Source organism: Pseudomonas sp. RC10 (assembly GCF_038397775.1).
In the GTDB taxonomy this organism is placed as follows: Bacteria; Pseudomonadota; Gammaproteobacteria; order Pseudomonadales; family Pseudomonadaceae; genus Aquipseudomonas; species Aquipseudomonas bambusae.
Window position 1 is genome coordinate 4,843,237 of record NZ_CP151650.1, and the last position, 57,144, is coordinate 4,900,380.

Annotated in this window: 52 protein-coding genes (2 of these 52 cut by a window edge); 22 read left to right on the forward strand and 30 right to left on the reverse strand. The window is 61.0% G+C overall.

Annotated features, from left to right (window positions below):
- The 3 genes from AAEO81_RS22065 to AAEO81_RS22075 form a co-directional block, all read right to left on the reverse strand.
- Positions 1–107, reverse strand: the start of a protein-coding gene (locus AAEO81_RS22065; protein ID WP_341959022.1) for a hypothetical protein. It extends 169 nt beyond the left edge of the window; 107 of the gene's 276 nt are visible here — the first part of the coding sequence; the start codon lies at positions 105–107; its stop codon lies off the left edge, out of view.
- 240 nt (positions 108–347) lie between these two features.
- Positions 348–1,718, reverse strand: coding sequence for a gluconate:H+ symporter (locus AAEO81_RS22070; protein ID WP_341959023.1), 1,371 nt, complete (start codon positions 1,716–1,718; stop codon positions 348–350).
- A 251-nt stretch (positions 1,719–1,969) separates the two neighbouring features.
- Positions 1,970–2,863: a LysR family transcriptional regulator gene (locus AAEO81_RS22075; protein WP_341959024.1), complete on the reverse strand. Its 894-nt coding sequence runs from the start codon at positions 2,861–2,863 to the stop codon at positions 1,970–1,972.
- A gap of 130 nt (positions 2,864–2,993) precedes the next feature.
- Between AAEO81_RS22075 and AAEO81_RS22080 the strand changes: the two genes are divergently transcribed.
- The 3 genes from AAEO81_RS22080 (at position 2,994) to AAEO81_RS22090 (ending at position 6,128) form a co-directional block, all read left to right on the forward strand.
- Entirely contained in the window at positions 2,994–3,695 is a 702-nt protein-coding gene (locus AAEO81_RS22080; RefSeq protein ID WP_341959025.1) for a CoA transferase subunit A, read from the forward strand.
- Positions 3,696–3,778: 83 nt separating this feature from the next.
- Positions 3,779–4,435, forward strand: a complete 657-nt coding sequence (locus tag AAEO81_RS22085) for a CoA transferase subunit B (RefSeq protein ID WP_341959026.1) — start codon at positions 3,779–3,781, stop codon at positions 4,433–4,435.
- Between the two features lie 274 nt (positions 4,436–4,709).
- The gene (locus tag AAEO81_RS22090) at positions 4,710–6,128 is read left to right on the forward strand and encodes a TIGR00366 family protein (protein WP_341959027.1); all 1,419 of its coding nucleotides are present in this window, start codon (positions 4,710–4,712) and stop codon (positions 6,126–6,128) included.
- 6 nt (positions 6,129–6,134) lie between these two features.
- Here the strand turns inward: AAEO81_RS22090 and AAEO81_RS22095 are convergent, their stop codons facing one another.
- Positions 6,135–7,031, reverse strand: a complete 897-nt coding sequence (locus AAEO81_RS22095; protein WP_341959028.1) for a LysR substrate-binding domain-containing protein — start codon at positions 7,029–7,031, stop codon at positions 6,135–6,137.
- Between the two features lie 103 nt (positions 7,032–7,134).
- On the opposite strand from AAEO81_RS22095, the gene AAEO81_RS22100 reads away from it, so the two are divergent.
- On the forward strand, positions 7,135–8,043 hold the full coding sequence (locus AAEO81_RS22100) for a DMT family transporter (protein ID WP_341959029.1): 909 nt from the start codon (positions 7,135–7,137) through the stop codon (positions 8,041–8,043).
- Positions 8,044–8,241: 198 nt separating this feature from the next.
- Here AAEO81_RS22100 and AAEO81_RS22105 read toward each other — a convergent pair whose 3' ends face one another.
- The gene (locus AAEO81_RS22105; protein WP_341959030.1) at positions 8,242–9,306 is read right to left on the reverse strand and encodes a LacI family DNA-binding transcriptional regulator; all 1,065 of its coding nucleotides are present in this window, start codon (positions 9,304–9,306) and stop codon (positions 8,242–8,244) included.
- Between the two features lie 184 nt (positions 9,307–9,490).
- Between AAEO81_RS22105 and hisD the strand changes: the two genes are divergently transcribed.
- Together hisD and AAEO81_RS22115 are read left to right on the forward strand one after the other, a co-directional pair.
- The gene (hisD, locus tag AAEO81_RS22110) at positions 9,491–10,798 is read left to right on the forward strand and encodes a histidinol dehydrogenase (protein WP_341959031.1); all 1,308 of its coding nucleotides are present in this window, start codon (positions 9,491–9,493) and stop codon (positions 10,796–10,798) included.
- A 147-nt stretch (positions 10,799–10,945) separates the two neighbouring features.
- Positions 10,946–12,337 carry a GntP family permease gene (locus tag AAEO81_RS22115; protein ID WP_341959032.1) on the forward strand — a complete coding sequence of 464 codons (1,392 nt, stop codon included), beginning with the start codon at positions 10,946–10,948 and terminating at the stop codon, positions 12,335–12,337.
- Positions 12,338–12,499: 162 nt separating this feature from the next.
- Here the strand turns inward: AAEO81_RS22115 and AAEO81_RS22120 are convergent, their stop codons facing one another.
- The 4 genes from AAEO81_RS22120 to AAEO81_RS22135 form a co-directional block, all read right to left on the reverse strand.
- Positions 12,500–13,405 (reverse strand): AraC family transcriptional regulator, encoded by a 906-nt coding sequence (locus AAEO81_RS22120; protein ID WP_341959033.1) that lies wholly within the window; start codon positions 13,403–13,405, stop codon positions 12,500–12,502.
- A 142-nt stretch (positions 13,406–13,547) separates the two neighbouring features.
- Entirely contained in the window at positions 13,548–14,237 is a 690-nt protein-coding gene (locus tag AAEO81_RS22125) for a fumarylacetoacetate hydrolase family protein (RefSeq protein WP_341959034.1), read from the reverse strand.
- A 111-nt stretch (positions 14,238–14,348) separates the two neighbouring features.
- Positions 14,349–15,113, reverse strand: coding sequence for an SDR family oxidoreductase (locus AAEO81_RS22130; protein WP_166597953.1), 765 nt, complete (start codon positions 15,111–15,113; stop codon positions 14,349–14,351).
- Between the two features lie 49 nt (positions 15,114–15,162).
- Entirely contained in the window at positions 15,163–16,095 is a 933-nt protein-coding gene (locus tag AAEO81_RS22135) for a 2-hydroxyacid dehydrogenase (protein ID WP_341959035.1), read from the reverse strand.
- 815 nt (positions 16,096–16,910) lie between these two features.
- On the opposite strand from AAEO81_RS22135, the gene AAEO81_RS22140 reads away from it, so the two are divergent.
- Positions 16,911–17,273 carry a DUF2442 domain-containing protein gene (locus tag AAEO81_RS22140; protein ID WP_341959036.1) on the forward strand — a complete coding sequence of 121 codons (363 nt, stop codon included), beginning with the start codon at positions 16,911–16,913 and terminating at the stop codon, positions 17,271–17,273.
- Here AAEO81_RS22140 and AAEO81_RS22145 read toward each other — a convergent pair.
- Complete coding sequence (locus AAEO81_RS22145; protein ID WP_341959037.1) at positions 17,192–18,631, reverse strand: diguanylate cyclase; 1,440 nt, start codon at positions 18,629–18,631, stop codon at positions 17,192–17,194. The genes AAEO81_RS22140 and AAEO81_RS22145 overlap by 82 nt on opposite strands.
- 292 nt (positions 18,632–18,923) lie before the next feature.
- Here AAEO81_RS22145 and AAEO81_RS22150 point away from each other — a divergent pair, with 292 nt between their 5' ends.
- Entirely contained in the window at positions 18,924–20,066 is a 1,143-nt protein-coding gene (locus AAEO81_RS22150) for a glycerophosphodiester phosphodiesterase (protein WP_341959038.1), read from the forward strand.
- Between the two features lie 440 nt (positions 20,067–20,506).
- Here AAEO81_RS22150 and pyrF read toward each other — a convergent pair whose 3' ends face one another.
- A complete protein-coding gene (gene pyrF, locus AAEO81_RS22155) occupies positions 20,507–21,205 on the reverse strand; it encodes an orotidine-5'-phosphate decarboxylase (protein ID WP_341964596.1) in 699 nt (232 codons plus the stop codon).
- A 223-nt stretch (positions 21,206–21,428) separates the two neighbouring features.
- Between pyrF and AAEO81_RS22160 the strand changes: the two genes are divergently transcribed.
- Positions 21,429–21,596, forward strand: coding sequence for a DUF2897 family protein (locus AAEO81_RS22160; RefSeq protein ID WP_166597948.1), 168 nt, complete (start codon positions 21,429–21,431; stop codon positions 21,594–21,596).
- A 50-nt stretch (positions 21,597–21,646) separates the two neighbouring features.
- Here the strand turns inward: AAEO81_RS22160 and AAEO81_RS22165 are convergent, their stop codons facing one another.
- Both AAEO81_RS22165 and AAEO81_RS22170 read right to left on the reverse strand, forming a co-directional pair.
- Complete coding sequence (locus AAEO81_RS22165) at positions 21,647–22,477, reverse strand: amino acid ABC transporter substrate-binding protein (protein ID WP_341959039.1); 831 nt, start codon at positions 22,475–22,477, stop codon at positions 21,647–21,649.
- Positions 22,478–22,567: 90 nt separating this feature from the next.
- Complete coding sequence (locus AAEO81_RS22170; protein WP_166597990.1) at positions 22,568–23,200, reverse strand: TetR family transcriptional regulator; 633 nt, start codon at positions 23,198–23,200, stop codon at positions 22,568–22,570.
- A gap of 266 nt (positions 23,201–23,466) precedes the next feature.
- Between AAEO81_RS22170 and AAEO81_RS22175 the strand changes: the two genes are divergently transcribed.
- Positions 23,467–24,009, forward strand: coding sequence for an exonuclease domain-containing protein (locus AAEO81_RS22175; RefSeq protein ID WP_341959040.1), 543 nt, complete (start codon positions 23,467–23,469; stop codon positions 24,007–24,009).
- An 89-nt stretch (positions 24,010–24,098) separates the two neighbouring features.
- Complete coding sequence (locus AAEO81_RS22180; protein ID WP_166597945.1) at positions 24,099–24,386, forward strand: pyrimidine/purine nucleoside phosphorylase; 288 nt, start codon at positions 24,099–24,101, stop codon at positions 24,384–24,386.
- A 113-nt stretch (positions 24,387–24,499) separates the two neighbouring features.
- Here AAEO81_RS22180 and AAEO81_RS22185 read toward each other — a convergent pair whose 3' ends face one another.
- Complete coding sequence (locus AAEO81_RS22185) at positions 24,500–26,296, reverse strand: ABC transporter transmembrane domain-containing protein (RefSeq protein WP_341959041.1); 1,797 nt, start codon at positions 26,294–26,296, stop codon at positions 24,500–24,502.
- A 312-nt stretch (positions 26,297–26,608) separates the two neighbouring features.
- Between AAEO81_RS22185 and AAEO81_RS22190 the strand changes: the two genes are divergently transcribed.
- Positions 26,609–26,785, forward strand: a complete 177-nt coding sequence (locus AAEO81_RS22190; RefSeq protein ID WP_166597943.1) for a PA1571 family protein — start codon at positions 26,609–26,611, stop codon at positions 26,783–26,785.
- A 99-nt stretch (positions 26,786–26,884) separates the two neighbouring features.
- Here the strand turns inward: AAEO81_RS22190 and pdxB are convergent, their stop codons facing one another.
- Together pdxB and tusA are read right to left on the reverse strand one after the other, a co-directional pair.
- Positions 26,885–28,033: a 4-phosphoerythronate dehydrogenase PdxB gene (pdxB, locus tag AAEO81_RS22195; RefSeq protein ID WP_341959042.1), complete on the reverse strand. Its 1,149-nt coding sequence runs from the start codon at positions 28,031–28,033 to the stop codon at positions 26,885–26,887.
- A 78-nt stretch (positions 28,034–28,111) separates the two neighbouring features.
- Complete coding sequence (gene tusA / locus AAEO81_RS22200) at positions 28,112–28,366, reverse strand: sulfurtransferase TusA (RefSeq protein ID WP_166597941.1); 255 nt, start codon at positions 28,364–28,366, stop codon at positions 28,112–28,114.
- 469 nt (positions 28,367–28,835) lie between these two features.
- On the opposite strand from tusA, the gene AAEO81_RS22205 reads away from it, so the two are divergent.
- The 8 genes from AAEO81_RS22205 (at position 28,836) to AAEO81_RS22240 (ending at position 37,792) form a co-directional block, all read left to right on the forward strand.
- Positions 28,836–31,784, forward strand: a complete 2,949-nt coding sequence (locus tag AAEO81_RS22205; protein WP_341959043.1) for a monovalent cation/H+ antiporter subunit A — start codon at positions 28,836–28,838, stop codon at positions 31,782–31,784.
- Positions 31,784–32,128 (forward strand): Na+/H+ antiporter subunit C, encoded by a 345-nt coding sequence (locus AAEO81_RS22210; protein ID WP_108237088.1) that lies wholly within the window; start codon positions 31,784–31,786, stop codon positions 32,126–32,128. Before AAEO81_RS22205 ends, AAEO81_RS22210 begins: the two co-directional genes overlap by 1 nt.
- Positions 32,125–33,804 carry a monovalent cation/H+ antiporter subunit D gene (locus AAEO81_RS22215; protein WP_341959044.1) on the forward strand — a complete coding sequence of 560 codons (1,680 nt, stop codon included), beginning with the start codon at positions 32,125–32,127 and terminating at the stop codon, positions 33,802–33,804. The genes AAEO81_RS22210 and AAEO81_RS22215 overlap by 4 nt, the downstream gene beginning before the upstream one ends.
- A complete protein-coding gene (locus AAEO81_RS22220; protein WP_341959045.1) occupies positions 33,801–34,289 on the forward strand; it encodes a Na+/H+ antiporter subunit E in 489 nt (162 codons plus the stop codon). The genes AAEO81_RS22215 and AAEO81_RS22220 overlap by 4 nt, the downstream gene beginning before the upstream one ends.
- On the forward strand, positions 34,286–34,564 hold the full coding sequence (locus AAEO81_RS22225) for a K+/H+ antiporter subunit F (RefSeq protein WP_166597937.1): 279 nt from the start codon (positions 34,286–34,288) through the stop codon (positions 34,562–34,564). The genes AAEO81_RS22220 and AAEO81_RS22225 overlap by 4 nt, the downstream gene beginning before the upstream one ends.
- On the forward strand, positions 34,561–34,917 hold the full coding sequence (locus tag AAEO81_RS22230) for a Na+/H+ antiporter subunit G (protein ID WP_341959046.1): 357 nt from the start codon (positions 34,561–34,563) through the stop codon (positions 34,915–34,917). The genes AAEO81_RS22225 and AAEO81_RS22230 overlap by 4 nt, the downstream gene beginning before the upstream one ends.
- Before the next feature lie 142 nt (positions 34,918–35,059).
- On the forward strand, positions 35,060–35,449 hold the full coding sequence (locus tag AAEO81_RS22235; RefSeq protein WP_341959047.1) for a DUF2946 domain-containing protein: 390 nt from the start codon (positions 35,060–35,062) through the stop codon (positions 35,447–35,449).
- 207 nt (positions 35,450–35,656) lie between these two features.
- Positions 35,657–37,792, forward strand: a complete 2,136-nt coding sequence (locus AAEO81_RS22240) for a TonB-dependent receptor (protein ID WP_341959048.1) — start codon at positions 35,657–35,659, stop codon at positions 37,790–37,792.
- Between the two features lie 26 nt (positions 37,793–37,818).
- Here AAEO81_RS22240 and AAEO81_RS22245 read toward each other — a convergent pair whose 3' ends face one another.
- On the reverse strand, positions 37,819–38,286 hold the full coding sequence (locus AAEO81_RS22245; protein WP_341959049.1) for a hypothetical protein: 468 nt from the start codon (positions 38,284–38,286) through the stop codon (positions 37,819–37,821).
- Positions 38,287–38,624: 338 nt separating this feature from the next.
- Here AAEO81_RS22245 and AAEO81_RS22250 point away from each other — a divergent pair, with 338 nt between their 5' ends.
- Positions 38,625–38,861 carry a DUF2789 domain-containing protein gene (locus AAEO81_RS22250; RefSeq protein WP_166597932.1) on the forward strand — a complete coding sequence of 79 codons (237 nt, stop codon included), beginning with the start codon at positions 38,625–38,627 and terminating at the stop codon, positions 38,859–38,861.
- Between the two features lie 58 nt (positions 38,862–38,919).
- On the opposite strand, the gene AAEO81_RS22255 is transcribed toward AAEO81_RS22250, so the two are convergent.
- The 13 genes from AAEO81_RS22255 to iolC all read right to left on the reverse strand — a co-directional run bounded on the left by AAEO81_RS22255 (position 38,920) and on the right by iolC (position 56,183).
- Entirely contained in the window at positions 38,920–40,386 is a 1,467-nt protein-coding gene (locus AAEO81_RS22255) for a DUF2235 domain-containing protein (protein WP_341959050.1), read from the reverse strand.
- A 323-nt stretch (positions 40,387–40,709) separates the two neighbouring features.
- Complete coding sequence (locus AAEO81_RS22260) at positions 40,710–42,209, reverse strand: methyl-accepting chemotaxis protein (RefSeq protein WP_341964597.1); 1,500 nt, start codon at positions 42,207–42,209, stop codon at positions 40,710–40,712.
- A gap of 329 nt (positions 42,210–42,538) precedes the next feature.
- Positions 42,539–42,943 carry a TraR/DksA C4-type zinc finger protein gene (locus AAEO81_RS22265; RefSeq protein WP_166597929.1) on the reverse strand — a complete coding sequence of 135 codons (405 nt, stop codon included), beginning with the start codon at positions 42,941–42,943 and terminating at the stop codon, positions 42,539–42,541.
- 466 nt (positions 42,944–43,409) lie between these two features.
- Entirely contained in the window at positions 43,410–44,432 is a 1,023-nt protein-coding gene (locus AAEO81_RS22270; protein WP_166597989.1) for an ABC transporter permease, read from the reverse strand.
- Between the two features lie 51 nt (positions 44,433–44,483).
- Positions 44,484–46,052 carry a sugar ABC transporter ATP-binding protein gene (locus tag AAEO81_RS22275; protein ID WP_341959051.1) on the reverse strand — a complete coding sequence of 523 codons (1,569 nt, stop codon included), beginning with the start codon at positions 46,050–46,052 and terminating at the stop codon, positions 44,484–44,486.
- 80 nt (positions 46,053–46,132) lie between these two features.
- Positions 46,133–47,062: a sugar ABC transporter substrate-binding protein gene (locus tag AAEO81_RS22280; protein ID WP_341959052.1), complete on the reverse strand. Its 930-nt coding sequence runs from the start codon at positions 47,060–47,062 to the stop codon at positions 46,133–46,135.
- 57 nt (positions 47,063–47,119) lie between these two features.
- Positions 47,120–47,353, reverse strand: a complete 234-nt coding sequence (locus tag AAEO81_RS22285) for a hypothetical protein (RefSeq protein WP_341959053.1) — start codon at positions 47,351–47,353, stop codon at positions 47,120–47,122.
- A 309-nt stretch (positions 47,354–47,662) separates the two neighbouring features.
- A complete protein-coding gene (locus AAEO81_RS22290; RefSeq protein WP_341959054.1) occupies positions 47,663–48,682 on the reverse strand; it encodes a Gfo/Idh/MocA family oxidoreductase in 1,020 nt (339 codons plus the stop codon).
- Positions 48,683–48,815: 133 nt separating this feature from the next.
- The gene (gene iolD, locus AAEO81_RS22295; protein ID WP_341959056.1) at positions 48,816–50,747 is read right to left on the reverse strand and encodes a 3D-(3,5/4)-trihydroxycyclohexane-1,2-dione acylhydrolase (decyclizing); all 1,932 of its coding nucleotides are present in this window, start codon (positions 50,745–50,747) and stop codon (positions 48,816–48,818) included.
- A gap of 168 nt (positions 50,748–50,915) precedes the next feature.
- On the reverse strand, positions 50,916–52,415 hold the full coding sequence (locus tag AAEO81_RS22300; RefSeq protein WP_341959057.1) for a CoA-acylating methylmalonate-semialdehyde dehydrogenase: 1,500 nt from the start codon (positions 52,413–52,415) through the stop codon (positions 50,916–50,918).
- Between the two features lie 27 nt (positions 52,416–52,442).
- Positions 52,443–53,252: a 5-deoxy-glucuronate isomerase gene (iolB, locus tag AAEO81_RS22305; protein ID WP_341959058.1), complete on the reverse strand. Its 810-nt coding sequence runs from the start codon at positions 53,250–53,252 to the stop codon at positions 52,443–52,445.
- 2 nt (positions 53,253–53,254) lie between these two features.
- Positions 53,255–54,190, reverse strand: a complete 936-nt coding sequence (gene iolE, locus AAEO81_RS22310; RefSeq protein WP_341959059.1) for a myo-inosose-2 dehydratase — start codon at positions 54,188–54,190, stop codon at positions 53,255–53,257.
- Between the two features lie 55 nt (positions 54,191–54,245).
- Positions 54,246–56,183 carry a 5-dehydro-2-deoxygluconokinase gene (gene iolC, locus AAEO81_RS22315; RefSeq protein ID WP_341959060.1) on the reverse strand — a complete coding sequence of 646 codons (1,938 nt, stop codon included), beginning with the start codon at positions 56,181–56,183 and terminating at the stop codon, positions 54,246–54,248.
- A 367-nt stretch (positions 56,184–56,550) separates the two neighbouring features.
- Between iolC and AAEO81_RS22320 the strand changes: the two genes are divergently transcribed.
- Positions 56,551–57,144: the 5' portion of a MurR/RpiR family transcriptional regulator gene (locus AAEO81_RS22320; RefSeq protein ID WP_341959061.1), read on the forward strand. Its footprint extends 330 nt past the window's final position; the window shows 594 of its 924 coding nt (coding positions 1–594); the start codon lies at positions 56,551–56,553; its stop codon lies off the right edge, out of view.

Below are 57,144 nucleotides of genomic sequence, written 5' to 3' on the forward strand. Positions count from 1 at the left end.
TGGGTTTCTTCAGCGGTGTATGGGCGCAATTCGGGATGATTGCCAGCGGCACAGCCAGAAACGACAGCGACTGAAAGCAACAGGGCAAGGGCAAGAAGACGGTTCATGGGAGCCTCCATTCGGCTCGTTTCTGGAATGAAGCCAAGGCTACGCGCCGGGGCATTCCAGCTGAAATCAGTCGTCTTGATAGTCGCTATTGGCGGTTTGAACGGTTGCTGCGCGGAACGTTTGCACCGCCATTGTAGGAGCGCGCTTGCCCGCGATGGGGGCAGGCCAGACGCTGGCGCAGTGCCTGACTGACTGCCATCGCGGGCAAGCGCGCTCCTACAAAAGCTTTCAGCGTCCGGTCACACCAACCAATGCCACAACAGCGATGTGCCGATCAGGCCCACGACCGAGACGATGGTCTGCAACACCGACCACACCCAGATCGTCTGCTTGAGCTGCAAGCCAAAATACTCGCGGACCATCCAGAAACCCGCGTCGTTGACGTGGCAGAAGAACACCGAACCCGCGCCGATCACCAACGCCACCAACGACGCTTCGATCGGCGCCAGGCCCGCCATCATCGGCGCGAGAATACCCGCAGTGGTGGTCGTCGCCACGGTGGCAGAACCCGTGGCCTGTCGCAGTGCCACGGCGATCAGCCAGGCCAGCAGCAGGTACGGCATGTGCGCGCCTTCGGCCACTTTACTGATGGTCTGGCTGACACCCGCATCCAGCAACGTTTGCTTCAAACCACCACCGGCGCCGATGGTCAGCAACAGCACGGCAATCGGCGCAAGGCTTTTGCGCAGCGTGCCGCCGACCTGTTCGCGGGAAATGCCGTTGGCCCAACCGAGGCAAACCGTGGCCGCCAGCACGGCGATCCCCAAGGCCACCAGCGGTTCGCCGAGGAATTTCAGGGTCAGCGCGACGTTGCTTTCCGGCTCCATCGCCACTTTGGCCAGCGTGCTGCCGAGCATCAGAATCACCGGCAACAGGATGATCAGCAGGGAAATACCAAACCCCGGCTGACGGTTCACGTTGGATTTGGCAGAAAACAGCTCGCCCAATTCAGCCGGCGCCTCAATGTGCAGGCGCTTGGACAGCCAGTTGCCGTACAGCGGACCGGTCAGAATCACCGCCGGAATCGCGATACAAATGCCCAGCAACATGGTCAGGCCCAGGTCGGCGTGCAACGCGCTGACCGCAATCAACGGCCCTGGGTGCGGAGGCATGAGTGCGTGCAGTGTGGTCATGCCCGCCAATGCCGGAATCGCGATTTTCAGCAGCGGCAGGTTTGACTGACGCGCCATCACGAAGATGATTGGCACCATCATCACCAACCCCACCTCGAAGAACAGCGGCAGGCCGATGACCATCGCCACCAGCGCCATCACCCATGGCAGCGTCTTGCCCTTGCCCAACCCCAGCAGTGTCGAGGCAATGCGGTCCGCCGCCCCCGATTCCGCCATCAGCGCGCCAAGCATGGCACCGAGCGCAATGATGATCCCCGCTTCCCCGAGAATCCCGCCCGCACCTTTGCTGAACGCTTTTGCAACCGCCTCCGCTGGCAGCCCCGCACCTATCCCTGCGATGAAAGTACCCACCAGAATCGACAGAAACGGCGGGAGTTTGGTGGCGCTGATCAACACGATGATCGTGGCAATGGCGATCAGGCAGCAGATGATCAGGCGGGTGTCATGAAACACCCACGCAGCAGACGACAAGTCCAAGAGTGACCCCTTAATCGTTCGATTCTTATTCAAGGTTTTCTGAAACACTTTGTTTCAGATGGCCAAACGATACCGGATGCGGCACGTCGTCGCAGTGATTTTTTCTCGGAAAGTGGCCGAAAAGCCCTGCCATTCATCCATTCATCTAGATGAATACGGTCTATGACTGTAGGAGTGAGCTTGCTCGCGATAGCGGAGGGTCAGGTCTCGAATCTGGGGCAGGCATATCGCTATCGCGAGCAAGCTCACTCCTACAGTAATGGGGTTTGGGCGCACTCAATCAACACATCCCTTAACGCCTGCGCCGCGGCTGACAGTTTGTGATCGGCGAGGGTCATCAACCCGATCCGCCGTTCGATGCGCGGCCCTTCGAGCGCAATGCAGCGGGCGCCCAACTCCTGCATTTGCTGAATGCACAACGAGGGCACGGCGCTGACCCCCAACCCGTTCGCCACCATGCGGCCGACCGTGGACAGCTGATGGCTTTCAAACGCCACCGAGAGCTTGCCGTGCTGGGTTTGCAGATCCTGCTCAAGCAACAACCGCACGGCGGAGGGCCGTTGCAGGGTGATGAAGTCGTGGCGCAGCAGCTCGTCCCACGTCACCTCCCCTTTCGCCGCCAAGGGCGAATCCATCGGCACCACCGCGACGAAACGGTCGGTGTAGAACGGCGTGAAGGTCAGGTTGTTGGCGGACTCGGGTTCGAAGCCGATGCCCAATTCAACGCGGCGGTGATCCACCATTTCCAACACTTGCTCGTTGATCACGTCGTGCACCGCGACGTTGACCCTGGGGTAGCGCCCGCGAAACACCTTGAGCGCGATCGGCAGCAAATTCCCCGCGAACGACGGCATCGCGGCAATCGACACTTTGCCCATCTGCAAGGTGAAGCGTTGGCGCAGCAGTTCTTCGGCGTTGTCCCAATCCGCCAACAGCTGACGGGCCAAGGGCACAAGCGTTTCCCCTTCCGGGGTCAGGCTGACATTACGCGTGGTGCGGGTCAGCAATTGACCGCCCAAGTCCTCTTCCAATGCCTTGATGGTCAGGCTCAGCGCCGGTTGCGACAGGTGCAGGCGCTCTCCCGCCTGCGCGAAACTCAGGGACTGCGCGACGGCCAGAAATGCTCGGAGCTGTTTCACGTTCATATATTTGAAATACTTATCAATCTATGAAAAAAACAAAATTAACAAATCACTGAGACAGAGAGAAGATGCAAACAACGCTCTCTGGCAGCATGATTGTCAGACACAACTACAAATCAGGCGGGATATCACCATGGCTGGACTCGACAAACGGGTTGCAACTTACGAAGAGGCCCTCGCTGGCCTGACCGACAACATGACGGTACTGGCGGGCGGCTTTGGCCTGTGTGGTATCCCTGAAAACCTCATCGCGCAGATCAAACGCATGGGCGTGAAAGGCCTGACGGTGGTGTCGAACAACTGCGGCGTCGACGGTTTCGGCCTCGGCATCCTGCTGGAAGACCGGCAGATCCGCAAAATGGTCGCGTCCTACGTCGGCGAGAACAAGCTGTTCGAAGAACAGTTGCTCAACGGCGAGCTGGAAGTCGAACTCACTCCCCAAGGCACCCTCGCTGAAAAAATGCGCGCAGGCGGTGCTGGCATCCCCGCTTTCTACACCGCCACCGGTTACGGCACCCCTGTCGCTGAAGGCAAGGAAACCCGCCAGTTCAACGGCCGTAACGTGATTCTTGAAGAATCCATCACCGGCGACTTTGCGATCGTCAAAGGCTGGAAGGCCGACCACTTCGGCAACGTCGTCTATCGTCACACTGCGCAGAATTTCAACCCGATCGCCGCCACCGCCGGGAAAATCACCGTGGTCGAGGTCGAGGAAATCGTCGAGCCGGGCGTGCTGCTGCCGACCGAAATCCACACGCCGGGCATTTATGTAGACCGCGTGATCCTGGGCACCTTCGAGAAACGCATCGAACAGCGCACGATCAGGAAAGCCTGATCTCCCGCTTCGCACCTCGAACGCTTATTCCTTTGGAAACGTCGGCTTTCACACGCCGGACAGAATAAAAGAGACGCACGATCATGGCACTCTCCCGCGAACAAATGGCACAGCGCGTTGCGCGCGAACTGCAAGACGGCTTTTACGTGAACCTGGGCATCGGTATCCCGACCCTGGTCGCCAACTACGTCCCGGACGGCATCGACGTGATGCTGCAATCGGAAAACGGCCTGCTGGGCATGGGCGCGTTCCCGACCGAAGAAACGATCGATGCCGACATGATCAACGCCGGCAAACAGACGGTGACCGCCCGCCTTGGCGCGTCGATTTTCAACTCCGCCGAATCCTTCGCCATGATCCGTGGCGGCCATGTCGACCTGACCGTGCTGGGCGCGTTCGAAGTCGACGTCGACGGCAACATCGCGTCGTGGATGATCCCCGGCAAGCTGGTGAAAGGCATGGGCGGCGCGATGGACCTGGTGGCCGGTGCCGACAACATCATCGTGACCATGACCCACGCGTCCAAGGACGGTGAGTCCAAACTCCTATCCCGTTGCAGCCTGCCGCTGACGGGCGCGGGTTGCATCAAGAAAGTCCTGACCGATCTGGCCTATCTGGAGATCGAAAACGGCGCGTTCATCCTGCGCGAAACCGCCCCGGGCGTGACGGTCGAAGAGATCATCGCCAAGACCGCCGGCAAGCTGATCGTGCCGGATGACGTGAAGGAAATGATGTTCTGATGAGTTCAGGCTTCAGCCCGACTCGTCCCCTGTAGGAGTGAGCTTGCTCGCGATAGATTGTTCAGCCACCCACGCAGTGTCTGATCGGTCCAATCGCGAGCAAGCTCACTCCTACAGGAACGAGTCAGTAGTCGTCATATCGTTATGCCACTCTGCCCCTTCCGCAACGAAGGGGCTTTGCTGTATCTAAAGCTCCATCTTTTTCGTACCACTGCCAACCCTAAAAACAGCTATTTCAATAGCCCTTAATAACAACTCCAAGAGGTATTCCTACGTGGCCGCTGATATTGAAGAAAGCCGCTCCGCCCGATTTGCCCTGCGCTGCGCCAAGTGGGCCGAACGCTGGTTCCCCGACTCCTGGGTGTTCGCCGCCCTTGCCGTAGTCATCGTCACCCTAGCGACGCTGGCCATCGGAGCCAAACCCGCTGACACCGCCAAAGCCTTCGGCGACGGTTTCTGGAGCCTGATCCCCTTCACCATGCAAATGGCCTTCGTGGTCATCGGCGGTTACGTGGTCGCCAGCTCGCCACCGGCGGTGAAGCTGATCGACCGTCTGGCCCGCATCCCGAAAAACGGTCGTTCGGCCGTGGCCTGGGTCGCGCTGATTTCCATGGTCGCGTCCCTGCTGAACTGGGGCCTGTCGCTGGTGTTCGGTGGTCTGCTGGTGCGTGCGCTGGCCCGTCGTACCGACCTGAAAATGGACTACCGCGCCGCCGGTGCCGCCGCGTATCTGGGACTCGGCGCCGTGTGGGCGTTGGGCCTGTCGTCATCCGCCGCGCAATTGCAAGCCAACCCGGCGAGCCTGCCGCCGTCGATTCTGGCGATTACCGGCATGATCCCGTTCACCCAGACCATCTTCCTCTGGCAGTCGGGCGTCATGCTGCTGGCCTTGGTGGTGATCTCGATCATCGTCGCCTACGCCACCGCGCCCGGCCCGAACAGTGCCCGCGAAGCCAAGGATTGCGGTGTCGACCCGGCGTTCAGCATGCCGCCACTGCCACCGCGCACCCGGCCGGGCGAGTGGCTGGAATACAGCCCGCTGCTGATCATTCTGATGGTCGTGCTGGCGTCCGGCTGGTTGTACAACGAATTCAGCACCAAACCCGCGATCACCGCGATTTCCGGCCTGAACACCTATAACTTCCTGTTCATCATGGTCGGTGCCCTGCTGCACTGGCGTCCGCGCAGTTTCCTGGACGCCGTGGCCCGCGCCGTGCCGACCACGACCGGCGTGCTGATTCAGTTCCCGCTGTACGGTTCGATTGCCGCGCTGCTGACCACGGTCAAGGGCGGTGACGCGCAGACCGTCGCGCACCACATCTCGACGTTCTTCACCAGCATCGCCTCCCACGACACGTACGCGCTGCTGATGGGCGTGTACTCGGCCATCCTCGGCTTCTTCATTCCGTCCGGTGGCGGCAAGTGGATCATCGAAGCGCCGTACGTGATGCAAGTCGCCAACGACCTGAAATACCACCTGGGCTGGGCAGTGCAGATCTACAACGCCGCCGAAGCGTTGCCGAACCTCATCAACCCGTTCTACATGCTGCCGCTGCTGGGTGTCCTGGGCCTCAAAGCCCGCGACCTGATCGGCTTCTCGTTCGTGCAATTGCTCGTTCACACGCCGCTGGTGCTGTTCCTGCTGTGGGCGCTGGGCACGACGCTGGCGTACATTCCGCCGTTGATGCCGTAAGACGCTTCACTCGTTCGATGGCTGATTGGCGAGTTCGATCAGCCACGCCTTCAGCGCCTGCACCGTCGGGCGCAGGATCGAATGCTTGGGCTGCACCAGGTAATACCCCTTCGTCAGCGGCAAGCGCTGTGCGAAGGGTTCCACCAACACCCCGCTCGCCACCTCCTCCTGGGTCAGCCATTCGCTGGTGATGACCACCCCCTGATTCCGCCGCGCCGCTTCAATGGCCATCAATGACTGATCGAAATGTATGCCGGGAATGCCCCTGCCCTCCTCGTCGCCGATTCCCGCAAAGCGCTGCAACCAGTCCGACCAATGCGGGTGCAAGGTGTTGTGCAGCAGCGTCGCCCGTCGCAGATCCCCCGGCTTACGCAACCCGACCTGCTCGATGTATGCCGGGCTGCAATACACCCTCGCGTCGTCCTGATGCAGCAGCTCGACGTCCAGCTCCGGCGCATGCCCGTCGAAATGCCGGATCGCCAGATCGACCCGCTCGCTGCTGAAATCGGTGAGGCTGATCGACGAACTCAAGTGCAACGCCACGCCGGGATGGCTTTCAAGAAAACCGGCCATGCGCCGGGCGAACCATTTGGCGGCCAGGCTCGGCGGCATGTTCAGCCAGACGTTGTTGTTGTGGCGATCACGCAAGGCGTGGCTGGCGTCGATGATCTGCGCCAACGCAGGCTGAATGCGCGCCCAGTACGCCTGGCCGTCCGGCGTCGGCTGCACCTGCCGGATCTGTCGGGTGAACAGCGACACGCCCAGCCACTGCTCAAGGTTGCGAATCTGCTGGCCAACCGCGCCGGGTGTCACGCTCAGCTCATCGGCCGCAAGAGAAAAACTGTTCAATCGCATGGCTGCATCGAAACACAGCAACGCTTTCAGAGGTGGAGGAGGCTTCATGGCGTAGATTTTCTATCCCATCCCATAGAGATGATGATTTGTAACGGATCACGCCACCGCGCACAATCGCCACCTCATCGACCAAGTGGCAGACCGACTTCCCATGAAAAACATCGCCTACTTCGCCTTCGCCCTCCTCGGGCTGATCTGGGGCACCAACTTCATGTTCATGAAGTGGGCGTTGGAGTGGATTTCTCCCGCGCAGATCGTGCTGGTCCGCTCATTCTTCGGTTTCCTGCCAATCCTCATTTACGCCTTGGCCACCCGTGCCCTGAGCTGGAGCCACGTGCGCCATCTGCATCACTTTCTGGTGATGGCGCTGCTGGCGACAGCGGTCTACTACTACCTCTACGCGGAAGGCACGACCCTGTTGCTGTCGAGCGTCGCGGGGCTGCTGAGCGGGGTGATTCCGTTGTTCACCTTCGGCTGCGCCTTTCTGTTTCTGCGGGAAGAAAAACTCAACGGGCGCATGACTCTTGGCGTACTGCTGGGGTTCGTCGGCGTGCTATTGATCGCCCGGCCATGGGCCACAGGCGACGCGGCAATCTCGGTGAAAGGCGTGATGTACATGATGCTCGGCTCGTTGAGCATCGGTTGCTCGTTCGTCTACGCCAAACGTTTCCTGACCGGGCTGAACATTTCGGCGGTCGCGCTGTGCACCTATCAGATCGGCCTGGCGCTGCTGATTCTGCTGGCCGTCACCGACCGGACCGGCATGGAACACATCACCGACAGCCCCAAAGCCATGATCGGCGTGTCCCTCGGACTGGGCCTGTCCGGCACCGGCGTGGCGTACATCCTGTATTACTTCATCGTCGAACGGCTGGGCGCGGTGATCGCCGCCTCGGCCACGTATATCCCGCCCGTCATCGCGTTGTTGATCGGCATATTTGTCGCCGGCGAGCCGGTGCACGGGCTGGACGTCGTGGCCATCGCGGCGATTCTGGGCGGGGTGTTCGTGTTGCAGAGCGGCCGTCGACTGGCCGCTCAGCGTGTGCAGTCCGAAGCGTAAACGCTGCCCCCTCAGCTCAACGCGCACGCCCGCACGAAAGCCTTCACCAGCGGCGGCGTTTTGCCTTCCCACCAATGCGATGCGAATGCTGTGCTTCTGTTTCATGCCTGCTCCCTGATATCGAAACGCTTTGCGGTCAGTTTGGCGCTGTTCAGCGAACTGACACGGGCCTTGAAAGCCTGATGCCGCTGAAACGCATCAGGGCTGCCAGATCCGCTCGCCATTGATCTCCACGACGCCGGTTGCGGGAATTCGCGCCGTGTCGCGTACGATCATTCGCCCCGGCAGAATCTCCTGAATCGCCGAGGTGTTCGGATCGGCCAGTTGCGCGCAGATGATGTTCACCGCGCGGCCGATCATTTCGGTCATGGGCTGTTCGAACGTGGTCAGACCGAAGATGGGCCACTGCCCTTGCGGCAAATCGTCGAACCCGACGATGGAGACGTCGCTGCCCGGTTTCACCCCGCGCTCATGGCACACGTTGATAGCGGCCAGCGCCATCAGGTCGTTGGCACAGAAAATCGCATCGGGCGGCGCATCGAGGCTCAGCAACCGGCGGGTCGCGGCCATGGCGCCTTCGAAGGTGTATTCCCCCACTTCACGCAACGGCGGCGGCAGCCCTTGCGACGTCAGGTAGCCGCTGAAACCCGCTTCACGGTCACGGTTGGTCGAAGAGCTTTCCTTGCCCGCGATGAACGCCAATCGCTCATGCCCGGCCGCCACCAGAAACTGCGCGATGGTGCGACTGCCGGTGAGGTTGTCGCTGGTCACGCTGGAGACAGAGGTGCTGCCATTGGTGCGGTTGAACAGCACCACGGGCAGTCCGATGGTGCGGCACTCCTCGGCAAAATGCGACGACAGGCTCGCCGACACCAGCACCAGACCGTCGACCTGATAGCGCAGGATTTCTTCCAGCACCGGGTCGGAATCTTCGTTGTTGGCCATGGAAAACAACAGAATGCGATAGCCCAAGCCTTCGAAGGCCGCTGACAGCGATTCCAGCACTCGCGCATAAAACGGGTTGGCCATGCCCGGAATGGCCACGCCGATCAGGTTGGAGCGTCGGGTGATCAGCGAGCGCGCCACCAGATTGGGGCGATAGCCCAGTAGCGCTGCGGCCTCTTCGACCTTGCGCCGGGTGTCGGGCGACACACTGGCGCCCTTGGTGAACGTGCGCGACACCGCCGACTGGGAAACCCCTGCCTGCCTGGCCACGTCATGGGCCGTCACCGGACGCCGTCCCCGCTCCGTGTTGTCTGACATATCGTTTCGACCGCCGAAAAAAAAATGATGATACCTGCCAATCGCTTATGTCACATCCCGCGCTGAAATTCGCGTCCATTTGGCGTGAGGGGTTTGCAACCTGAAAAATCCTGGATTAAGATCAAGTCATTGCATACGTATGCAAATCTTCATACCCATAAGAACAATCTCCAAGGAGAACACCGTGGCTAAGTGGCTTAAACAAGGCGCCGAAGCAGAAGTCATCAAATCCGCTGCCCGTGAAGTCCGCGATACCGTTGAAAACCTGCTGGCCGACATCGAAGCACGTGGCGACGCCGCCGTGCGTGAATTGGCAATCCGTTTCGACAAGATGGACCGCGAGGACTACCGCCTCACGGACGCTGAAATCCAGGCCTGTCTCGATCAGCTCAGCGACCGTGACCTCAAGGACATCGAATTCGCCCAGACCCAGGTGCGCAACTTCGCCCAGCACCAGCGCAATTCCATGGTCGACGTTGAAGTCGAAACCCTGCCGGGGGTCATCCTCGGCCACAAACACATTCCAGTGAACGCCGCAGGCTGCTACGTGCCCGGGGGCAAATACCCGCTGCTGGCATCGGCGCACATGTCGGTGATCACCGCGAAAGTCGCCGGCGTGCCGCGCATCATCACCTGCGCCCCGCCCTTCCACGGCAAACCGGCGCCTGCCATCGTCGCCGCGCAGCACATGGCCGGTGCCAACGAGATTTACTGCCTGGGCGGTATTCAGGCCATCGGCGCCATGGCGCTGGGCACCAAGTCCATCGCGCAGGTGGACATGCTGGTCGGTCCGGGCAACGCGTTCGTCGCCGAAGCCAAGCGCCAGCTGTTCGGTCGCGTGGGTATCGACCTGTTCGCAGGCCCGACCGAAACCCTGGTGATCGCGGATGAAACCGTCGACGGCGAACTGTGCGCCACCGACTTGCTGGGCCAGGCCGAACACGGTCCTGACTCCCCGGCCATCCTGCTGACCACCTCGGAAAAACTCGCCCGCGAGACCATGGCCGAAGTCGAGCGTCTGCTGAAAATTCTGCCGACCGCCGACATCGCCCGTCGCGCCTGGGAAAGCTTCGGCGAAGTGATCGTCGCCGAGGACGAAGCGGAAATGCTGGCCATCGCTAACGACCTCGCCTTCGAACACGTGCAAGTGATGACCAAGGACCCGGATTATTTCCTCAAGAACATGCGCAACTTCGGCGCACTGTTTCTCGGTCCGCGCACCAACGTGTCGTTCGGCGACAAGGTCATCGGCACCAACCACACCCTGCCCACCAAGAAAGCCGCGCGTTACACCGGCGGCCTGTGGGTCGGCAAGTTCATCAAGACCTGCACCTACCAGAAGGTGCTCACCGACGAAGCGTCGTCGATGGTCGGCGAATACTGCTCGCGCCTGTGTGCGCTGGAAGGCTTCGCCGGTCACGGTGAACAGGCCAACATCCGGGTGCGCCGTTATGGCCACAAGGACGTGCCGTACGCCGGTGCCGCCCAATAAGCGTCACGCTCCAGTTGGCTTTTTGCGAAAAAGGGCGAGCGCACGACCGCTCGCCTGAACAATAAAAACAATCACATCCACTGCGGACCGCACCTCGCCTGACCGGGCCGGGTGGCGGTTCGCTGTGCCGCTTTCAAGGATTGACTCATGAGTGTTGTCATCGCCGTTCTGGCGTTGTGCGTTCTGATGCTGGCCGCGTATCGGGGTTACAGCGTCATCATCTTCGCCCCACTGGCCGCCCTGGGCGCCGTGCTGCTGACCGATCCTACCGCCGTGGCGCCGGTGTTCAGTGACCTGTTCATGGACAAGATGGTCGGCTTTATCAAGCTGTACTTTCCGGTCTTTCTCCTCGGCGCGGTGTTCGGCAAGCTGATCGAACTGTCGGGTTTTTCCCGCGCCATCGTCCAGGCCGTGATCGGGTTGCTGGGGAGCAGCCAGGTGATTCTGGTGATCGTGCTGGTCTGTGCTTTGCTCACCTACGGCGGTGTGTCGCTGTTCGTGGTGGTCTTCGCGGTCTACCCGTTCGCGGCCGAGATGTTTCGTCAGGGCAACATCCCGAAGCGCCTGATGCCCGCGACCATCGCGCTGGGTGCGTTCACCTTCACCATGGACGCCATGCCCGGCACCCCGCAAATCCAGAACATCATTCCGACGACCTTCTTTGGCACCAACTCCTGGGCCGCACCGTGGCTGGGCGTGTTGGGTTCGCTGTTCGTGCTGACCTGCGGCATCGTCTATCTGGAATACCAGCGTCGTAAGGCCGCCCGGGCCGGTGAGGGTTACGGGACCAACCTGCGCAATGAGCCGGAAACCCCGGAGCAGATCAAGCTGCCCCACCCGCTGATCGCCCTGCTGCCGCTGATCCTCGTGGGCGTCATGAACCTGCTGTTTACGAAATGGATTCCGGGCTGGTACGGCGGTTCGTACGGCATTCACCTGCCGGGCCTCAAGGCGCCGATCCAGACCGACGTCGCCAAGCTGACCGCGATCTGGGCGGTGCAGGCGGCGTTGTTGGTGGGCATCATTACCGTGCTGGTGTTCTCGTTCCGCACTGTCGCCAGCAAACTGGCCGATGGCAGCAAGACGGCCGTGGGCGGCGCAATGCTGGCGACGTTGAACACGGCATCGGAATATGGCTTTGGCGCGGTGATCGCGGCGTTGCCGGGGTTTCTGGTGGTGGTCGACGGGCTGAAGGCAATCCCCAACCCGCTGTTGAATCAGGCGATCACCATCAACATTCTGGCGGGGATCACCGGTTCGTCCTCCGGCGGGATGAGCATTGCGCTGGCCGCCATGTCCGACACCTTCATTGCCGCCGCCAATGCCGCGCACATCCCGATGGAAGTGATGCACCGCGTTGCGTCGATGGCCGCCGGGGGCATGGATACCCTGCCGCACAACGGCGCGGTCATTACCCTGCTCGCCGTCACCGGCCTGACCCACCGCGAGGCCTACAAGGACATCTTCGGCATGACCATCTTCAAGGTGCTGGCGGCGTTCTTCGTGATTGGCGTGTATTACGCGACGGGATTGGTGTAACCGCCGTTCGAATGCGCCCGGCGCCAGGGTCGGGCACATGCTTTTGTAGGAGCCGGCTTGCTGGCGAAGGCGGCGTGTCAGTCGAGATGAATGCGCCTGAACGGACGCCTTCGCCAGCAAGCCGGCTCCTACAGGTCATCTGCCACTCATGACCTCGGTGTTTCACACCCCTCGCTGCTCCCGCCGAAACTGCCCTGGCGGCACACCATGGGCCTTGTGAAACCGCCGCGAGAAATACGCCTCATCGGCAAACCCGCAAATCTCGGCAATGTGGCTCAGGGGTTTGTTGCTGTTCATCAAATGCGTACGGGCCAGACGCATGCGCCGCTCCAGCACCAGCTCGGAAAACGTGCTGCCGGTTTCCTTGCGCAGCAGGTGGGTCAGGTAGTTGGGCGAAAGAAACGCCGCTGCCGCCGCGTCGGTCAGGGTCATCGCCGGATCGGCAATGTGATCGCGAATGTAATCCATCACCCGCCCCATCGCGTCACGCCGCCCTCGTCGCTCGGCCTTGTTTGCCGACAGCGCCCGCAACTCGGCCTCGAACAGGTTGCAAACCTCGCCAATCAACTGCAGCAGATAGCCCCGCAACACCGATCCCGAACCCAGTTTCCTCGTCTGATCCGCCTCGCGCATCTGCAAGAGCAACGTCGTCACCTCGGCGAACTGTGCGTCGTCGAGAATGAAATCCAGGTGCTCCTGAAACCGGAACGGCGCCAGTTCGGGGGCTTCGGTCAGCGGCACATCTTCCAGGTCCATCGGGTCGCAGTGCAGACGTTGCAGCAGGAATTCCTGAGAGAAATTGATCAGCACGAAGTTGCCGTCTTCGGGATGCGGAATCACGTGCAGGCGATGGGGCAGGATGAACGCCAGGGTGTTGCGCGGGAACGGCCGGATCGCGCCACCGATGTGCTGCACCGTGTCGCCGCCGAGGTTGATCTGGATCTGGAAGTATTCGTGACGATGGGGCGACGTCAGCGCTGGGCGAGCGGACTTGTCACGAATGTAAAAATCCATGCGGTCGCTGCGCTGTTGCATGCCGTAGGTCTGGATGCGGGGGGTGTTCGCCATCGAAATGAAGCCCGGAAAAAGACTTCAAACTACAAGTTTTGAGCGGCGAGCTGCAAGCTGAAAGCTGCGAACGTGAAGCCAACGCGCACAGGCTTTTCTCTTGCAGCTTGCAGCTTGCAGCTTGCCGCTCGACGCTCGCGGCTTATCCGATGGTGACGGTGAGTTCGGCCAAACCTTCGATGCCTGCGGTGACCACGTCACCCCGTTGCAGCGCGCCGACGCCCGCTGGCGTGCCGGTGTAGATCAAATCGCCCGCTTTGACGCCGACCGATTGCGACAGGTAGGCGATCACGTCTTTGACGGCCCAGATCTGGTCCGCCAGATCGCCGCGCTGGCGAGGTTCGCCGTTCACGTCCAGCCAGATGGAACCGCTGTCTAGATGACCAACCTTGCTCACCGGCAACAGCGCAGTGGCCGGGGCGGACGCGTCGAACGCCTTGGCCCATTCCCACGGACGGCCCATTTTCTTGGCCTGCGCCTGCAAGTCACGGCGAGTCAGGTCCAGGCCGACGCCGTAACCCCAGACGTGGCTCAGGGCGTCTTCAGCGTCGATGTTCACGCCGTCCTTGCCAATCGCGACCACCAATTCGATTTCGTGGTGCAGGTCCTGGGTCAGCGGTGGGTACGGGATCGTGCCTTCGGCGGGCACCACAGCATCGGCAGGCTTGGCGAAGAAGAACGGTGGCTCGCGATCAGGGTCGTGGCCCATTTCACGGGCGTGCTCGGAATAATTCCGACCGACGCAGAACACGCGACGGATCGGGAAACGGGCAGAAGTCCCGGCCACGGCCAGCGACGGCGTGGCGACGGGTGCAATGACGAATTCGTTCATGGTCATGTCCTCGATTGAAAGTTAGCTCGACAGGGACACAGTGTGCGGATTCGGCGGCAGGCCGGGTTGGACAGATCCCCGGAGGTTTTGGACGGAGCAATGCAATCTAATTCACCCACGCCCCACAAACGGCATGCTGTTCGCCATCACCGTCATGTTCAGCACGTTCGCCGACAGCGGCAGCGCGGCCATGTAGCTCACGGCATCGGCCACGTGCTGCACGTTCATCGTCGGCTCCACCTGCAACTCACCGTTGGGCTGCAACACGCCTTTGGTCATGCGGTCGGTCATCTCCGTCAACGCGTTACCAATGTCGATCTGGCCGCAGGCAATGTTGTACTGCCGACCGTCCAGCGAGGTGCTTTTGGTCAGGCCCAGCACCGCATGCTTGCTGGAGGTGTACGGCGAGCTGAACAGGCGTGGCGTATGCGCGGAGATCGAGCCGTTGTTGATGATCCGCCCACCTTGCGGCACCTGACGACGCATCAGACCGAACGCGCCGCGCACGCACAAGAACATCCCGGTGACGTTGGTGTCGATCACGTTCTTCCATTGCTCCACCGACAACTCATCCATCGGCACCGCCGGTGCGCCGATGCCTGCGTTATTGAACGACACATCCAGACGCCCGTACGTTTTTTCAATCGTGGCAAAAAGCGCCTCGACACTGGCCGCATCCCGCACATCGGTAGACACCGCCAGCGCTTGCTGGCCCGCCGCTTTCGCCTGTTCGGCCAGCTCAGTCAGCGGTTCCAGGCGACGTCCGGCCAGCACCACGGCGTAGCCGTCTTTGAGCCATTGCAGCGCCACGGCACGGCCAATGCCGCTTCCTGCGCCGGTGACCAGCGCGACTTTCAGGGCAGACGATGAAGACATGAGAAATTCCTGTTTGTTGTTAGAAGAATGAAAACGACACGTTCGGGGCTTAGCTGTAGACAGGCGTCAGGACCGGCTTGCCCGCATAAAACGCCAGCAGGTTGTCCGCGACCATCTGCACCGTGCCCCGCGAGGCTTCCGGCGACAACCCTCCCACGTGAGGCGTCAACACCACGTTGTTCAGCGTTTTCAGGACATCCGGTACCTGCGGCTCGTCGTCGAACACGTCCAGACCCGCACCTGCCAGACGCCCGTGTTGCAACGCGTCGACCAGCGCTGCAGTGTCCACGACACTGGCCCGCGCAATATTGATGAGGAAACCTTCCGCCCCCAGCGCCTCGATGGCGGCGCGGTCGATCAGGTGACGCGTGCCGCTGCCGCCCGGCGTCGCCACGATCAGGAAATCGGACTCAGCCGCCAATGCCAGCGGCGTGGCGCAATAGGTGAAATCCACACCGGCCCGAGGCGAACGGCTGTGGTAACTCACCTGCATATCGAAACCTAGCGCACGCTTAGCGATCGCCATGCCCACCGAGCCCAGCCCCAGAATACCGAGGCGCTTGTTGGCGAACGAAGGCCGCGTGACCTTGCGCCACTCACTGCGCCGCACCGACGCATCGGCCTGGGGAATGTCACGCACCAGCGACAACAGCAACGCCATCGTGTGGTCTGCAACGGTCGGCGCGTTCACTCCCGCCCCGTTGGTCACCACGATGCCTCGCGCTTCTGCAGCAGGCAGGTCCACCTGCTCGTAACCGGCGCCGATCACACAGATGATCCCCAACTTCGGCAACGCCGCCATCTCAGCCGCCGTGAATCCCAATGGCCCACGGGTCAGCACTGCGTCGATCTCGCTGCCCCGCGTCGCCACCGCCTCCGCCCGCATCGCCGGGGTCGGCGCCAGGATCAGCCGAAACCCCTGTTCCTCCAGAATCGGCAAGTACTCGTTCACGCTTTCGACCAACACCAGCACCGTCTTCATCATCACTCCGTCGCGGAAAATTCGATGAGGCAGACAGTAGCGCGAGTTAGAGCGGTTGTGCAGGGTGCGCGCAAAAAAACGACTCAATGAAACCGGCCTCGCGGCGGCTTCAGGAGCGTCAATTTTTGTAGCAGCTGCGTCGTGGATCGATAAGCGAAATTGCGTTCAACTCTCTGCGCGCCGTAGCCGACGTCGTTTTGTAGCCGATTTCCGAAAATCGTTCCAAATGCGCCTTGGCAGTCGTAATGTCCGCCGCCAGGGCATAGACTCAAAACCTAACGGATGGGTTATTGAATGAGAGTGTGTAGTCATAAGGGATGCAGCATCGCAGTTTTGACCCGCAACGAGCATTGCCCGCCGCACGTGCATGTTGGCGCTCGGGATTGGGAAGCGCGTTTTCTGTTCAGCTTCTGGCATAACGGCATCCGTTTGTGGGACGTCATACCGGCTAAGAATGAGCCGTGCTCACGTGTTCTGGAGGAATTGAGGCTGGTCATCAAACGCCGTGCAAATCTTCGAAAGGTCCGTGAGTGCTGGTGGCGGAGCCAGCAAACGCTGTGCCTGGAAAATCAAGCGTGGGACCTCGAATGTGGAGAAGTCGTTGCTCCGCGATACGGCCGGTTGAGCACGTCGCCCATTTTGTCGGCCGAGTTCGACGTCCACACTTACACAACAACGTTGTACCTGGCGGGCTACCGCGCGCCACTGGAGATCGAATTATGAAACCTATAAAAGCCCGCGAACATGACGACGAGGTCGTCACGCAAGCGGTCCTCACACAGGCGATCAATGAAGGACGCAAGCGCTCACAGTGCTTGCTGCACGCAACGACGCTTCAGTTTTTAGCCGATCTGAACGCGCTGGCCATCGGCTTCTCTGATCGAACCGCGGTGCTGCTGCCGGTCAGCCTTTATGCCGAGCTTCGTTGCCTGTCGATTGAAGAGTTGAGTCAGATCGAATTGGGGTTTTCCGGCAGTGCGCTGTGTCTGGAACGCCGCGATCTGCATGTGTCGATCACAGGTTTGATTTCGGCGAGCGAGCCGCTGATGGCGATGGCGGCGAGTGTCATCGCGGCGCGCAATGGACGGCGCAGCAGTCAGGCGAAAGCCAACGCTTCGAAAGCAAACGGTTTGAAAGGCGGCCGCCCGCGTAAAATCCCCGTTGTTTCAGAATCCTGATCACCCTGAAATCGATTACCCCCACCCTTCTTCGCGCAATACATCGCTTCATCCGCATGGCGGAAGAGTTGCGTCAGGTCGGTGGCGTTTTCCGGGTAGTTGGCGATGCCGATGCTGGGCAGGATTTTCCAGTCGTTGCCTTTGAGGACCATGGGGACGTTGAGGGACCTGCAGATTTTTTCCGCGACTTTCGCGGAGTCGTCCGGATGGTTGACGCGGTCGAGCAGGATGACGAATTCGTCGCCGCCGATTCGCGCGACGGTGTCGGTTTCGCGCACGCACAGCTTGAGGCGATGGGCGACTTCCTGAAGCAGAAGGTCTCCCGCCGCGTGGCCCAGGGTGTCGTTGACCTGCTTGAACTTGTCGAGGTCGAGGTAGAGCAGCGCCAGTCGTCCCGCGCTGCGTTTTGCCCGTTCCAGGGATTGTTGCAGACGCTCTTGCAAGAGCATGCGGTTGGGCAATTGGGTCAGTTGGTCGTATTGGGCCATGCTTTTCAGGCGGTCATACAGCTGTTTGCGCTCGATGGCCGCCGCCACTTGGGTGCAGACGAACTGCAACAGTTCCTGATCCCGCTCGCCGTAATGCGGGCTGTCCGGATGGCTCTTGACCAACAGCGCACCGATGATGCCGTGCTGGGTCTCCAATGGGGTGGCGAGCCACGACAGGCCGTCGCCACCGAGCAATTTCCGGAGATGCTCAGGCGTCGGAATGACCGGATCAGCATCGACGAGTACAGGCGCCAGCAGCAGCGGCCGCCCGGTGCCGACCACTTCGGAGGCCAGGGCGTCAGCCACCGGCTGCTGAAGCGTCGGATCAAGCTCGTCAACGTAGTAGGGAAAATTCACCAGGCCGCTGTATTTGTCCCGCAGGGCGACATAGAAATTGCGTGCGGGCAGCAGGTCTGCGATCACGCCGTGAATGTCCTTGAACAATGCGGGCAAGTCGCTGGCGACGTGAGCGGCTTCGGAAATGCTCAGCAGCGCCGAACGCACGGAATCGGAACGTTTGCGCTCGGTGATGTCTCGGGCCACCGCGATGCGCAGGTTATCGACTTCGGACCAACGCGCTGACCACATGATGTGCACGATGCGCCCATCCTTGCGCACGTAGCGGTTCTCGAAACCGACGTTGGGCTGCCCTCCCATGATGTCCCGCGCTGCTGCCAACGTGCGTTCGCGATCATCGGGGTGCACCAGCTCAATCATTTTGCGGCCGATCAGTTCGTCGGGCCGGTAACCGAAGATACGCTCTGCCGCCGCACTCGCAAAAACGTAGCGACCTTCGACGTCCACCACACAGATGGCGTCCATCAGCATGTCGACAAAGCCCACCAGTGCCGCGTAAGTGTTTGTTTCCATACGAAAAGAGCCGCCCGCTCACTGAAACGTTCATGCACCCGACGATTTAGCGTCATGAAAGCGCATGAAACTGTGAGCCATATTGCCGAAACGTGCTGGTTTCAGCCATTCGCCAATCCGCCATAACGACAGTTTTTTTCCAGCAGCGACAGTCTGGTTGCCCGCAACTCATCGGCTGTTTATGGTCTGACCCCATGCGCCCGGACACGCAGCCGCTTAACACGCAGGCTGGCACGCGCAGCGGTTTTCCGCCGCTTCATGAATGAATCATGCACATAAGGAATGTCATCACATGCTCAACAGGCTCTCCACCCACTTGCTTTCCAAGACCGTGCTGGCCGCCGCAATGGCCGCTGTGATGTGGTCGTCGGGCTCGGCCATGGCAGCCAACGAACCGGGCAAGGCGCTGGCCGCAAAAATCGGCGTGCCGTGGCCTGCGGTCATCGCCCACCGAGGCGCGTCGTTCAATGCACCGGAAGAGACGGTGCCCTCGTACACCCTGGCCCGCGAGCTGGGCGCGGATTATCTGGAGATGGACATTCAGCGCACCAAGGATGGCGTGCTGATTGCCTTGCACGACGACACGCTGGAGCGCACCACCAACGTTGCCGAGGTCTATCCGGACCGGGTGAAAGACCCGCTGAGCAGCTTCACCCTCGAAGAAATCAAGCGACTGGACGCGGGCTCCTGGTTCAACAAGGCCCATCCGGATCGCGCCCGCGCCAGCTATGTGGGGTTGAAGATTCTGACGCTGGATGAAGTGATCGACATCGCCGAAGGTGGCAAGAACAAACCGGGGCTGTACATTGAGACCAAGGTGCCGGCGCAATTTCCCGGCGTCGAAGAGGATTTGAAGAAAAAACTGGAGCAACGCGGCTGGCTGAGCCAACGCCCTGCGGCGGAGAAAGGCCATGTGAACGTGGCTCATACGCCGGGCCGCGTGGTCTTGCAGACGTTCGAGAAGCCGAGCCTGGAACTGCTGCAAAAAGCCATGCCTGACACGCCGAAAGTGCTGTTGCTGTGGACGGGCGACGGGTATATCCCGGCGGCGTCGGACAAGACGTTCAAGGATTCGGGGGCCAAGGACAAGGCGGCGTTCTACGCAACGCAGCAGGTGAAATCCAAGGAAGAGTTCGCGGCATGGATGGACTGGGCGAAGGCCCATGGCGCCATAGGCACCGGCCCTGCGGCGGCGCTGAAAAACGGCGGCGATCAGAGCTACATGGATTTGGTGCAGCCCTGGATGAACAAGATGGCTCATGACCGTGGGATGATCATCCATCCCTACACCGTGGACGACGCGGTGGACTTCAAGGCCATCAGCGCTCGGGGAGTCGACGGTTTTTTTACCAACCGGGCTTCGGAACTGCTGAAGTTCTACGGTCGTCCGTCGAAAGAAAGCATGGAATCGATCCTGAAGCGGATCGGGTATTGAAACCCACCGTGATTCTAGCTGGCTGACGTCATAAATCGCGGCGTCGCTTACCCCCTGTAGAAGCGAATTCATTCGTGAGGCGTTGGTACAGGCGATGGATATGTGTCGTCTGTACGGGCCAATCGCGAATAAATTCGCTCCTACAGTCAGGTCGGCGTCAGGCCCCGTGCATCGCGGCGCAGATTACCCCTGTAGGAGCGAATTCATTCGCGAGGCGTTGGTACAGGCGATGGAGATGTGTCGTCTGTACCGGCCAATCGCGAATAAATTCGCTCCTACAGTCAGGTCGGCGTCAGGCCTCGTGCATCGCGGCGCAGATTTCCCCTGTAGGGGCGAATTCATTCGCGAAACATTGGTACAGGCGAAGGAGATGCGTCATCTGTACCGACCAATCGCGAATAAATTCACTCCTACAGAGCGCTTGCCGCAAAGGGAGAGGCTTACGCCAACTCCGCCACCACCGCGGCCAGCGCTTTCGCCGGATCTGCTGCCTGGCTGATCGGGCGGCCGATGACAAGGTAGTCGGAACCGGCGTCCAGGGCCTGGCGCGGGGTCAGGATGCGGCGTTGGTCATCCTGTGCGCTGCCAGCGGGACGAATACCCGGTGTCACCAGTTGCAACGACGGGTGCGCCGTTTTCAGGGCCTGAGCTTCCAGCGCCGAACACACCAGGCCGTCCATCCCCGCCTTCTCAGCCAAGGCCGCCAGACGCAACACCTGTTCCTGGGGTTCGATGTCCAGGCCGATGCCTGCCAGGTCCTCACGTTCCATGCTGGTCAGCACGGTCACGCCGATCAGCAGCGGTTTCGGGCCGCTGCGTTGATCCAGCACGTCGCGGCAGGCCGCCATCATGCGCAGGCCGCCGGAGCAGTGCACGTTGACCATCCACACGCCCATTTCCGCCGCAGCCTTGACCGCCATCGCCGTGGTATTGGGGATGTCGTGAAACTTGAGGTCCAGAAACACTTCGAAGCCCTTGTCGTTCAAGGTCTCGACAATGCCCGACGCGCTGCTGGTAAACAGTTCTTTGCCCACTTTGACCCGGCACAGCTTGGGGTCCAGTTGGTCCGCCAGTTTCAACGCGGCTTCGCGGGTCGGGAAATCCAGGGCGACGATGATGGGGGTCTGGCAGGCGGACATGAGCGGGTTCTCTGGCAAGTCGAAATCGGCGCGCATTGTAGCTGAACCCGTCGCAGGGCGGGACCCGGTGATCGGTAAAAGACAAAGATGCCGCCAAGCCTGGGGCCCACCGTCATACCGTTTCGAAACCGACTCGCATCCCCGCACGACCGGGCATCCCCTACAATGGAACCACTGGGCAGCGCCGTTGCTCAAAGCGATATCACAATAAGGAGAGAGCCTCATGCCCTGGTATGCCTGGTTGATTCTGGTAATTGCAATTGGCTCGATCGTCGGCGGTTTGGTGATGCTGAAGGACTCAGCGAAAAAACTGCCCCTGACCGATGAACAGCTCAAGCGCGTCCACGAGCGCAACGCCGAAATGGACGCCAAGGAAGCCCGCGACCGCTAGACCGCGTCGGGCGGTGAACCCTCGCCGCCCCCGCATGCCCTTCTGTTCTATCAATCCGTACCGTCACTCTCATCCAGCGCCACGGCGTGATGCGTGGCCTGTGGCGTCACGGCGATCCGGAACGGCTGGAATATCTTGAACATCTGCCCGTTCTCCCGAAGCTGTCTGAGCAACCCCCCAAATTTTTCCCCGGTGATCGGCGCGTTCGGTCGCAGGAGCGCGTAGTGCCGGTATATCTGATCGACCCGGTCTGAAATCAGGAATTGATCGGCGTCTTCAGGGTTGCTGGCCATAAACGTGCTCAGGTACGAGCGGGTGACCAAGGCGATGTCGGCCCGATCCCGGAGTACCATCAACAGGTTGCTGTCATGGGAATAGGTCAGCGTGGCGTTGTATTGATCGGCCAGGAACTTGGGGTCAGCGTTGAACCGCGCGAAAGCGTAGTGATAACCGCTGAACAACGCGAGGCGCTTGCCCGTCAGGTCATCGAAATAGTTCTGCCCGCGCCCTTGCATACGATGGGCGACGAAAATCTCGGCGTCTTCAAGCCCCATGTCGACATCCTCGTGGGGAATGTCCTTCCAGCCCCAGGCGGGGTTCTCGAAAATGGCCATGTCGAAGCGTTCCTGCTGAAAATCGCGGAAACGACGGGGAATCGAGGTCGGCACCATCTCGAAATGGTAGTCGCTCTGCATGGCGTTCAACGCACTGACCATCTGTGGCAGCAACCCGGTGTCTTCGCCCCGCTCGGGTCGAATCGTGTACGGCGGAAAATGCGCCGCACCAATGCGCACGATCTGCGCCGCGCCCGCTTGCCAGGCCCACAGGGTCGTCGTTGCCAACAGCAGCGTTTTCAAAGCCATCCGCACGGGCGTAGACATCAAGACAAAGCACCTCTGGCGAATCGGAGTACGCGTAAGCTATGCGTTCGCGGACAATTAGACAACGGTCAAACGACATCAAAGCTGGCTTTAGGCCAGATCTGGCTGTTTCAACAGCAAAAGCAACGCCTGCTCCGCCAATTGTTCCAGGGTCAGAGTGCCCTCGGCACGGTACCAGGTGGTGGTCCAGGACAACGCGCCCGTCAGGAAACGTCGGGTGACGGCCACATCCCCTTGCACCAGACCACAGGCCTTGGCTTCCCCCAGCACGTGCAGCCACAACTGCTCATAAGCGTTGCGCAAGACCCGGACCCTCGCCTGCCCGTCGGCCGACAGCGAGCGCCATTCATAGATCATGACGGCCAGCGCTTCGCCGGTGCCGCCCATGATCGACTGCAATTCGCAGCGGATCAGCGCCAATACGCGCTCACGCACATCCCGGGTTTGCGCCAATGCGACACGCATCACCTCGGTGTTGTAGACCATGGTCTGCTCCATCACCGCGCACAGGATTTCATCCTTGCTGCGAAAGTGATGAAAAATGCTCCCCGACTGAATCCCCACGGCCGCCGCCAGGTCCCGCACGGTGGTGCGCTCATACCCCTTGTGACGAAACAGGTGCGCGGCTACTTGCAGCAGCTTGCCCCTTGGGCTGTCCGGATCGGTCATGAGTCCGCCCGCGATCAGCCCGTGCATCACCGTCGACGTGTCGCGTTCATCCACCGCCATGCCCTTTCACTCGATCGCGAAAAAATCGCCTACAAAACCTACTGGTCGCGCGGCAATTTATGCCGAGCGCTTCAACCAAGCAAGCGCTTGGCCAGCATTTGGCCTTTCTGTCCGACGAAAAAAATCCTGGCCCGGATTAAACAATCGTCCGTCAGATGAGTCCCACGCAGTGATCACCCGTGATCGTCACGTTGGACGCAACGGCTCTAATATGGCTACGCTGCATCACGGTGCCACGGATTAGGAAACTGGAGCGAGCAATGCCCCATTGGTTGGTGATAGATCTGGAGGCCACCACCGAAGAGGGCGGATGGCCAGTGGCAGAGATGGAAATCATTGAGATCGGCGCCTGCGTGGTCAATTCGGACGGCCGCGAAATCGACCATTTCGAACGCTTCGTGCGCCCGGCGCGCAGGCCGCAATTGACCCCGTTTTGCCGCGAACTGACCCATATCCAACAAAGCCAGGTGGACACGGCGTCGCCCATGACGACGATCTGGCCGCAATTTGAACGCTGGATGAGCCATCACCGCACACGGCTGGTGGGCTGGATCAGTTGGGGTGATTACGACCGCGAGCAATTGACCCTGCAATGGCAGGAGCATCAATTGACCAGCGAGCTGAGCGGCCTGCCGCACATCAACCTCAAACAGCGGTTTGCGCAGGCCCGTCAACTGCAAAAACCCTGCGGCCTGAATACCGCGCTGCAACTGGCGGGCATGCACTTCAATGGCCAGCAACACCGGGCTCTGACCGACGCGCGCAACACGGCGAGGTTGATCCCGTTGGTCATTCCTTCCTGAACGATGACGCATTTATCAAAGCGGATGACGGCCTTTTGTACGTTCGGCATACTGTCCGCCCTTTTTTAGCCCTTTCGAGGAGATCAGCCATGTTCAAGGTCAACGAGTATTTCGACGGCACCGTCAAGTCCATCGCCTTCCAGCAAGCCGAGGGCGCAGCCACCATCGGCGTCATGGCGCCAGGCAAATACAACTTCGGCACCGCTGATCGCGAAATCATGCATGTGGTCTCGGGCTCGCTGAAAGTCCTGCTGCCAGGTGCCAACGATTGGGAAACCTTCAACGCAGGCGACCAATTCCGCGTGCCGGCGAACAGCAAGTTCGACCTGGAAGTGAGCGTCGAGACCGCTTACCTGTGCGAATACCGCAAGGACTGATCGGGAATCTGTAGGAGTGAGCTTGCTCGCGATAGCAGAGCTATCTGACGCCGAGCATTCGTTAGGCGTGCCGGTCTCTTCGCGCGCACGGTGGACCGCCACCCCGGCCACTCCTACAATGAATCTGCGCTCAATCCATCTGCCTGCATCCCCGCATTGAACTGCAACGCCGCCAACCGCGCATACAGCGGGTTGCTGGCGATCAATTCCCGGTGCGTGCCCACGGCCACCAGCCTCCCCTGATCCATCACCGCAATCCGGTCAGCGTTCTGCACGGTGGCCAGGCGGTGAGCGATGACCAAGGTGGTGCGACCTTTCATCAACGTGGGTAATGCTTGCTGGATCAGATGCTCGCTCTGGGCATCCAGCGCGCTGGTGGCCTCATCGAGCAACAGGATTGGCGCGTCGGCCAGCAACGCACGGGCAATGGCGAGACGTTGACGCTGCCCGCCCGACAACCCCATTCCGCCATCGCCCAGATGCGTCTGATACCCCTGCGGCAGCAGTTGAATGAATTCGTGGGCATGAGCGATTCGCGCCGCCGCTTCGACCTGTTCGTCGCTGGCCTCGGGATTGCCATAACGAATGTTGTCCTCGACGCTGCCAAAAAACAGCGCAGGGGTCTGTGAAACCCAGGCAAAACAGCGACGCAGGTCCAAGGGATCGAGACGCTCACCCGGCACACCCTCTATCAACACACGTCCCTGCTGCGGGTCATAAAAACGAAGCAACAGGTCGAACAGCGTCGATTTACCCGCCCCCGACGGCCCCACCAACGCCAGCGTCTCACCCGCTTCAATGGTCAGGCTCAAACCCTCGACCGCGTTACGCTCAGGCCGGGAGGGGTAGGCAAAGCTGACATTTTCCAAGGCCAAGTGACCGCTCACGCGTTCCGGCAGGGTCAGCAGATCGCTGCTCGGGGGTGTGATTTCGCTGCGGGCCTGCAACAGTTCAGTGATGCGCTCCGCTGCGCCGGCTGCCCGTTGCAACTCGCCGATCACTTCGCTGAGGGTGCCGAACGCGCTGCCAACGATCAGGCTGTAGAACACGAACGCCGCCAGCTCGCCCCCGGTGATTCGCCCGGCGATGACGTCCATGCCGCCGACCCACAGCATCACCGCCACGGCGCCGAGCACCAGCACGATGACCAGGGTGATCAGCCACGAGCGCTGAAGAATCCGCTTACGCGCCGTCTCGAAAGCGCCTTCCGCTGTCTGCGAAAAACGCTGTCGGTCCTGTTCCTGATGGTTGTAGGCCTGAACCGTCTTGATCTGTCCCAGCGCCTCCGACACGTAACTGCCAACGTCCGCCACCCGGTCCTGGCTTTCTCTCGACAGGCTGCGCACTCGTCGCCCGAAAATCAGGATCGGCGCCACCACCAGCGGCAACGCCACGACCACGATGCTGGTCAGCTTGGGGTTGGTGAAAAACAGCAGGATCACGCCACCGATCACCATCAGGGCATTGCGCAGGAACATCGACAGCGACGAGCCGATGACCGATTGCAGCAACGTCGTGTCGGCGGTGAGGCGTGACTGGATTTCCGAGCTTCGGTTGTTCTCATAAAAGCCGGGGTGCAGGCTGACCAAGTGATCGAACACTTGCTTGCGCAGATCGGCCACCACCCGCTCGCCAATCCACGACACCAGATAGAAGCGGGTAAACGTGCCGATGGCCAACGCCACCACCAGCACCATGAACAGCGCGATGCTTTCGTTGAGCAATTCCGGCGAGCGGGTCAGAAAACCCTTGTCGACCATCATTTTGATGCCCTGTCCCATGGACAACGTGATGGCGGCGGTGACGATCAGCGCCACCAAGGCGCCAAAGGCCTGCTTGCGATACGGCGCGATCATCCGCAGCGCCAGACGAAGGGCATGCCGCTGACGACCGGAAAACACAGAAGCCATGAAAGTCACCTGTAGGAAAATTCAGGGCAGAGCCTACACCTGCCCCTCTGTGTACGCTCGTCGTGTTTTGCTGAACTCAATCGTGGTCTGCCAGTCAGGATAAAGGAGTCCACGCTGTTAAAGCGCCGCGTTATGACGCTAATCAGGGACGGTTAGAGTGGATCGGTCTAACGGTCGGCTGGCGATTGCCGCCGTCATCTGTTGCACTGAAAGGACGCTTGAAGCGTGCGCGCTTGAAGTGTTCAGAAATGTCATGGCGCGGTCATCGAGCGTGGATAACCTGAAGCGCACCACCTGATGAGGAGACAGGCCATGAGCTTGCAAAACAGCAGCAATCAAGAACCCGTGGTACGGCCCCAGCCCGAATCTCAACTGGGCGGCGCCGTTCTGGACGAGTACGGGAATCAGGTCCTGATTACTGAAGAAATGGTTCAGGCCGCGTGTCAGGAATGCGAAAAGTATTGGGTCAAACCTGAAAAACAAGACTGATGAACAGACGCCTTTGAAACCCGGCCCTCCCGCCGGGTTTTTTCTGCGTGCGGCTTGGCAGATTGCCCAACCCCAGCGTCAAATCCGCAGTCACGCCTATCACTCGCCGACCGACACCGCACCCACCGCCTGAATGATCTGCTGCAAGGCTGCGGACGGGCCGTTCAGGCTGACACGCAAGCCTTCGATTTCGCGGCGCGGCGGATAGTGTTTGCGCAGGGCGTCGAAGGCCAGTCGCTGGCTGGATGAATCGCCGACCAGGCTGCGACGAAAATCCGCATCGTCGCGGCGCGGGTCGTACACGCCCCGGCAGAGCATGTTCAGCGCCCACGTGGGGTCAGTGTTGGCGTCTAAGGTGACCTGCGCCAGCCAGGGTTTGGGCAGCAAGTCTTGCAGTTCGATGGCCGCTGGCTGGCCCAGGTGCGCGCACAGTGCCTGGTAAATCTGCGCCGTGCCGCGCTGCCGCCCGTCGAGGCTGTAACCGGCAATGTGCGGAGTGCCGATGACGCACAGGTCCGCCAGCGCCACATCGACGAGCGGCTCTTCTTCCCAGACGTCCAGCACGGCTTGCAGGTCTTCCCGCTCAAGCAGCACTTCACGCAACGCGGCGTTGTCCACGATCGGGCCACGGGCGGCGTTGATCAGCCAGGCGCCCGGTTTGAGGGCTTCGAGACGGGTGCGGTCAAACAGGTGCCAGGTTGACAGCTCGCCACTTTTATTCAGAGGCGTGTGCAGGCTGATTACGTCGCAACGGGCGATGATCTCGTCGAGGCTGACATAATCGCCGCCTTCGGCTGCCTGTCGGGGAGGGTCGCAGACCAGCACGTTCCAGCCCAGCCCGCGCAACACTTTGATCAGCCGACCACCGACCTGCCCCGCGCCCACCACGCCATAGGTGCGCCGAGCGAGGTCAGCACCTTCGATCTCAGCGAGGGTCAACAGGCTGCCGAGCACGTAATCCACCACGCCCCGGGCGTTGCAGCCTGGCGCGCTGGACCATTGAATGCCCGCTTCGTTGAGGTAGTCGAGGTCGAGGTGATCGGTGCCGATGGTGCAGGTGCCAACGAAACGCACCGGCGTGCCTTCCAGCAGCTCTCGGGTAACTTTGGTGACTGAGCGCACCAGCAGGATGTCGGCATCGGCCACCGCAGCGCGGTCGAGGGTGCGTCCGGGGTAACGACGGATGTCGCCAAAACCGGAGAAGAAGGCGTCAAGCAGTGGAATGTTTTCGTCGGCAACGATGCGCATGGTGGGCTCCCTGAAGTGGCGGCAGTGTAGGCGCTGGTGTCCGAGGGGGCCAGCGCTGCGCTCACTTCAAGGGTGGACTTACGCGGATTTCTTGCGGATCCAGTACAGGTAAACGCCGTCGGCGGCCTGCTTTTCGACGAGTTCGTGGTCGAGGAAGACACAGAATTTCGGGATGTCGCGCTGGGTCGACGGGTCGGTCGCGATGACCTTGAGCAAACCACCCGCCGGCAAATCGCGCACCTTCTGGTGCAGCATCATCACAGGCTCAGGGCAATTGAGGCCGGACGCGTCGAGGACCGCGTCAACGGCAAGGCTTTCGATGGAATCAGACATGAGGCGCTCCAGAAACTGGCGAGCATTGTCGCTTAAATGGACAAAGGCGCCAATCGTCACTGGTCTTGCCGATCACCCTGACGCCCTCCTTATCCAGGCCGATCACCTGTAGGAGCGAATTTATTCGCGAGAGGCCCTGTACAGTCGACACGTCCCATCGCCTGATCCATTTTTCGCGAATGAATTCGCTCCTACAGACAGCCCCGTCTCTCAGTGCTACCGAGACCTCCTGTAGGAGCGAATTCATTCGCGAGAGGCCCATTCACTCAATACATCTCCGTCGCCTGTCCATTTTTCGCGAATGAATTCGCTCCTACGGGCCAATGCGATGGAGCTCAACAAATTCATTCCAAAGCGGTCAACTACGCTGCTGCCTACAGTCTTTGTAGGATTCTGCGACATCTTGGCGGTTGGTGATGCACGACGCAGACCGTATGATCCTTGACATTTTTCCGCAGATTAGAAGCCTATGTCCCTGATAGTTCTACTGCTTCTGCCTTTCATCGGCAGCTGTCTGGCGGCGCTCTTGCCGCACAACGCTCGTAACAGTGAATCCATTCTGGCTGGCCTGATCGCCCTGATCGGCGCGATACAGGTCGCACTGTGGTACCCGCAAATCGCCCACGGCGGGGTCATTCGCGAAGAGTTCTTCTGGCTGCCCAGTCTGGGCCTGAATTTCGTCCTGCGTCTGGACGGATTCGCCTGGCTGTTCTCGATGCTGGTGCTGGGGATCGGCACCCTCGTCTCGCTTTACGCCCGCTATTACATGTCGCCGGACGACCCGGTGCCGCGCTTTTTCTCGTTTTTCCTCGCGTTCATGGGCGCCATGCTCGGGCTGGTGATGTCCGGCAACCTGGTTCAAATCGTGTTTTTCTGGGAGCTGACCAGTGTTTTCTCGTTCCTGTTGATCGGCTATTGGCACCATCGCGCCGACGCCCGACGCGGCGCGTACATGGCGTTGATGGTCACCGGCGCGGGCGGGCTGGCGCTGCTGGTCGGGGTCATGCTGCTCGGCCATGTGGTCGGCAGTTACGACCTGGACCGGGTGCTGGCCTCGGGCGATGCAATCCGCGCCCACGCCCTCTACCCCGTTCTGCTGACCCTGATCCTCATCGGCGCCCTCAGCAAAAGCGCGCAATTCCCCTTCCATTTCTGGCTGCCACACGCCATGGCCGCGCCGACGCCCGTGTCGGCGTACCTGCACTCGGCGACGATGGTGAAAGCCGGGGTGTTCCTGCTGGCGCGGCTGTGGCCTGCGTTGTCCGGCAGTGAACAATGGTTCTGGATCGTCAGCGGCGCGGGGGCCTGCACGCTGGTGATCGGCGCGTATTCGGCGATTTTCCAGACTGACCTCAAGGGCCTGCTGGCGTATTCCACCATCAGCCACCTCGGCCTGATCACCCTGCTGCTGGGCCTCAACAGCCCGCTGGCAGCGGTGGCGGCGGTCTTTCACATTCTCAACCACGCGACCTTCAAGGCCTCGCTGTTCATGGCAGCCGGGATCATCGACCACGAAAGCGGCACACGCGACATTCGCAAACTCAGCGGCCTGATCAAACTCATGCCCTACACCGCGACCCTGGCAATGGTCGCCAGCGCCGCCATGGCCGGGGTGCCGCTGCTCAATGGTTTTCTGTCCAAGGAAATGTTCTTCGCCGAAACCGTTTTCATCACCTCCACCGCCTGGGTCGAAACCGCGCTGCCGGTGATCGCAACCATTGCCGGGACGTTCAGCGTCGCCTATTCCCTGCGTTTCACGGTGGATGTGTTCTTCGGCCCGAAAGCCACCGACCTGCCCCACACGCCCCATGAACCGCCGCGCTGGATGCGGGTGCCCGTGGAGCTGCTGGTGCTGGCCTGCCTGATCGTCGGCATTTTTCCCGCCTTGTCAGTCGGTCCGTTGCTGGCCGCCGCTGCGCAGCCCGTGGTCGGCGGCACCTTGCCCGAATATAGCCTCGCCATCTGGCACGGCTGGAACGCGCCGATGATCATGAGCCTGATCGCCATGGCGGCGGGCATCGTCCTCTATCTCTTCCTGCGTCCACATTTCAAACGTGACCGCTTCAAACGCACCCCGCTGATCGGGCGCCTGAACGGCAAGCGCCTGTTCGAAGCGGTGCTGATCACCAAGCTGCGCATCGCCCGAGCGCTGGAAGAACTGCTGACCACTCGGCGCCTGCAAGCCCAGCTGTTCTTGATGGTGTTCGTCGCATTGGTCGCAGGCTTCGTGCCGATGTACGACAGCGGCCTGACTTGGGGCGACCGGCCGAAAATTCCGGGCTCCGGCGTGTTCGTCATGCTCTGGTTGATCGCCATCGCCTGCGCCCTCGGGGCTGCGTGGCAAGCCAAGTACCACCGGCTCGCGGCCGTGACCATGGTCGGCGTCTGCGGTTTGATGACGTGTGTGACCTTCGTCTGGTTCTCGGCGCCCGACCTGGCCCTGACCCAATTGGCCGTGGAAGTGGTCACCACGGTACTGATTCTGCTCGGCCTGCGCTGGCTGCCGCGCCGTAACGAAAACGTCGCCCCGCCCACGCGGTCACGCAATCGCGCGCGGGTTCGCCGGGTGCGCGACTTTATCCTCGCCGTGGCGGTGGGCGGCGGCATGGCGTTGCTGTCCTACGCGATGCTGACCCGCCCCACGCCGAACGCGATCTCCGAGTTCTACTTGAGCCGGGCACTGAGCCAAGGCGGCGGCACCAACGCCGTGAACGTGATGCTGGTGGATTTCCGGGGCTTCGACACCTTCGGCGAAATCACCGTTCTTGCGGTGGTTGCATTGACGGTCTTTGCGCTGCTGCGCCGCTTCCGTCCGCCAAAAGAGAGCATCGCCCTGCCCGCGCAGCAACGCCTGTTGGCGCGGGACGTGGTGACCGATCTGGTCAACCCGCGTCATGCCAAGGACACTGCGCTCGGCTTCATGATGGTGCCCGCCGTGCTGGTGCGCCTGCTGTTGCCGGTGGCGTTCGTGGTCTCGATGTACTTGTTCATGCGCGGCCACAACCAGCCCGGTGGCGGGTTCGTCGCCGGGCTGGTGATGTCGGTGGCCTTCATTCTTCAGTACATGGTCGCGGGCACCCAGTGGGTCGAAGCGCACATGAGCCTGCGCCCGCTGCGCTGGATGGGCACAGGATTGATCTTCGCCCTGGCGACCGGGCTGGGGTCGATGGCCCTGGGTTACCCGTTCATGACCACCCACACCGCGCATCTGCACGTGCCGCTCCTCGGTGACCTGCATGTGGCGAGTGCCCTGTTCTTCGACATCGGCGTGTACGCCGTGGTGGTGGGTTCGACCCTGCTGATCCTCACCGCGCTGGCCCACCAATCGGTGCGCAGCCATCGCCCGACGTCGCTGCCGCAGCCCATTGAACCGGTGCCCGTAACCCCTGCGCCAGCCACCTCCCAAGGAGCCATGTGATGGAAGAAGTCATCGCGATTGCCATCGGCGTGCTCGCCGCGTCGGGCGTGTGGCTGATCCTGCGCCCACGGACCTTTCAGGTGGTCATGGGCCTGTGCCTGCTGTCCTACGGCGTCAACCTGTTCATCTTCAGCATGGGCAGCCTGTTCATCGGCAAGGAACCGATCATCAAGGACGGCGTGCCACAAGACTTGCTCAATTACACCGACCCGCTGCCTCAGGCGCTGGTGCTCACCGCCATCGTCATCAGCTTCGCCATGACCGCGCTGTTTCTGGTGGTGTTGCTCGCCTCTCGCGGCCTGACCGGCAACGACCACGTCGACGGTCGGGAGGGCAGCGAATGAGCCTGATGAACCAACTGATCATCGCGCCGATCCTGCTGCCGGTGCTGACCGCCGCGTTGATGTTGTGGATCGGCGAGAAGCGTCGCCCGATCAAGGCCGCGATCAACGTGCTGTCCACGGCGCTGGGGCTGGGCATCTCGATCACGCTGATGATGTGGGTGCAGAAGACCGGGACCACCGGTTCGATTGGCGTGTATTTGCCGGGCAACTGGGAATCCCCTTTCGGCATCGTGCTGGTGGTCGATCACTTGTCGGCGCTCATGCTGGTGCTGACCGGCATCGTCGCATTCTGCGCGCTGCTGTTCGCGCTGGCCCGGTGGGACCGGGCGGGGGCGAGTTTTCATGCGCTGTTTCAGATTCAACTGATGGGCCTCTATGGCGCGTTCCTCACGGCCGATCTGTTCAACCTGTTCGTGTTTTTCGAGGTGCTGCTGGCCGCGTCGTATGGCCTGATGCTCCACGGGTCGGGACGTGCGCGGGTGTCGGCGGGGCTGCATTACATCACCATCAACCTGCTGGCCTCGTCGCTGTTTCTGATCGGCGCGGCGCTGATTTACGGCGTGACCGGCACCCTGAATCTGGCCGATCTGGCCGTCAAAATCCCACAGGTTTCCGAGGCTGACCTGGGCCTGCTGCACGCCGGGGCCGCGATTCTGGCGGTCGCGTTTCTGGCCAAGGCTGGCATGTGGCCGCTGAACTTCTGGCTGGTCCCGGCCTATTCCGCCGCCAGCGCCCCGGTGGCGGCGCTGTTCGCACTGATGACCAAGGTCGGCGCCTACACCCTGCTGCGCCTGTGGACGCTGCTGTTCTCGGGCCAAGCCGGTGCGTCGGCGTTCTTCGGCGGCGACTGGCTGATCTGGGGCGGCATGGCGACGTTGGCCGTGGCGGCCGTTTCCATCGTCGCGGCCCAGCGGCTGGAACGCATGGCCAGCCTCAGCATTCTGGTGTCAGCGGGGATTCTGCTGTCGGCCATCGGCTTCGGGCAGCCGAGCCTGACGGCGGGCGCGCTGTTCTATCTAGTCAGCTCGACCCTGGCGCTGAGCGCGCTGTTCCTGCTCGCCGAACTGGTGGAGCGTTCGCGTTCGGCCAATGAGATCCCGCTGGAAGACGACGCCGATCAGCTGCCCAAAGCCATGGAATCGCTGCACCCGCTGCCGGGCACCAACCTTGATGACGAACAGAAGGCCGTGGTCGGTCAGGTGATTCCCTGGACCATGGCGTTTCTGGGCCTGAGTTTCATCGCCTGCGCCTTGTTGATCATTGGCATGCCGCCGCTGTCGGGGTTCCTCGGCAAACTGACGCTGATCAGCGCCCTGCTCAACCCGCTGGGGCTGGACGTGGCAAAAGACGAAGCCATTCGCGGCGCCAGTTGGGCGTTGGTCTCGCTGCTGATCGTCTCGGGGCTGGCTTCGCTGTTCGCGTTCGTGCGCGTGGGCATGAAGCGATTCTGGACCGCACAGGACCGCCCTTCTCCCGCGCTGCGCCGCAATGAGTGCATGCCCATCGCGCTGCTGCTCGGCGCCTGCATCGTCCTGACGTTCAAGGCCCAGGCGCTGCTGCATTACACCCAGGACACCGCCCAGGCGCTGCATGATCCGCAGCAGTACGTGCTGTCGGTGATGGCCGCCAAACCGGTGCCCTCCCCGAGCACCGCCAGCGCGGAGGTGCAGCCATGAGCCGCGTGTTTCCTGCCCCGCTCTTGTCGCTGGCATTGTGGGCGCTGTGGTTGCTGCTCAACCTGTCGCTGAGCGCGGGCAATCTGTTGCTCGGTGCGTTACTGGGGTTCTTTGCGCCGATCCTGTTCGCACCATTACGCCCGCAGCCTGCGCGGATTCGCAGGCCGGGCGTGGCGCTGAAGCTGTTCTTTCTGGTGGGACGTGACGTGCTGGTGTCGAATCTGGTGGTGGCGTGGGGCGTATTGCGCGCTCGCCACAAGCCGCCGCGTTCGGCCTTCGTCAAAGTGCCGCTCGACCTGCACGACGCCCACGGGCTGGCCGCGCTGTCGATGATCTGCACCGTGGTGCCGGGGACGGTCTGGTCAGAATTGGCACTGGATCGCAGCGCGTTGCTGATGCACGTCTTTGACCTGGACGACGAGGCGCGTTTCATCGAGCACTTCAAGACCACCTACGAACGCCCGTTGATGGAGATTTTTCAATGAGCCCGCTGCTGACCAATGCGATCTTGTTCAGCCTGTCGCTGTTCACGGTGGCGATGATCCTCACCCTCATCCGCCTGTTCAAAGGCCCTTCGGCGCAGGACCGGGTATTGGCGCTGGATTACCTTTACCTGCTGGCGATGCTGATGATGTTGGTGCTGGGGATTCGGTATGCCAGCGACACCTATTTCGAGGCCGCACTGCTGATTGCGCTGTTCGGTTTTGTCGGGTCGTTCGCGCTGGCAAAATTCCTCCTGCGCGGTGAGGTGATCGAATGAATTCGTTGCAGGTGTTGCCGTTTTGGGTCGAGGTGCTGACGGCGCTGTTGCTGGTTGCCAGCAGCGTGTTTGCCTTGATCGGCGCCTTGGGGTTGTTGCGGATGAAAGACTTCTTCCAGCGCATGCACCCCCCGGCGCTGGCCTCGACGATCGGGGCGTGGTGCGTGGCGTTGGCGTCGATCGTCTATTTCTCGGCGTTGAAAGAAGGCCCTGTGCTACACGCCTGGCTGATCCCGATCCTGCTGGCGATCACCGTGCCCGTGACAACGTTGCTGTTGGCGCGCACCGGGCTTTTTCGCAAACGCATGGCCGGAGACGCCGACGTGCCTCCCGAAGTGTCCGAAGAGGGGTGAAGCGCGGCGAGCTTCGAGCGGCAAGCTGCAAGCCTCAAGCTCAAAGCGACACCGAGTGATGATCCGCTTGTAGCTTGTAGCTTGTAGCTTGTAGCTTGTAGCTTGTAGCTTGTAGCTCCCAGCTTCTGTTAAATTTCCCGCCATGAAACTGGCCCGCTCTGACCGACACCTGATCGCATGGATGCTTTACTGCTGCGTCCTGTTCAACGTGTTCGCCTGTAGCATCGGTCATGGCCAGATGGTCGGCATGCAGCTCAACGGTATCGGTGGCGAATTCTGCTCCACCGATGGCCGGGCGCTGAAAACCGTCGAGGCATTCAAACCGGGTGATCAAAAGCTCCCGACGCTGTCTGCGGCGTTCGGTTGCCCTTTATGTTCCACCGGCGGCATGGGCCCGGCGCTGAACTCCAGTCTGACCCTCAACCTCCTCCCCGAGCAACACAGCCCACCGCCTGCGGTAGTGGCGTCCTATGAAATCCCTTCCGCTTTCCATTGGCCCACGGCCAACCCGCGCGCGCCGCCTTTCGTCTGATCTGATCTCAGCATTCAACTGACCCTGCCTGACAGCGGCCGCCGGATCGTGGCCGTCTGCTTGCTTTTTCGGAGCCTGTTTTGACGCCTTCGCGAGCAAGCTCACTCCTACAAACGACCCCCGTCCTGTAGGCGTGAGCTTGCTCGCGAAGGCGTCAGAAGAGAGATACCGGCAGGGATTCGCTCGCCCTCATTTCAGGTTTTAACCATGAAACGCATTCCCCTGCTCGCCGGTTTGATCGGCAGCCTGTCTCCACTCGCCTATGCGCAATCGGCCATCGATCTGGCACCCGTCACGATCAACGATGAACACGTCACCGACCCTACCGGCCTGGACCTCGAACAACAGGCCGCCAGCGCCACCCACCTCGGCCTGAGCCTGCGCGAAACACCCGCCTCCATCGCCGTCGCCACGCGCTCGGACATCGAACGCCGAGGCGCGCAAAACTTTCAGGACGCCGCCAACGCCCTGCCCGGCGTCAACGCCAGCGCGCCGCCCGGCTTCGGGGGGTTCATTTCCTATCGTGGTTTCACCAGCAGCCAGGTGACGCAGATGTTCAACGGCATAAACGTCGCCACCGGCCTGGCGCGCCCGGTCAACAGCTGGATTTACGACCGCGTCGAACTGCTTGGTGGCCCGTCCTCCGTGATGAACGGCGCGGGCTCGGTGGGCGGCTCACTGAACTACGTCACCAAACTGGCCAATCGCGAGGAACAGGCCGCCGAGGGGCGCATCAGCTACGGCAGTTTCGACACCACGCAAACCGCCTTTGGCGCAAACCACGCGCTCAGCGATCCCACCTCGGATATTCAGCACTACGCCCGTCTGGACGTCAGCCACACCACCAGCAATGGCTACATAGACCGCCAGGAAAACGATGCCTGGAACGTCGCTTTTTCCCTGCTCAGCGACATCACGCCGAACTTGTCCCACACCCTGGCGCTGGAATATCAGGACGAGCACGAAGACAGCCCCTATTGGGGCACGCCGGTGCTCAACCCCAAGGCGGGGGAATTGAAGATCGACAAGCACGACCGCTTTCGCAATTACAACGTCGACGACGGGCTGTACGAACAGCGCACGAAGTGGATTCGCTCGATCATCGATTACCGCATTGATGACGCCACGACCTTGCGCAACACCCTCTATCACCTCGACAGCCAGCGCGATTACCGGAATCTGGAGACCTACCAGTACAACGCCGACAACAGCGCGATCAATCGCTCCACGGCGTACCTGGTGCGCCACGAAGGCACGCAAGGCGGCGATCAATTCGAGTTGCGTCACGACACCCATCTGCTGGGCATGGCCACGACCTGGGCGGGAGGCTTCGAGTACAAGGTCAACAGCACCACCAGCAACCCGTGGAATGTCCCGGCGAACAACACCGTGAATCCGGACGCGTTCGACCCCGGCCACTTTTACGACTTGCCCGGCACGCGGCAGGGGTTCGTCAAGGACAAGACCAACGAGGTGACGACCCAAGCAGTCTTCGTGGAGAACCATTTGGCGCTGAATGAACAATGGTCGTTGGTGACCGGCCTGCGCTACGACGACATCGACCTGGACGTGACCAACCACCGCGTGGTGACCGCCAGCAACCCCCGCCACTTGCGACGAGACTGGCAGCCGGTGACGGGCCGCGCGGGTCTGACCTGGCAGTTCGTGCCCAGCGCCAACGTCTACGTGCAATACAGCACCGCCGCCGAGCAGCCCGGCGGGACGCAGAATTTCGATGTGTCCACGGGCAAGCAGTGGGAAATCGGCAGCAAGTTCGACTACCTGCAAGGCCGGGGTTCGGCCACAGTCGCGGCCTACACGATCGAGCGCAAGGACTTCGCCGTGACTGACCCGCAGGACCCGACCAACACCATCCCGGTGGGCCAGCAATCCTCGCAGGGGGTCGAACTGGCCAGCGCGCTACGGATCACGCCGGCTCTGCTCCTCGAAGGCAACATCGCTTGGGTCAACGCGCAGTACGACGACTTTAGCGAGAAAAATGCCGCAGGCGTCGTGGTCTCGCGTAAGGGCAATACGCCCACCAACGTGCCGGACAAGGTCGCCAATCTGTGGCTGACCTACGATTTCACCCCGCGCTGGCAAGGCGGCGTCGATGCGCGCTACGTGGCGTCGGTGTATGCCGACAATGCCAATACGCAGACGGTGCCGTCCTACACGCTTTATGGCAGCTTTCTGACCTTCAAGGTGGACTCACACACGTCGGTCACCGGCCGCGTCCGCAACCTCACCGATGAGGTGTATGCGCGCTTCGCCCATGTGTCACCGGCGTATTACCTTGGAGAACCGCGAACGTTCGAACTGGCCGTGCAGACCCGCTTCTGACGCGAAAACGGTTCAGGGTCAGCGAATCACTCGCTGGCCTTGAACACCAGTTCGCCCTTGCGCCACTTGGCCGCTTTAGCCGTGGCGGCTTTCAAGACTTTGCTCAGGCCCTGTTGGATCTGTTCATGGGCCGCGAACACCATGAACACCGTGTGGGATTCCTTGAACACAATGCCGTGACCTTCGGGCACTTCGACGAAGGCATACTCGCCCAGACCGTAGACGGTCATCTTGATTTCACGAAAACGGAGTTCGAATTTGCCACCCTCACGGCTCGGCAATACGGCAGCACGAAAGTGATCGCCGACCTTGAGCTCCAGACGCGGTTTGTCATCGACGACCAGCGCAGCCTCGGTGTCGATTTCGGACATGTAAATGCCCTCGGGAGACTGCTCGATGACATAAACGAAACGTGCCTGGAACAGCTTCACCAACTTCGCGCGCAAATCGCCAAGCACGAATAACGCATGGGTATCCAGATTACTTACTGCCAATGTACAAACTCCCAACCTGATATGAACTTGCCCGGCAATTGGCCAGGCAAGGGTAACGACAAGGAAAACGATGCGTCCCGGGTGCCGGACGCTGGCACGCGCCAGGATTCTACCGGCTGAGAGTCTATACGGGATATATGCCTTCCGTCCGTAATGTAGCCGTTTTTGTACATGAATGTGCGCGTGCGGCTGTGTCCAATCGCCGAGACATCACGCAGGGCGCGGGCTGAATCGTTCAGGCAGATACGTCGAACTCTTGCTCACCTCCCACACTCACATGCAACACAGGTGACGAACTGATCACGCTCATCACGACCGCAGCCTTCAAGGGAGACATCATGGAACTCACGACACCGACACTGGCGACACTGTTCGAACAATTGGGACTCGATGCCGATGAAGCCAGCATTGACGCTTTTATCAGCCAACACGCCCTGCCGGATGACGTGAAGCTGATCGACGCCGACTTCTGGACCCCGCAACAGGCGCGTTTTTTAAAGGAAGAACTGCGAGTGGATGCCGAGTGGGCGCCCGTCGTGGATGAGTTGAACGAACGGCTGCACCCGAAAAAATGACACTGCCGGACGGTACGAGGCGACCGAATTCAGGCCGCCTTCGCCCCGGCTGGTCGTGTCACAACGGATAACCCCGCTGCGACACATTGAGAAAACGCTGCCGCCCGTCCAGCTCCGGTGCATGCACGAAGAGCGTATCCACCAGCGCGCCTCGTCGACCCAGCGTCCCGTTCCAGTGCGCGGAACAATGGATATAGCGCCGATAGAGCATTTTCATTTCATCCGGGGACAATGCATCGCCCTGTCCCCGCGCATACGCCATCAATTTTTCTGCCACATTCCGTAACTCTGGCGGCAGGCTCAGGTCGGCAGTGTCCGGTATTGGCCGGAACGGCACACCCTCGTCACGCGCCAACCCATGCATCACCCGCAGGTACACCCGCGAGAGATGGCCGAACACGCGACGTTGCAGCTTCACGCTGGCCACGACAGTCTTCATTCCATGCCCCCTCTGCCCCATCCGCTCGTGACATTCGACGCAGATAGAAGAGGTCTCGTCAGTCGGGTCGATCCAGCGCTCGGCGTTCAACTGGTCCATTTCGGCGTGGGTCTGCAGCCACGCCTCGGTGGCGTCGAACGGCGTATTGGCGCTGACCAGACTGCGCCGGGGTCTGGTCAGTGAGACCGTTTCCATGCTTTGCGGTTGATAACCTCCGCCGATGTCCGAGTGGCTTCCGGGGAGCATGATCTCCTTCGGCCACCCCGGCATGACGCTGTTCAACGCGAAATTGCGCCGATGCTCATCAGCCGCAACCAGATGCAGCACCTGCTGCGCACAGCCTGGCGGCAGGAACAGATTCACCCGCGCATTGGATGCATCGCGCACGCTGCCCAGATCAGAGAGACCGCCCACCGCCGCCACGGTATCGAACAGCCCTATAATCTTCAGCCGCACACTGCCCGCTGCCCAGGAGAAATCCGAGGACAGCGGCAGCTTGCGGGGATCGAGAACGGGCCCGAGGGCGCCCCGGGACTGCTTGAGCACTTCATTGGCCAGATGACGGGCCGCCGCCGCGCCCCGGCTGAACCCGAAAAGGTCTAACTCCAAGCCCGCGATCACGCAGCCGGGGTTATGCAGGTCGAATGTCTTGAGAAAATCGCTGATCTTTTTGACCGCCACCAATGCCTTGGCGACAACGCCCGTGTAACCCCGCCCAAATCCCTGGCCGGACAATCGCGAGTCCCTCCCGCCGGAGGTGGTGCCAATACCGCTGATATAAAAAACTTCATAAAGTCTCAACCCGGCCCCGTCATTGGTCGCCTTGGGTTGGTGCCGATATAAGTCAGCCAGCCTCGCAATGTTAGTGAAATCATTGCTGTAACTGCTGGAAGGGTCAGAGTGGCGTCCTCCGCACTCCTTGATGTGCGCACCCTTGTAGATTTCCGCCATGGCCTGACAGTCGGCCCCGATCTGGCTGTTGACGCGGTTGTTGCCCGTCCCGTCAAAGAAAACGCCGATGCGGACGATGACCCCGAGTTTACCCGCCGCGCTGCTCGAACCTGTACCCCAGTGTAGTGCTGTCATGTGTAATTACCTGTGAGGGTTTGTTAAAGTCCGAATAAACTTTTTACATATCCAGACATATAACTCACAGAATGATTGCACCTCCGAAAACGTCAATACAGCAAGTAGTTATTCAGAAACTTCCCACTTAAATATCAGACCATTTAAAAATTGCATCCCTTCTTTCCCACAACGGAAGACGTAATCACTGACAAACAACAAACACACCTAAACATTTAATATCGGCACAAACAATATATAATATTACTTCTTGGTTTTTCATTTGTGCCAAGGGACATCAGGCCGGGGCATTACCCGGGCCGATGATCGGGAAGCTTACGGTGTCAACCGTGGAGCGCGCCGCTACCGGGTTTATACCCGAGCCGCAACCCGCCCCAATGCCGTCCTTTGACGATGATCGGCACAGAAAGATCGTGCATCAGCTCGCCGGTGTCGCGGGTGTAGGTTTGCAAGAGCATGGGCTGTTGATGGCTGCCGCAGCGAATGCCAGTGCGATCGTCGAATTTACGCTTGGTGCGGTTGTGCACCGTGTCGGCGGCAGGATCGCCGGTGAGGGGTTGGCTGAACGCCAGATTGTGCGTCGGGACGTAACCCTGCTGGGTGCAGGCGATGGCGAACACCAGGCCTTCGTGCCGGGTCAGCAACGGCTCCTGGATGGAAGGCAAGACCTGGTCGGTGTAGCGGTCAAACCGGGTCTGGAATTTGGGCGGCGACGTGTTGGCAATGGGCTGGTAATGACGATCGAACAGGTCATCTAGGCTGACACGGTGCTGGTCGATGTCCTGCTCGAAGCGACGGGCAATCTCACTGGCCCCTTCACGAGCGAGGTCGTAGATGCGCTGGTGATAGTCTTCCAGACCCACCTCCGCCAGCCGCTCGCTGATGGTCTCGGCCTGGCCCTCCATCTGCACGGCAGATTTAGCCAATTGACGGGTCTGGTCGTCGCTGATCGCCAGGTCGCTGCGCATTTGTTCAATGGCCACGAACAGGCTGCTCAATTGCCCTTGATTGTTCTCCGCGCCCGAGGCGATCTCGCTGACCTGCCCTTCCACCCCGGCGGCCAACTGCGCAATGCTCGCCAATTGACGGCCCGTGGTTTCCACCTGCCCGACGCCGCTGTCCAGGTCCCCCGCCAACTGGCGAATCTGTTCGACCACTTGCGCGGTGCGCTGCTGGATGTCGGCGACCATCTCCCCGACTTCGCCGGTGGCGGTGGCCGTTCGGCCCGCCAGCCCACGCACTTCGTCGGCCACGACGGCGAAACCGCGCCCGTGCTCACCGGCCCGAGCGGCTTCGATGGCAGCATTGAGCGCCAGCAGATTGGTCTGGCTGGCAATTGACTGAATGACCGACGTCACCCGTTGAATGTCTTCGCTGCGTTGACTCAGGGCTTCGATCAATTGACGGCTGCTGTCGGCGCGCTCGCTGAGCTGATGCATCAAAGCGATGGAGGCGTTAAGTACGATCAGCCCGGCGTCGCTGCTTTGCCGCACTTCACTGGCCGCGCCCAACGCTTGCTGGCTGAGGGACGACGTGGCGCGCTCAGTGGCGATCATCACGTCAGCGCTGCTGACGATCTGCTCGGCGGCATCGACCTGGGATTGCAGCTTGCTTGCCAGTTGCTTGACCGAAAACGCCACCGCCGCCGCTGACAGGGCGTTGTGACTGGTGCTGCGGGACAGGTCGCGGGTCAGGCGCTCCAGGGCATCGTCGGGCTGGCCAGCAGGCTCAACGATTGTTCGGGCAGGGATAAAGCGCGGCAACCAGAGGGTCAGCAAGCCGAGGGGCAGGCACACATAGACTGACAGTTCGCCCCACGCCATGGCGGCAAACAGCAGACATAACGCAAGACTTTGCAGGCAAAGCCCCAGCAAGCGGGGATTTGCAGCTGGCAATACGCTCGCCGCCGATTGTGCGGGTAACGAACGCGACCCGGTGCCCATGCCATTAGCCGTCATATCCTTGACCCACCCTGCTTATCATTATTTTGAAAGCATTAAACGTCAGATGGCGGCCATGCGCCATGAGTCATTAGTGGTAGTCGGTCGGATTTTTGTCCGCTTCATCCGGGGGGATCAGAATCACAAATCGCAGGCGACAAAAAGCCCGACGGCCTCGCAAGGCAATCGGGCTTTGAACCACAGCGGGCGGGTCAGGCCTGGCGCTGGTGGCGGTCGATCTGCTCGTGGCGTTCCTGAGCTTCGATGCAGTATTTGGTGGTCGGGCTGATCAGCAGGCGCTTCAGACCGATAGGCTCACCACTGTCATCGCACCAACCGAACGTGTCTTCGGCGATACGGGTCAACGCCATTTCCAGCTGTGGAAGCATGCGCTGATCGCGGTCGATCACGTTGACCAGCCAGTGACGCTCTTCTTCGACGGAAGCGGCATCAGCGGGATCAGCCGGGGTGTCCAGGCTTTCGATAGCGATACGGCTCTGCTCGATGCGCTCGTGGATTTCCACTTTCATGGCTTGCAGCAGCTCGATGAAGAATGCGTGTTGCTCCGCGTTCATGTAGTCATCGGCCGGCATCGCCAGCAACTTTTCCTTGGTCATTGATTTCTCTATAAAAAAACGTGCATTAGGGCGAATCAAGGGAGCGCCTTGGCCCGATCGTAAAGGTCGCGAGTCACCAGCGCCGTCGTCTCCAAGCGCACCCGGCACTCAATTTACGAGGGGCGGCAGTCTAAGGCCGGGTTTCGTACTCGGCAACATAATTGAACAAGATTCGCTCAACAACCCCCCAAATCCCCGGTGGCGTTAAGCCAAACCGGTGTTTCAACCTGTGTCTGCCATGACAAGCTCATCGGATTCGGCACCGTTATCGCGAGCAAGCTCACTCCTACAGGCACGGGTAACCCTGTAGGAGTGAGCTTGCTCGCGATGGCGTCCGGCCTGCCAACACCGGCTTTCTGGACGCTGTCTGACAGGCCATCGGCCGTTCGGTTCAAACCGGCAGAAAAACGAAAAGGGCCCCTCTGCGGGCCCTTTTCACGTTCATCAAACGACTGGCATCACGACATCAGCGTTTGAGCTTGCGTTTGTTGCGGTACTGGTCGATGACCACCGCGACGACGATGATCAGGCCTTTGATGATGTCTTGCACATAGGCATCGACGCCGACGAAGGTGAAGCCGCTGGCCATGACGCCCAGGATCAGCGCGCCGATCACAGTACCCGTAATCCGCCCAACGCCCCCGGCCAGGCTGGTGCCGCCGATCACGGCGGCGGCAATCGCGTCCAGCTCATACGACACGCCCATGCCCGCCTGCCCAGTCGCAGCCCGCGCCGACGCGACCACACCCGCCAACCCCGCCAGCAGACCGGCGATGCTGTAGACGATCACCAGGTGACGCTTGACGTTGATCCCGGAGGTGCGCGCCGCCTGCATGTTGCCGCCGATGGCGTAGGTGTATTTGCCGTATTTGGTGTAGCGCAGGGCGATGTGGAAGATCACCGCCACCACCAGAAAGATGATCACGGGCATCGCGCCCTGACCGATGGCGGTGTAGGAATCGTTGAGCATGCTCACGGGCTGGCCGCCGGTGTAGAAGCGTGCCAGGCCACGGGCCGACACCATCATGCCGAGGGTGGCGATGAACGGCGGAATCCCGGTGATGGCGATGATGCTGCCGTTGATCGCCCCGGCCAACAGCCCCACCCCCAATCCGGCGATGACCGGTATCCACACCGGCAGGTCGGTCAGTGAAGGAAATACAGCGCGGGTGTAATCGGAGGATTGCGCGAGACTGGCCGCGATCATCGCCGTCAACGCCAGCACCGAGCCGGACGACAGGTCGATGCCTGTGGTGATGATCACCTGGGTCACGCCTATCGCGATCATCCCGATGATCGACACCTGCAGGATCATCAGCACCAGTCGCTGGGAGTTCATCAGAAAGCTCTGATCCCGTACGACCCAGCCGAAGATTTCAAAGATCAGGCCGATGCCGATCAGCACCAGAAAGATGCTCAGCTCGGTAGGCATCCGGCGTTTGTGCTTGGTCGGCGCCACGGCGGGTTTGTTTTCCAGGATCGCGTTCATCTTCATGTGTGCCTCTTATTCTTGTCAGGACCCACGATGGGCCATTGGCCTTCAATGGATCGAGTTACCCGACGCCAGGTGCATGACCCGCTCCTGGGTCGCTTCGGCACGGTCCAGCGTGCCCATCATTTCGCCTTCGTGCATGACCATGACCCGGTCGCTCATGCCCAGCACTTCCGGCAATTCCGAGGAAATCATGATCACCGCCATGCCTTCGCTGGCCAGCAGGGAAATCAGCCGGTAAATCTCGGCCTTGGCGCCGACGTCGATGCCTCGGGTCGGTTCGTCGAGAATCAGCACCCGGGGATTGGTCATCAGCCAGCGCGCAATCAAGGCTTTTTGCTGATTGCCGCCAGACAGCGTGTCGATGCATTGCTCCAGCGACGGCGTCTTCACGCGCAATTTTTTGCACATGTCTTCGCACAGGGCGCGCAGCGCTTTCTGGTGCACGAAGCCGTTGCCGACGTAATGCGGCAGCACCGCCATCTCCATGTTTTCCAGCACTGACAGGCACGGAAACAGGCCGCTGAGCTTGCGATCTTCGGTCAACAGCGCGAAGCCTTTTTCGATGGCGAAGTGCGGATCGGTGACTTTGATCGGCGCGCCGTCCAGCTGAATCTCGCCGCCAGTACATGGCGTAATGCCGAAAATGGTTTCGGCGACGTTGGTACGCCCCGATCCCATCAAACCGGCGATGCCCAGCACTTCACCGGCGTGCAAATCGAAGGACACATCCTTGAACACCCCCTCCAGCGACAGGTTGCGCACGGAGAGCAGTAGCTTGCCAATCGGCGTGTCACGCTCGGGGAACAGCTGGGTCAGTTCGCGCCCTACCATCATCGAAATCAGGCTGTCGCCGTCCATGCTGTCGGCGCGCTGCAGGCCGATGTAGGCGCCGTCGCGGAACACGGCCACTTCGTCAGCGATGGCGAACACTTCATTCATTTTGTGGGTGATGTAAATGATGCCCTTACCCTGCGCTCGCAGGTCGGCAATGATCGAAAACAGGTGGGCGACTTCTTTCTCGGTGATCGCCGACGTCGGTTCGTCCATGATCAAGACGTCAGAGTCGTAGGACACGGCCTTGGCGATCTCGACCATCTGCCGCTCGGCGATGCTCAGGTTGCCCACGTGCTCTTCCGGGTCGAGGTCGATGCGCAGGCGGTCCAGCAATTCTTGAGTGCAGCGGTGCATGGCGCGGTGATCGACCATGTGAAAACCGTTGAGCTGCTCGCGGCCGATCCAGATGTTCTCGGCAATGGTCATGTGCGGCATCAGGTTGAGTTCCTGATGGATCATCGCGATGCCCGACTGCAAGGCTGACAGCGGGGTTTCGAACACCACCGGTTTGCCCCGCAAGCGGATTTCGCCGGTATCCGGCTGGTAGATCCCGGCGATGATTTTCATCAGGGTGGACTTGCCCGCACCGTTCTCGCCCATCAACGCCAGCACGCTGCCTGGGCGGACGCGCAGTTCCACGTCGTCCAGCGCCACCACGCCCGGAAAGCCTTTGCTGATGTGGGTGATTTCCAGCAGGTAGGGATGCTCGGCAGCGGTGGCCGCGCGGTCGGCGGTGGCGCTGGCCGGGGCAGCGGTCGAAGCAGTAGCGGAAGCGAACATGGTCACAGGCTCCTCAGGCGACATCGGCGCAGAGGGGGATAACCCGCCTCTGCGTCCTGTCCGTCGTCGTGGTGTGGACGTTATTTGAACGTGCTGACGTTTTCAGGCGTGATTAGCTTGAACGGGATCACGATGGCCTGCTGCGGCAGCGTTTCCTTCTTCGCCAGTTTCACAGCGGCGTCGATGGAGCCTTCGCCCTGCCCTTTGGCGTCCTGGAACACCGAGATTGACAAGTCGCCCTTTTTGACCGCGTTCAGGCCGTCCGGCGTGCCATCGACACCAGCCACCAGAACGTCGCCCGGTTTCTTGCCAACACTTTTCAGGGCCATGGCGGCCCCAATAGCCATTTCGTCGTTATTCGAGACGATCGCATTGAAATCCTTGCCTTGAGTCAACCAGTCATTGGTCAGGGTCATGCCCTTCTCACGCTGCCAGGCGCCTGTCTGCTCTTGGGCGATCTTGATGTCCGGGTATTTCTTCAGGACTTCTTTCACGCCTTCGGTGCGGTCGCGGGTCGAGTTGTTGGACAGTTCGCCCAACAGAATCACGATAGAGCCTTTGCCATTCATCTTCTTGGCGAGGTATTCCATCTGCATGCGGCCCGCTTCCTTGTCATCAGAGGTCACGGAGGCCACACCTGCGGGCAGCTTCGGATCATCCGGGCGGCGATTGACGTAGACCAGCGGAATCCCGGCAGCGGTGGCGGCCTTGGTGATGCGCGCGGTGGCGGCGGTGTCCACGGGGTTGACGATCAGCGCATCGACTTTTTTGCCGATCAGCTCCTGCACCTGGTCGAGCTGTTTGTTGACGTCGTTGCGGCCATCGACGAACTGCAGGTCGACGCCGCCCATGTCCTTGGCCTTTTTGCCCATATCTTCGCGCATATAGGTCAGGTAGGTGTCATCGAACTGCGACATGGCCACGCCAATTTTCAGGTCGGCGGCCAGGGTGGCGCCACTGCTGAGCATCAGGGCCAGTGCCAGGGAGGTAAAACGGGCTTTGGTGTTCATGTACGGTCTTTCTCCAAATTCTTGTTGTTGTATGAATTGGCTAACGACTGCGGGTGTTCAGAGCGTGTTTTTTGGGCTGGCAAAATCCGGGCTTGGAAAATGGGCCACCGACGCACTCGCCGAACCACAGACCATCACGCCGCTGCTTTGAACACAGAGGACGCGGGCGAGGGTTTCAAGGGTTTTGTCGAACGTGATAGCGGGGGTCAGGCGGGACAGCGCCCGGGAATGGGCAAGCAGCGAACGTGATGCGGAACGGCAGACCTTGACGGCTGATTTGAGCATGTTCATCGACGGTACCTGTCTTCTTGGCTTTCTTGTTTTTGTTTCGTTCGATCAGACGGTGGAAACGGTCTGAACGTCGAGATTCGGCAACCTGGAAATGACTCTATTGGAAAATAATTTCTACTTCAACAGATTTTAGAATTTATTTCTATTTTCGTTTTCTACGTGCTCGACGGCTCCTCTGGGTGGGCTGGACAGGACCTCTGTAGGAGCGAATTCATTCGCGATAGGCACTTTCAACCGACGCATTTTTGTCGTCTGGAATATTTTTCGCGAATGAATTCGCTCCCACAGTCTTGAACCGAGGTATACCCATTAAAAGATGATAACTCGCCCTTCCAGCGCGCTGATTCTGGCGGCATCCAGCACCTTGGCCGACGCCACCGCATCCCGCGCATCCACCGGGTTTCGTCCCTGGTTCATCACCGCATCCTGCAATTGTCGGTAGAACTCGGGCCAACTGCCCCGCTCCGACGGCACCCGCTCGCGGTGTTCGCCCTGTTCGAACCAGCCCCATCGACGATGTTCTTCAACGCCCCAGCGTTCGCCCTCGGATTTGGGTGACAACCCGGCCAGCGCTGCCGCTTCCTGGCCGTCGAGGCCTTCAACGGTATAGCAGCCCTGGGAGCCATTGACCCGAAAGCGTGGGCCTTGAGCGTTTTGCAGGCAGTTGCCCCACAGGTGCGAGGTCACGCCGCTCTCATGAATCAGCGAAACGAAAAAGCCGTGATCGACCTTCTGCTCGGGCGTGGCGAATTCCAGTTCGGCGTACACCCGCTTCACCGGGCCGAACAACAGCAGCGCCTGATCCACCAGATGGCTGCCTAAATCGCGCAGAATCCCGCCGCCACTTTCCTTGCCCACTGACGACGGCGAATAACGTTCGACGCGGGATTCGAACCGGGTGATCTCGCCGAGCACCCCCTGATCGATCAGCTTGCGTACGGTGAGAAAGTCCGAATCCCAACGACGGTTCTGGTACACGCCCAGCAACACGCCACGGCGCTCGGCGGCGTCCACCAGTTCCTGGGCGTCTTTGGCACTGGGGGCGAAGGGTTTGTCGCTGACCACGGGAATGCCGAGTTCGATGGCTTCCAGAATCAATGCACGGCGGGACGCCAGCGGCGTGGAGATCACCACGGCATCGACACCCGAAGCGACCAGATCGGCCAACGTGTCGAAGGCCGGGACCTTGGGGTAATCCTGGGTCAGCTCCTGGCGACGCTCGGGGGAACGCGTCACCACCCCCGCAAAGCTCGCGCCGGGCAGGCTGGCCAGCAGCGGCGCGTGAAAGAAGCGGCCGCCTTTGCCGTAGCCGATGAGTCCGATTTTCATACGCAGTCCTCTGTCCGTATACGCTCTACTGTAGGAGTGAGCTTGCTCGCGATGGCCTGAGACCAGCCACCTCAGCGGTGCCTGAAAGAGCGCAATCGCGAGCAAGCTCACTCCTACAGGTCATGCGGCAGCTTCAATATTTCCGGGCTTTGGCCAGCATCGCTTTCTGCCGTTCATACGCCTCGGCAGTGGTGCCGGTGGTCGACACTTCCGCCACGCCCACGCGCCACCACGACAGGTAGCCGTGGATCATGGTTTTCGGCAGGACCTTGATGTCGATCAGCGTCGAAACGGTCTGCTGGCGCGCATCCGCCAGCGCCGCTTCCAGTTCTTCGATCGTCTTCACCTTGTACGTCTTGCAGCCATAGGCCGCCGCGCTCATGGCAAAATCCACCGGGACGAAATCGCCGTCCAGCAAGCCGGTTTCAGGGTTACGGTAGCGGAATTCGGTGCCGAAGCTGCCCATGCCGTTGCCCATTTGCAGGTTGTTGATGCAACCAAAGGCCATGTTGTCGAGCAGGACCACGTTGATCTTGCGCCGCTCCTGAATCGAGGTCGCCAGCTCCGAGTGCAGCATCATGTACGAGCCGTCGCCGACCAGCGCATACACCTCACGCTCAGGCGCCGCCATCTTCGCGCCCAAGGCAGCGTTCACTTCGTAGCCCATGCACGAATAGCCGTATTCCACGTGATAGCTGTCCACGCTGGTGCTGCGCCAGGCCCGCTGCAGATCACCCGGCAGACTGCCCGCCGCCGCGACGATGACCGCGTCTTGCGGCAACTGCTGATTGAGCACGCCGAGCACCCGGCTTTGGGTCAGGCACGAGCCAGTCATTTCGATGAAATCCCGCAGCACTTGCGGGTCTAGATGCCCGGCGACTTCCGGCTCGAAATCCGCGGTCTGGTAGTCGACGGCGTACAGCCGATCCACTTCCGCATCCAGCGCCGCCCGAGCCTCGCGCGGTGCATCGCCCCATTGCGAGCGGTAGTCGCCAAGCCCTGCGGTCAGTGCCTGCAACGCCAGTTGCGCGTCGGCCAGCACCTGCACGCCGTCGAGTTTCTGCACGTCGAAGGCGCCAACGTTGAGGTTGAGGAACTGCACGTTCGGGTTCTGGAACAGCGATTTGGAGCTGGTGGTGAAGTCGCTATAGCGCGTGCCGACGCCGATGATCAGGTCTGCTTCGTTGGCCAGGGTGTTGGCCGCCAGTGAACCGGTCTCGCCGATGCCGCCCATGTTCAGCGGGTGCGCGGAGACGATGGCGCTCTTGCCCGCCTGGGTTTCGCTGAAGGGAATGTCGAAACGTTCGGCGAAGGCTTGCAATTCTGCCGCCGCGCCGGAATAACGCACGCCACCGCCACAGATCAGCAGCGGTTTGCTTTTGCCCTTGAGCAGCGTCAACGCGTCGTTGAGCATGGCCTGCGTCGGCGGGCGACGGTCGATGCGGTGCACGCGTTTTTGCAGGAAGGAATCGGGGTAATCGTAGGCCTCGCCTTGCACGTCTTGCGGCAAGGCCAGGGTGACCGCGCCGGTTTCTGCGGGATCAGTGAGTACGCGCATGGCGTTCAGCGCGGCACTCATCAGTTGTTCGGGGCGGTTGCTGCGGTCCCAGTATTTGCTCACGGCCTTGAAGGCGTCGTTGGTGCTGATGCTGAGGTCGTGGAATTGCTCGATCTGTTGCAGCACCGGGTCGGGTTGGCGGCTGGCGTACACGTCGCCCGGCAGCAGCAACAATGGGATGCGGTTGGCCGACGCAGTGGCGGCGGCGGTGATCATGTTCGCTGCGCCCGGACCGACCGATGAGGTGCAGGCGTATATCTTGCGGCGAAGGTGTTGTTTGGCGAAGCCCATGGCGGCGTGGCACATGCCCTGTTCGTTGCGGCCTTGGTGCACGATCAAATCGCCGCTGTCCTGTTCCAGCGCCTGGCCCAGGCCCAGGACGTTGCCGTGGCCGAAAATGGTGAACACCCCGGCGACGAATTTGCTCTGCACGCCGTCGACTTCGACGTACTGGTTATCGAGAAACTTCACCAGGGCCTGGGCCATGGTCAAACGTGTCGTGGTCATGCTTGCACCTTGTTTTTATTGGAGGTGTCTCGAATCAAGGGGGTTTTCTGTGGGAGCGAATTCATTCGCGATGCGACAGGTCAGCCGATGTAGGTGTCTCGGATGTACCGGCCTCTCGCGAATGAATTCGCTCCCACAGTTGATCGCATTCCAGCAGGCGAAAAGCGCTTACTTCGCCGTCGGCATGCTGAATTCCGCCCCTTTGGCGATGCTGTCCGGCCAGCGTTGCATCACGCTTTTGTAGCGGCTGTAGAAACGCAGCCCTTCTTCGCCGTAGGCGTGGTGATCGCCGAACAGCGAGCGTTTCCAGCCGCCGAACGAATGCCAGGCCATCGGCACCGGAATCGGCACGTTGATGCCGACCATGCCGACTTTGATGTTGCGCGCAAACGCACGGGCGATGCCGCCGTCGCTGGTGAAGCACGACACACCGTTGCCGAATTCGTGGGCGTTGATCAGCTCGACCGCCGACGCGAAATCCGGCACGTGCACGATGCCCAGCACCGGGCCGAAAATCTCTTCCTTATAGATAGTCATCTCGGGGGTGACGTGGTCGAACAGCGTGGCGCCGACGAAGAAGCCGTTCTCGGCCCCCGGCACCTTGAAGCCGCGACCATCGACGATCAGTTTCGCGCCTTCTTTTACGCCCTGATCGATGAAGCCTTCGACCTTGGCTTTGTGCACCGCCGTCACCAGCGGGCCCATGTCGGAATCGCCGTTGATGCCGTTGCCGACTTTCAGCGAATCGATGCGCGGCAGCAGTTTGTCGATGAGTTTCTGGCCCACGTCGCCCACCACCACGGCCACGGAAATCGCCATGCAGCGCTCGCCGGCCGAGCCGTACGCGGCGCCGATCAAAGCGTCCGCGGCCTGGTCCAGATCGGCATCAGGCATGACGATCATGTGGTTCTTCGCCCCGCCCAATGCCTGAACGCGCTTGCCATGGGCAGTGCCTTGCTGATGGATGTATTCGGCAATCGGGGTCGAGCCGACGAAGGAAATCGCTTCGATGCCCTTGTGTTGCAGCAGCGCGTCGACCGCCACTTTGTCACCCTGCACGACGTTGAACACGCCATCCGGCAGACCGGCTTCTTTCAGCAGCCGGGCCATCAACAGCGAGGCAGACGGGTCGCGCTCAGACGGCTTGAGGATGAAGCAGTTGCCGGTGACCAGCGCCATGGGAATCATCCACAGCGGCACCATGACCGGGAAGTTGAACGGCGTGACGCCCGCGCACACGCCCAGCGGCTGGCGCAGGTTCCAGTTGTCGATACCGCCGCCAATATTGTCGCTGTAATCGCTTTTCAGCAGGGTCGGCGCGCCACAGGCGAATTCAACGATCTCGATGCCGCGCACGACCTCACCCTTGGCGTCGGAAAACACCTTGCCGTGTTCGCGGGTGATGATCGCCGCCAACTCGTCGTGGTGCTGATCGAGCAATTCCTTGAACTTGAACATCACCCGCGCGCGACGCAGCGACGACTGATCGGCCCACGCCGGGAATGCGGCTTGAGCGGCAGCCACGGCCTCGTCGACGGTTTTCAGTTCCGCCAGCGCGACACGGGCCTGCACGTCGCCGGTGGCCGGGTTGAACACATCGCTGAAACGCTCGCTGGCGTCCTGCACCTGGCCATTGATGTAGTGGCCAATAATCGGGGCGTTGCTCATTGCCTGTTCCTCAAAAAATGGGGTGACTTACAAATCGATCAGCCACTGATGCTGCGGATCGTTGTGGAATTGCCAGGCGCGTTTCGGCCCGGCCATCACGTTCAAATAATAAGACTCATAACCATACGGCACACTCACCGGGTGGTAACCCTTGGGCACGGTCACCAGGTCGTTGTTCTCCACCGCCATGGCCTGATCGATGCTGCGGTCGTCGGTGTAGACCCGCTGAAACACAAACCCCTGAGGCGGGTTGATCTGGTGGTAATAGGTTTCTTCGAGGAAGCTCTCGTGGGGCAGATCGTCCTTGTCGTGCTTGTGCGGCGGGTAGCTGGACGAGTGACCGGACGGCGTGCGCACTTCTACCACCAACAGCGAATGAGCCGGTTCGGTGTCCGGGAGGATGTCGCAGATGTACCGCGTGTTGGCTGCCTTGCCGCGCACGCTGCGTTTCATGCTGTCGGGTTTGATCAGCCGCGCTGGCAGGCCTTTCGACGCGTCGCCGGGCGCCGCACAGACCGCAATTTGCACCGCACTCAGGGCGGTGACCTGCGCCTGACTGTAGGGCGGCAGATAGACCGCGAACGGCGATTTGTCTTCGAAGACCGACTGCCGGTCGCCTAGGTTTTCCCAGTGAAAGGCCCCCTGCGCTGGCGCTTCGCCGCAAACACTGACCCGACCACTGAGGAGCACTAGGCACAGCTCCTTGTCGCTGGAGATGACCGGCAGGCGTTCGCCGACCGTCAGCCGATAGGCCGCGAAACCGACGTATTCGAGCACGCCCTCGCCCAACGCCACGACGTCGCGGCCTTCGGCTTTGCTTTTAACCAGAAGATTCATGTTCACAGGCTCCTGTGTGAAGGCTGATGTAAACCGACGTGGCGTTCTTGCGCAGCGGCCAGCAGGTGGCGCAGCGTGTCATAGCCTTTCTTCGCGTACACGTAACTCGGCGCCACCGCCGGGTCCTGCTCGGCTTCGACTACCAGCCAGCCTTCGTAGCGGGCGTCGATCAGTACGTCGAGCAGTGCGGCAAAATCGATGTCGCCATCCCCGGGCACAGTGAAAGTGCCGTTAACGATGCAGTCCGGAAAGCTCCACAGGTTGTTGCGCGCCAGTTGCACCACCGGTTTGCGCACGTCCTTGAAGTGCACGTGGCAGACCCGATCGATGTGCTTGCGCAGCACCTGCAATGGCTCGCCGCCGCCCATGTAGCAATGCCCCGAATCGAACAGCAGGCCGACTTCGCTGCCTGTCAACGCCATCAACTTATCGATGTCGTCAGGGGATTCGACGTAAGCCCCCATGTGGTGGTGATAGGCCAGACGCACACCCTGGGACAGGGTAAAGCGCGCCAGCTCGGTGAGTTTGTCAGCGTATTCCTGCCAGGCGCTGTCGCTGTGAAAACGCGGACGCTCGACCAGACGAATGCGCGAACCCTGAATCGAGTCGGCGACTTCGCCGTACACCAGCACCTTGGCGCCGTTGTGTTTCAGCAGCTCGACGTGACCCGCGATAGCTTCGATTTCTTCGGCCACCGAGCGGCTGGCCAGACGGCTGGAATACCAGCCCGAGACCAGCGCCAAGTCATAGGGTTTGAGCACGTCGGCGACGCCTTGGGCGTCCTTGGGAAACTTGCCGTTGAGTTCGAAGCCTTCGTAGCCGATCTCCTTGCCTTCGCTGAGCGCGGTGGTCAGCGGGGTTTCGCCGCCCAGTGCGGGCAGGTCGTCGTTGCTCCAGGAAATCGGGTTGATGCCAATTCGGATTGCGGAAGCGGGCATGGCTGCACCTTTATTGTTTTTGTCGCCTTGAAAAGTGTTCACAGCGTTGATCGACTCAGGCTCGCGCCTCGCGCCAGGATTCAATCAGGAAGCCGAAGGTGCTTTGCACACGGCTGATCAGCCCGGCGTCGTCGATCTCCCCTTCCAGCCATGCACGGCTCGGCTCGTGGAAAATCGTGCGGCCCACGGCAAAGCCTCGGCAGGTCGTGCTCTTGCTGGCTTCACGAAAGCCCGCAGCCAGGGTTTCTGCCGGGGCATTCAGGCCCAGCAACACCACGCCACGGCAGTACGGGTCGCGCTCCTGAATCAGCGCATCGAGTTTTTCCCAGGTCTCGGCAGACTGGGTTTCTATCTTCCACCACGCCGGGTAGATGCCGAGGTTGTACAGGCGTTTCAGCGAACGGTAGATCACGTCCGGGTGCGCGCCGGGCAAATCCTTCGGCGGGATGATTTCCAGCAGCAGTTCGTGGCCGCTCGCCTGGGACGCCTGATACAGCCCCATCAACTGCGCTTCCTGCTCCAGACGCAGCATCGGCTCGTCGTCGGGGTGGTACTGCACCAGGCACTTGATGATCTGCTCTTTCGGCCATGCCACCAGGTTGCTGCCCACCGAACGGCCATGTTCGAACGCCAGCGGGCGCGAACCCTGAACCTCGACGGGACGGGCGATCCACCAGTCGCGACCGCTGGCCGCGTTCAACGAATCCTGGCCGAAACGTTGGTCCGCCAGCAGACCAACGTCCGCCTCGATCCCGCGCTTTTTCAGGTCGGCTTCGACCCGCTCCACCGCCTGAATGAACAACTGCTTGAGCTGGCCGATGCAGGCCAGATCGCGCCCGGCTTTTTGCGCGAGTTCAACCAATTGCCCGCGATGATCGAAGGCGAAGATAAACAGCTGCTTCCATTCCTTGCGCGGCACGCTGACCTGATGCAGGCGTTGCAGCACCTGATCCTGATCGGGTCGGGTGATCGGCACCGGGCTGTTGAACAGGTATTCCAGTTCGACCAGCGTCGGCATCGCCGGGGCGCAGGCGTGACGGGAAACGACCAGTCCACCGCAGGCATTGGCCAACTGGCAGCAGCGTTCGTCGCTCTCGTCGTTGAGCCAACCCTTGAGGAAGCCCGACATGAACGCATCGCCCGCACCCAGTACGTTCAGCACCTCGACGCGCACGCCGGGGTAGATCGCGCCGTCTTCAAGGCGCGAAGGAATGGCGCCGTGAATCACCGTGCAGCCTTGCGGGCCGAGCTTGACCACCAACGCGGCGGCGGTCAGCTCGCGGACGTTGCGCAAGGCGGCAAGCAGGTCAGTCGAGCCGCCCGCGATGAGGAATTCTTCTTCAGTGCCGACGATCAGGTCGAAGCGCGGCAGGATGCGTTGCACGTGCTGGCTGACGCTTTGGTTAGCCACAAAACGGGTCTCGCCGTCGGCCTTGCCGGTCAGGCCCCAGAGGACCGGGCGGTAATCGATGTCGAGGACGCGCTTGACGTTGTGCTTCTCGGCGTAGTCCAGCGCCTGGCTGCTGGCCTTGAACACCTGATCGGTGGAGAAATGCGTGCCGGTGATCAGCAGCGCCTTGCTGGAGGCGATCTGCGCTTCGTCGATGTCTTCGGCGTTCAGCGCCATGTCGGCGCAGTTCTCGCGGTAGAACACCAGCGGGAAGGTTTCGCGGTCCTTGATGCCCAGCAGGACCATGGCGGTCAGGCGCTCGGCATCGACCTTGATGCCGCTGACGTCGCAGCCTTCGCGGGCGAGGGACTCGGTGAGAAAACGGCCCATGTGGTCGTTGCCGACGCGGGTCAACATGGCCGACTTTACGCCCAGTCGCGCCGTGCCGAAGGCGATGTTGGCGGACGAACCACCGAGGTATTTGGCGAAACTGCTGACGTCTTCGAGACGCGCACCAATCTGCTGCGCGTAAAGGTCGACCCCCAGACGTCCAAGGCATACCACGTCCAACGAACGTCCACTGGCAAAACGAGTCTGGCCCATGCTGGCTCCTTTTATTTTTATAAGCCCGGCTTCAACGAAGCGCTGTATGTGGAATGCAGACTAGAACGCTCTCCCGTCAGGATCAATGATTTTTTCTAAATTATTTTCATGTGGAATATTTTTTCCAATTTGCGCAAACGGTGGCAGATCGTGCTAAACAGGAGCGACCGGAACATGAGCCACGGTAAACTCCGCCGTCGGTTTGCCATGCACCCACACCGTGGGAGCGAATTTATTCGCGATGCGATGTTCCGGCCGACACATAATTAGCGCCTGAGCAGGCCCTTCGCGAATGAATTCGCTCCCACAGAAACCTGCTAAACCGGCCATTCGCGTTTCACATGAACGAGTCAGAGGATTCATCCGTATGCCCAGCCCCGATCAGCCGACCTTGCCCGAGACCGACGACGCCACGCCGTCGCAGATCAGCGCGCCGGAGACCGCCGACGCCCTGCTCAAGCTGATCACTGCGGAATACGAAAGCCTGCCCCGCCAGCTCAAGCGCATCGCCAGTTACATGAGCCAGCAGAGCGACCGGATCATGGTCGATCGCATCAGCGACATCGCGCGGGAATGCGAAGTGCATCCTTCCGCCATCGTTCGTTTCTCCCAGCGTTTCGGCTTCAGCGGCTTCAGCGAGATGCAGGCGCTGTTCCGCGAGGCGTACACCCACAAAGCCACGCCGGTGCAGAATTACCAGCAACGCATCCGCAGCATGATCGCCAACAAATCTCAGAAAGCCAGCGGCGGCGATCTGGCGCGAGAATGCGTGAACGCGACGCTTTCGGGGCTGGAACGGCTGGCGCTGGAACTGGACGACGAAGCCTTCGAGAAGGCGGTGGACCTGGTGGTCAACGCCGACAACATCTACGTGGTCGGCGTACGACGGTCCTTCGCGGTGGCGGATTATCTGGTCTACAACCTGCAACACACCAACAAGCGCATTCACCTGATCTCGGGC

Coding starts and splice junctions, on each gene's coding strand:
- AAEO81_RS22135 (WP_341959035.1), bottom strand. CDS start 16,095: ATGAAGACGGTGCTGGTGTTGGTCGAAAGCGTGAACGAGTACTTGCCG.
- AAEO81_RS22275 (WP_341959051.1), bottom strand. CDS start 46,052: ATGTTCGCTTCCGCTACTGCTTCGACCGCTGCCCCGGCCAGCGCCACC.
- AAEO81_RS22150 (WP_341959038.1), top strand. CDS start 18,924: ATGCTCAACAGGCTCTCCACCCACTTGCTTTCCAAGACCGTGCTGGCC.
- AAEO81_RS22205 (WP_341959043.1), top strand. CDS start 28,836: ATGTCCCTGATAGTTCTACTGCTTCTGCCTTTCATCGGCAGCTGTCTG.
- AAEO81_RS22255 (WP_341959050.1), bottom strand. CDS start 40,386: ATGACAGCACTACACTGGGGTACAGGTTCGAGCAGCGCGGCGGGTAAA.
- AAEO81_RS22220 (WP_341959045.1), top strand. CDS start 33,801: ATGAGCCGCGTGTTTCCTGCCCCGCTCTTGTCGCTGGCATTGTGGGCG.
- AAEO81_RS22125 (WP_341959034.1), bottom strand. CDS start 14,237: ATGAACGAATTCGTCATTGCACCCGTCGCCACGCCGTCGCTGGCCGTG.
- AAEO81_RS22250 (WP_166597932.1), top strand. CDS start 38,625: ATGGAACTCACGACACCGACACTGGCGACACTGTTCGAACAATTGGGA.
- AAEO81_RS22115 (WP_341959032.1), top strand. CDS start 10,946: ATGAGTGTTGTCATCGCCGTTCTGGCGTTGTGCGTTCTGATGCTGGCC.
- AAEO81_RS22165 (WP_341959039.1), bottom strand. CDS start 22,477: ATGTCTACGCCCGTGCGGATGGCTTTGAAAACGCTGCTGTTGGCAACG.
- AAEO81_RS22075 (WP_341959024.1), bottom strand. CDS start 2,863: ATGAACGTGAAACAGCTCCGAGCATTTCTGGCCGTCGCGCAGTCCCTG.
- AAEO81_RS22105 (WP_341959030.1), bottom strand. CDS start 9,306: ATGTCAGACAACACGGAGCGGGGACGGCGTCCGGTGACGGCCCATGAC.
- AAEO81_RS22290 (WP_341959054.1), bottom strand. CDS start 48,682: ATGAAAATCGGACTCATCGGCTACGGCAAAGGCGGCCGCTTCTTTCAC.
- AAEO81_RS22225 (WP_166597937.1), top strand. CDS start 34,286: ATGAGCCCGCTGCTGACCAATGCGATCTTGTTCAGCCTGTCGCTGTTC.
- pdxB (WP_341959042.1), bottom strand. CDS start 28,033: ATGCGCATCGTTGCCGACGAAAACATTCCACTGCTTGACGCCTTCTTC.
- AAEO81_RS22130 (WP_166597953.1), bottom strand. CDS start 15,113: ATGTCTTCATCGTCTGCCCTGAAAGTCGCGCTGGTCACCGGCGCAGGA.
- AAEO81_RS22180 (WP_166597945.1), top strand. CDS start 24,099: ATGTTCAAGGTCAACGAGTATTTCGACGGCACCGTCAAGTCCATCGCC.
- AAEO81_RS22190 (WP_166597943.1), top strand. CDS start 26,609: ATGAGCTTGCAAAACAGCAGCAATCAAGAACCCGTGGTACGGCCCCAG.
- AAEO81_RS22260 (WP_341964597.1), bottom strand. CDS start 42,209: ATGGCGTGGGGCGAACTGTCAGTCTATGTGTGCCTGCCCCTCGGCTTG.
- pyrF (WP_341964596.1), bottom strand. CDS start 21,205: ATGTCCGCCTGCCAGACCCCCATCATCGTCGCCCTGGATTTCCCGACC.
- iolC (WP_341959060.1), bottom strand. CDS start 56,183: ATGGGCCAGACTCGTTTTGCCAGTGGACGTTCGTTGGACGTGGTATGC.
- AAEO81_RS22145 (WP_341959037.1), bottom strand. CDS start 18,631: ATGGAAACAAACACTTACGCGGCACTGGTGGGCTTTGTCGACATGCTG.
- AAEO81_RS22300 (WP_341959057.1), bottom strand. CDS start 52,415: ATGAGCAACGCCCCGATTATTGGCCACTACATCAATGGCCAGGTGCAG.
- AAEO81_RS22210 (WP_108237088.1), top strand. CDS start 31,784: ATGGAAGAAGTCATCGCGATTGCCATCGGCGTGCTCGCCGCGTCGGGC.
- iolB (WP_341959058.1), bottom strand. CDS start 53,252: ATGAATCTTCTGGTTAAAAGCAAAGCCGAAGGCCGCGACGTCGTGGCG.
- iolE (WP_341959059.1), bottom strand. CDS start 54,190: ATGCCCGCTTCCGCAATCCGAATTGGCATCAACCCGATTTCCTGGAGC.
- iolD (WP_341959056.1), bottom strand. CDS start 50,747: ATGACCACGACACGTTTGACCATGGCCCAGGCCCTGGTGAAGTTTCTC.
- AAEO81_RS22215 (WP_341959044.1), top strand. CDS start 32,125: ATGAGCCTGATGAACCAACTGATCATCGCGCCGATCCTGCTGCCGGTG.
- AAEO81_RS22270 (WP_166597989.1), bottom strand. CDS start 44,432: ATGAACGCGATCCTGGAAAACAAACCCGCCGTGGCGCCGACCAAGCAC.
- AAEO81_RS22120 (WP_341959033.1), bottom strand. CDS start 13,405: ATGGCGAACACCCCCCGCATCCAGACCTACGGCATGCAACAGCGCAGC.
- AAEO81_RS22160 (WP_166597948.1), top strand. CDS start 21,429: ATGCCCTGGTATGCCTGGTTGATTCTGGTAATTGCAATTGGCTCGATC.
- AAEO81_RS22265 (WP_166597929.1), bottom strand. CDS start 42,943: ATGACCAAGGAAAAGTTGCTGGCGATGCCGGCCGATGACTACATGAAC.
- AAEO81_RS22100 (WP_341959029.1), top strand. CDS start 7,135: ATGAAAAACATCGCCTACTTCGCCTTCGCCCTCCTCGGGCTGATCTGG.
- AAEO81_RS22240 (WP_341959048.1), top strand. CDS start 35,657: ATGAAACGCATTCCCCTGCTCGCCGGTTTGATCGGCAGCCTGTCTCCA.
- AAEO81_RS22185 (WP_341959041.1), bottom strand. CDS start 26,296: ATGGCTTCTGTGTTTTCCGGTCGTCAGCGGCATGCCCTTCGTCTGGCG.
- AAEO81_RS22235 (WP_341959047.1), top strand. CDS start 35,060: ATGAAACTGGCCCGCTCTGACCGACACCTGATCGCATGGATGCTTTAC.
- AAEO81_RS22285 (WP_341959053.1), bottom strand. CDS start 47,353: ATGAACATGCTCAAATCAGCCGTCAAGGTCTGCCGTTCCGCATCACGT.
- AAEO81_RS22080 (WP_341959025.1), top strand. CDS start 2,994: ATGGCTGGACTCGACAAACGGGTTGCAACTTACGAAGAGGCCCTCGCT.
- AAEO81_RS22085 (WP_341959026.1), top strand. CDS start 3,779: ATGGCACTCTCCCGCGAACAAATGGCACAGCGCGTTGCGCGCGAACTG.
- AAEO81_RS22175 (WP_341959040.1), top strand. CDS start 23,467: ATGCCCCATTGGTTGGTGATAGATCTGGAGGCCACCACCGAAGAGGGC.
- AAEO81_RS22280 (WP_341959052.1), bottom strand. CDS start 47,062: ATGAACACCAAAGCCCGTTTTACCTCCCTGGCACTGGCCCTGATGCTC.
- AAEO81_RS22095 (WP_341959028.1), bottom strand. CDS start 7,031: ATGAAGCCTCCTCCACCTCTGAAAGCGTTGCTGTGTTTCGATGCAGCC.
- tusA (WP_166597941.1), bottom strand. CDS start 28,366: ATGTCTGATTCCATCGAAAGCCTTGCCGTTGACGCGGTCCTCGACGCG.
- AAEO81_RS22230 (WP_341959046.1), top strand. CDS start 34,561: ATGAATTCGTTGCAGGTGTTGCCGTTTTGGGTCGAGGTGCTGACGGCG.